Genomic DNA, 54824 nt, shown 5'->3' with positions numbered 1-54824 from the left:
CGGCGCAGGAGCGGCTGATGGCGGCCGCCGACGAGCACAGGGTGAAGCTGCGCTTCTTCCACGGCCGCGGCGGCTCGACCTCGCGCGGCGGCGGCCCGAGCCACCGCGCGATCGTCGCGCAGCCGCCCGGCTCGATCCGCGGCCGCATCCGCATCACCGAGCAGGGCGAGGTGATCTCGCAGCGCTATGCGCATCCGGAGCTGGCGCAGCGCGCGCTGGAGCAGACGCTGTCCGGCGTCGTGCTGGCGACGCTGGCGCCGCCGGCCCAGCCGCCCACGCACTACCGCGACGAGGCGCAGCGGCTCGCCGACAGCTCGCGCACGACCTACCGCGCGCTGATCTACGACGACGAGCGCTTCGACGCGCTGCTGCACCAGGCCTCGCCGCTGGACGAGCTGGCGGAGCTGAACATCGGCTCGCGGCCGGCCTCGCGCGGCGGACGCAAGCTGCGCGAGCTGCGCGCGATCCCGTGGGTCTTCGCGTGGATGCAGAACCGCCTGCTGCTGCCGGCCTGGTACGGCGCCGGCACCGCGCTGACGACCGGCGATCTGGCGCTGCAGCGGGAGATGCGCGAGAGCTGGCCGTTCTTCAGAATGGTCATCTCGATGCTGGAGATGTCGCTCTTCAAGAGCGACCTCGGTGTCGCCGAGCGCTACTTCGAGCTGGTGACCGACAGAGGCGCCAAGCAGCTCTGGACGCCGATCCGCGAGGAGCACGAGCGGCTCGTCGCGCGCGTGCTGGAGATCACCGGCAACGAGACGCTGCTGGGCGACACGCCCGCGCTGCTGACGCGCCTGACGCACCGCAACCCGTGGATCGACCCGCTCTCGCACGTCCAGGTCGACCTGCTGCGTCGCGCTCGCGCCGACGACGCCGACGCCCACACCCCGCTGCTCCACACGGTCGCCGGCATCGCCGCCGGCATGCGCAACACCGGCTGAGCGGCGGCGTCGCGGAGGAGGACCGCAGGATTGCTGCTGCAGAGCGGTGGCAATCCCGCGGTCCTACGCGTGCGGCGCGGCCGCCAGCCGCGCGCGGCGGTCTCTCAGGCCGCGCATGACCAACTGGCGGGCGAGGTTGAGCATCAGCAGCGCGAAGCCGATTCTCAGCACGACCTCGGGCAGGACGTTGGCGAGCGCCACGCCCGCCACCGCGCCGGCGATCGAGAGCGCGCCGATCACGCCGGCGTCGCGCACGACGAGGTTGCCGTAGCGGCGCTGGCGCCAGCTGCCGACGAGCGCGACGGGCACGATCGCCAGCAGCGAGGTCGACTCCGCCTCGACCGTGCCGAGCCCGAGCACGAGCGTCAGCGCCGGCACGAACAGGATCCCGCCGCCGACGCCCAGCAGCCCGGAGGCGATCCCGGCGAAGATGCCGATGAAGCCCGCCAGCAGCAGGTCGCCGTCCATCAGCGCGCCTCCCGGGCGGGCGGCGCCACGACGGCCGCAGCCGCAGCCGCCTCCGCGAGCGCGGCGCGCAGCGGGGTCATGCGCTCTCTCACCGCAGCACCAGATTCACCGCCGCCACCACCAGCAGCCCGGCGAACGCGAACGCGATCGTGTCGCTGGGGAGCTTCTGCTGCAGCCACGTGCCGATCAGGACGCCGCCGATCGCGGGAACTCCGACGAGCACGCCGGACAGCACGTCGACGTTGCCGTAGAGGCCCTGCGTCGCGGCGGCGAAGCCCGCGATCAGCACGATCGCGCCGAGCGAGGTCGCCGCCGCCGAGCGCGCCTCGTAGCCCATCCAGAGCAGCAGCAGCGGCACCATCACGGTGCCGCCGCCGACGCCGAAGAGGCCGCTGAAGAGGCCGCCGGCGGTGCCGATCGCCGCGAGGCGCAGGGTCCGCCCGCGCGGCGATGGCTGTGTCACATCCGAAGCGGGGCCGCTCACCCCGCGAACGCTACGGCTTCGTGTGCGCTCTCGTCGCCGGGCCGACGTAGGTGTCGCCGTCCGGCGCGACCCACGTCACGCGCCAGGAGCGCTTCGACGACGTCGTCACCGCGCGCGTCCAGTAGCCGGTCGAGCCGAAGCGCTGGCTGCCGAGTCTTCTCCACGCGCCGCCGTCTCTGTACTGCAGCGTGATCGAGCCGGCCTGCTTCGCCGGGCGCACGAGGCCCCACAGCGTCGCGGTGCTCGCGCTTCTGCCGGGCACGACGACGAGCGGCAGGCGGAAGCCCGCGTACGCCGGCTTCACCTTTCTGCCGACGTTCAGGTACAGGCCCGACTCGAAGGCGCCGTAGGCGCGGCCGCTCGGGTTGGCGTCGTCGGTCAGCAGGTACTGCGAGAACGACTTCACGCGCGGGTTCAGGTAGGCGATCCGCTCGGCGATCGAGCGGAAGTCCGACTGCTTGTCGAGCGGCACGCCGACGAGCTTGTCCGGGTAGCTCTGGACACCGAACTCGGTCATGTAGATCGGCAGCCGCGACGCGATCGCGCCGGCGCTCGCCGACTTGTCGAGCGCGGTCGTGAGGCGATCGAGCACGGCGATCACGACGTTGCCCGGGTCGGCCGGTCTCAGGAACGGCCCGGCCTTCGTCGAGTACGGGTGCATCGCGAAGCCCTGCGTCGGCAGCTTCGAGCAGGTCTTGCCGCCGACCTTGACCTTCTTGTAGTTCTTGTCGAGGCACAGCATCCCGCGCAGGAAGTCGACCGGCGCGACCGTGCCGAACGTGCGCGAGGAGTTTCTCTGCGGCGCCAGCTCGCCGACGAGGATCGGCTTGCGCACGCCCGCGGCTCTGAGGCCGGCATAGCCTCTGAGGTAGAGGTCGCGGTAGGTCAGCGGGCTCGCGAGTCTGTTGCTGGAGCCGTCGTAGATCGGCTTCAGCAGCTTGCCGAGGTTCGGCTCGTTCCAGATCGACCAGAGCGCGACCTTGCTGCCGTAGCGACGGCCGACCGCCGTCGCGAACTTGCCGAACTCGGCCGCGTCGGGCCGTGTGAGGCCCTCCGGGTCCTTCGTCGCGCTCGCCCACGTCGGCGCGGCGCCGGTGATCGTCACGTGCACGAGCAGGCCGCGCTCGCGCGCGCCGTCGATCGCGGCGTCGTACTTCTCCCAGCCGCCGTAGGCGTTCGGATCGGTCGCGTTGAACGTCGGCTTCGTGCGCGAGCCGGAGTCCGGCGCGAGGCCGCGCCAGCCGAGCTGGATGCGGATCCCGTCGGCGCCGAGCGCCTTGATCTCGTCGAGCGCCGCGTCGGGCGAGACGCCGACGGTCGTCAGCTCGCTGGGAGCCTCGACGGTCGTGAACTGCGAGCTGTTCGCGTTCGCGGCGACCGCCGGCACGAGCACGGCGAGAAAAGCGACGACGACCAGCAGGATCCGTTGGCGCACGAAGGCGTCCTCCTTCATCGGGATGGGGCAGAGCCCGCGCACGTCGGTGACGTCACGCGGGCTCTTTCTGGCCTTTCAACGTGCCAGGCGGCCGAAGGTAGCGCAGAGGGCGGTCAGGCCGTCGGCGCGGCGGCGCGCGCGACGGTTCTGGGACCGGTGTACTTCGTGCCGTCAGGCGCGGTCCAGAGAACGCGGAACTTGCGGCCCTTCTTGGTCGCCACCGCGCGCTTGAAATAGCCGCTGGAGCTGTAGCGCTGGCTGCCGATCCGCTTCCAGGCGCCGCTGCCGTCGGCGTACTCGAGCGTGACCGAACCACCGCGACGCGCCTGCTTGCCGGGACGCACGAGGCCCCACAGCGTGGCTCTCGTGGTCGAGCCTCTGTTCGCGATCACGACGAGCGGCAGGCGGAAGCTGTACAGCGACGGCTTCGGCTTGCGGCCCTTGAACAGGAACAGGCCCGACTCGAACGCGCCGTAGCGATTGCCGCCGGTGTCGTCGTCGTCATCGCGCAGCAGGTACTGCGAGAACGACTTCACGCGGCTGTTGGAGTACGCGATGTACTCGGCGATCGAACGGTAGTCCGACTGCACGTCGAGCGGGACCCCGGTGCGCTTGTCGGGATAGCTCTGGACGCCGAACTCGGTCACGTAGAGCGGCGTGCGGGCGGCGATCGCGCCGGCACGGGCGGCCTTGTCGAGCGCCTCGGTGGCGCGCGGCAGGACGCCGATCGTGAGGTTGTCGACCGGCGGGGTCAGGAACGGGCCGGCCTTGGTCGAGTACGGGTGGATTGCGAGGCCCTGCGTCGGCAGCTTGGCGCAGCGCGTGCCCTTGGCTCTTCTGTAGTTCTTGTCGAGGCACAGCATGCTGCGCAGGAACTGCAGCGGCCGGATCGTGCCGACGTCGCGGATCGAGTTGCCGATCGGCGCCAGCTCGCCGACGAGGATCGGCGCGCGCACGCCCGCGCTTCTGAGGCCGGAGTAGGCCTTCAGGTAGAGATTGCGGTAGACGGTCGCGCTCTGGTTGCTCGCGATCGGCTTGAGGAACTTGCCGAGGTTCGGCTCGTTCCAGATCGACCACCACGAGACCTTGGAGCCGAAGTGGCGGCCGACGGCAGTCGCGAACTTGCCGAACGCGGTCGGGTCCGGTCTGGTGAGGCCGTCGTGCTTGGGCGTCGCCCAGCGGGGCGCCGCGCCGCCGATCGTGATCTGGACCTTCAGGCCGCGCTCGCGCGCGCCGTCGACGGCGGCGTCGTAGCGCTCCCAGCCGCTGTAGGCGTTCGGGTCGGTCGCGTTGAAACTCGGCGCGCGGGTGGCGCTGGAGTTGGGCGCGAGACCGGCCCAGCTGAGCTGGATGCGGATCGCGTCCGCGCCGAGGTCGTCGATCTCGTCGAGCGCCTGCCCAGGTGAGCCGTCGAGCAACTCGCCTGGCGCTTCGACGGTCGTGAACTGCTTGCTGTTCGCGCTCGCCGTGACGGCTGGCACGAGCAGGGCGAGACCCGTCATTGCGACGAGCAAGATCCGTTGGCGCACTGAGGCGGCCTCCTTCATTGCTTTACGACACTGGTGCGAGGGACTCCCCGCACCCTTTCCGAGCCCACCGGCGATCGAACATGGCAGGCTCACTACGGTGCAAAACCACCGCGACCCCGAAGGTAGCGCTCCGCGCAGACGGTTTGCGAGCTGCACGCTCGCGTTCAGTCTGGCGGCGCGCCCGCGCGAGCGTGTTCGAGCCCCTACGCCCCCAGGTTGCGATCCCCGACCGCCGCTGCCGCCGCGTCCGTGCCGGCGACCACGTCGGGCAGCGTCTCGCCCGCGCCGAGCGGGCTCAGCGGGCTGCGTCTGGCGCTCGCGATCTCCGCCGCCGTCACGTTCAGCGGGTGGTGGCAGGCGGCGACGTGGCCGTTGGCGTACTCGGTCAGCTGCGGCTCGACCTGGGCGCAGACGTCGCTCGCGCGCGGGCAGCGCGTGCGGAAGCGGCAGCCGCTGGGCGGGTCGATCGGGTTCGGCGGCTCGCCGCTCACGACGAGCCGGCGGCGCGCGCGGTTCTGCCTCGGATCGGGAATCGGGATCGCGCCGAGCAGCCCGACGGTGTAGGGGTGGACCGGCTTCGTGTACAGCTCCTCCGACGGCGAGGACTCGACGATCTTGCCGAGGTACATAACCGCGATCCGATCGGAGACGTGACGCACGACGGACAGGTCGTGCGCGACGAACACGTACGACAGCCCGAACTCGTCCTGCAGGTCGTCGAGCAGGTTGATCACCTGCGCCTGGATCGAGACGTCGAGCGCCGAGACCGGCTCGTCCAGCATCATCAGCTTCGGCTCGACCGCGAGCGCCCGCGCGATCCCGATCCGCTGGCGCTGGCCGCCGGAGAACTCGTGCGGGAAGCGGTTGACGTGCTCGGGGTTGAGCCCGACGCGCGCCAGCAGCTCGCGCACCTTTCTCTCCGTCTCGCGCCGCCCGACGCCGTGCAGCTCCAGCGGTGCGCCGACGATCTGCCCGACGCGCTTGCGCGGGTTCAGCGACGCCTGCGGGTCCTGGAAGACCATCTGCATCTCCCTGCGGACCGGCTGCAGCTCGCGCCGCCCGGCCTTCGTGATGTCTCTGCCACGGAACTTGATCGAGCCGGCGGTCGGCTCCACCAGCCGCACGATCGAGCGCGACAGCGTCGTCTTGCCGCAGCCGGATTCGCCGACGATCCCGAGCGTCTCCCCTTCGTCCAGCGTCAGCGAGACGTCGTCGACGGCGTGCACGTGGCCGATCGTGCGGTCGACGATCACGCCGCGCTTGATCGGGAAGTAGAGCTGCAGGTGGTCGACTTCGAGCAACGGGCGAGCGCTCGAGTCCTGCTGCGCGCTGCGAGAAGGAGCCCCAGGCGAGTTCTCGCCCGGAATCCGAGGGCTCTGCCCGAGCGATTCCGCGCTCACGCCGCCACCGTCCCCGGCTTGCCGGCCAGCCCGATCTCGCCGGGCGAGATCTCGCGCAGCCGCCGCTTGTCCTCCGTCGACAGCCAGCAGCGGTCGCAGTGGCCGGGCTTCGTCGCATCGCGCACGTCCAGCCCGGGCACCTCCGTGCACTTGTCGAACTCGTGCGGGCAGCGCGGGCGGAAGTGGCAGCCCTGCGGCGGGTTCAGCAGCGACGGCGGCAGGCCCGCGATCGCCGGCAGGCGGCCGGGACGGTCGCGGTCGATCCGCGTGATCGAGCCGAGCAGGCCCCACGTGTACGGGTGCTGCGGGTCGTAGAACAGCTCGTCGAGCGTTCCCTGCTCGACGATCCGCCCGCCGTACATGACGGCGACGCGGTCGGCGATGTCGGCGACGACGCCGAGGTCGTGCGTCACGAGGATCACGCCGGCGTTCGTCTCGCGCCGCAACTGGTCCAGCTCCACCAGGATCTGCGCCTGAATCGTGACGTCGAGCGCCGTCGTCGGCTCGTCGGCGATCAGCAGCTCGGGCGAGCACGACAGCGCCATCGCGATCATCACACGCTGGCGCATGCCGCCGGAGAACTCGTGCGGGTAGGAGCGCAGCCGCTCCTTCGCGCGCGGCACGCCGACGCGCTCCATCAGCTGCACCGCGCGGTCGAGCGCCTGCGCCTTCGTGACGTCGTCGTGCGCGCGGATCTGCTCGACGATCTGCGCGCCGATCCGCTGGACCGGGTTCAGCGCCGTCATCGGGTCCTGGAAGATCATCGCCATCTTGCTGCCGCGGATCTCGCGCAGGTCGTGGTCGGAGGCGCCGATCAGCTCCTTGCCGTCGAGCGTCGCGGTGCCCTCGAATCTCGAGTTCGCCGAGCGCGTCAGCCCCATCAGCGACATCCCGGTGACGGTCTTGCCGGAGCCGGACTCGCCGACGATCGCGAGCACCTCGCCGCGGTCGACGTGAAAGGAGACGTCGTCGACGGCCTGCACGAGGCCCTCCTCAGAGCGGAAGGACACGCGCAGGTTCTCGACGTCGAGCAGTCGTTCAGGTTCGGTCATTCTGGGTGTCAGCCCGTCAGTCGGATGCGAGGATCGAGGAATGCGAACAGCACGTCGGTGAGCGCGCTCAGCACGACGACCGCGGCGGCGCCGAGCATCACGACGACGAGCACCGGCGGCACGTCGAGCTGCTGGATCGATTCGGCTGCGTACTGGCCCACACCATGAAGGTTGAAGACCGACTCGGTCAGGATCGCGCCGCCGCCGATCACCGCGGCGAAGTCGAGGCTCCAGAGCGAGATGATCGGGATCATCGAGTTGCGCAGCACGTGCCGCACGAGCACGCGCTGCTCGCTGATCCCCTTCGCGCGCGCGGTGCGCACGAAGTCCTCGCTCATCGTGTCGAGCACGTTGGAGCGCAGCACGCGCGAATAGACGCCGATGAACAGCACCGACAGCACGCACCACGGCAGGATCATGTGGTACAGCCAGTCGATCGGGTCCTGCGTCAGCGGCACGTAGCCGCCGTTGGGGAATATCGTCAGCTTGAACGCGAGGAAGTAGAGCGCGACGGCGCCGAGCAGGAAGACCGGCGTCGAGACGCCGACCAACGCCAGCACCGTCAGCGCGCGGTCGGTGAAGCGCCCCGCCTTGATCGCGCTGAAGAGGCCGAAGACGACGCCGAGGAAGAGCCAGAGGATGCCGGCGCCGATCGCCAGCGACAGCGTCGCCGGCAGCGCCTGCTTGATCTGCGTCATCACGTTCAACTGCTGCGTGTACGAGATCACGTCACCCGACAGGATCTTCCCCATCGTCGTCAGGTACTGCTGCCAGATCGGGTCGTCGAAGCCCCACGACTGGCGGATCTGCTCGATCTGCGCCGGCGTCGCGGTGCGTCCGGCGAGCCGCACTGCCGGGTCGCCGTTGGGGATCGCCTGGAAGATCAGGAACGTCAGCACGGAGATCGCGAACAGCACGAGCACCATCGAGATGACGCGACGAATCACGAAGCGGGACATCAGTGGTTCACCGCCACTTCGATCGGGTCGTCGGCAACTCGGTCCTCGATCTTCTCGGTGATCTTGACTCTCGCGCGCGGGTCGAGCGCGTCACGCACGCCGTCGCCGAAGACGTTGATGCCGAGCACCGCGAGCACGAGCATCGCGCCCGGCACGAAGGTCAGGTGGATCGCGCTCGGGATCAGCCGGATGCCGTCGGAGATCATCGTCCCCCACGACGGGTTCGGCGGCTGGATGCCAGCGCCGAGATACGACAGCGCGGCCTCCAGCAGGATCGCGTTCGCGACGATCAACGGCAGGAAGACGATCAGCGTCGAGGCGATGTTCGGCAGGATCTCGCGGGTCATGATCCGCAGCGAACTGGCACCCTGCACGCGCGCCGCGTCGACGAACTCCTTCTCGCGCAGCCCGAGCACCTGCCCGCGGATCGGCTTGGCGACGTACGGGATGTAGACCACCCCGATGATCACCGCCGGCACCAGCAGCGAGTTGCCCGACAGCGAGATCGGCCCTATCGAGATCCCTCCGAGGGCCAGCGAGGTGCCGAGCGCGATGCCCAGCAGCACGACGGGATAGGCCCAGATCAGGTCCAGCACGCGCGCGAGCACGCCGTCGACGACACCGCGGTAGAAGCCCGCGAGCAGCCCGATGATCGTCGCCAGCAGCATCGTGATCAGCGTCGCGACGAAGCCGACCTCGAGCGAGTTGCGCCCGCCGTACAGCAGCCGGACGGCGAGGTCACGGCCGTTCTGGTCGGCTCCCAGCAGGAACTCGCCGTGCCAGGTCGGGCCGATCGGCAGGCCGGTCGGCGAGACGACGTCCTGCCCGTCGACCTGCTCGGTGATGTGGTTCTCGTTGGGCCCGGTGTGCGCCACGTGATCGGCGTACAACGGGGCGCAGAAGCAGAGGATCACGATGATCGCGAACAGCGCGCCGAACGCGAGCGCGACCTTGTTGCGGCGCAGCCGGCGCCGGGCGAGTCTGTACGGCCCGATGCCCGCCGCCGGGGCACCGCCCGGCGCGGCGACGACTGGAGAGTCGCCGCCGGCCGAGCGGATCGCGCCGGAGCCGGTCGCGTCGGGCGTGGCTGGATCTATTGCCACGAGCCGATGTCCTACTTGGTCGAGAGCGTCGACCAGTCGTTGAAGTACAGCGGGTGGAAGATCGCGTCGAAGTTCAGTCTGTCACTGAAGAACTTCGGCACGGCTTCCGCGCCATACACAGCCACGTACGCTCTTCTCGCCGTGTACTCGTCCAGCGCCGCCCACTCGTCGGCGACACTGTCGAGCTCGGTGGCCGGCACCGCGTTGAGCTTTCTCAGCTCGCTCTGGATGTGCGGATCGTTGACCTTCGAGAAGTTCTGGTTGTTGGTCGGCTGGATCGAGCGACCGTCCATCAACAGGTAGAAGTCGGACGGGTTCGGGAAGTCCTGCAGCCAGTCGGCGAAGCCAGTCTGCGGGTTCGTTCTGGCGTTACCGATCGTCGGGAAGTAGACGGTGTCGGCGATGATTCTCTCCGTCGCTCTGAAGCCGATCTTGTTCAACAGGTCGGTGTAGTAGTCGATGTACTCCTTGCGGGGGCTGCGCTCCTGGCCCCAGACGGTGACCGGGGCGCCCTCCAGACCGGCGTCTCTCAGAATCTGCTGCGCTCTGGCGAGGTCCGGTCTGTCGCCGTAGGGGCATTCGCTCGTCGGGTGGCCGACGATGCCTCTCGGGATGAAGAAGCAGTCCGTCTCGAGGAAGCCCGAGGCGATACGCGAGAGCGCGTCACGGTCGATCGCGGTGTTGACGGCGATGCGGGCCTGCTCGTTGTTGAACGGCGGGATCGTCGTGTTGAGGAAGAAGTAGAACGTCGACGGCACCGGCTTGCGCGCGAAGCGATCTCTCGCCTGCGCCTCGATCTGCGGCAGCAGGGCCGGCGGCAGCGTGTCACCCGGGTCGAAGATGTCGGCCTGGTTGTTGAGCACCTGCTGCGCCTCGGAGTTGGTGTTCGAGACGATGTTCACTCTTATCGAGTCGAGGTTGCCCGTCGGGATGTCCGGAATTCTGAAGCCGGCGAACAACGGGTTTCTTCTCAACGTGAACGTGCGGTTGGGAACCACGTCGGTGAGGATGTACGCACCGACGCCGGGCGGCGGATCGTTGCTGAGGTTTCTGATCGGCGTGCCTCTCGGCACGAACGCCAGCGCCGGGAACGCGAGCACGTTGGCGAAGGCGCCGTACGGCTCTCTCAGTCTGATCGTGATTCTGCCCGTTGCATCATTGGCGGTGATGCCGGAGATGCTTCTCGCTCTACCGGTGTCGAAGGCGTCAGCACCGACGACGTAGTTGGTGACGAACGATCTGCCGCCCCACGGGACTCTGATCATGCGCTCGATCGAATACGGATAATCAGACGCTCTGACGGGCGTGCCGTCGGAGTATCTGAGGTCTCTGCGCAACGTGAAGTCGTACGTCAGGCCGTCTCTGGAGATTCTCGGCAGCCCGTCGGCCAGGCCGGGGATCAACTCCGTGCCCGCCTCGCCCTCCTCGTGGCGATAGGTCAGCAAACCGGTGTAGCTGATCCAATGCGCCTCGACCGCCTGCGTGGTGTAAGCCAGCTGTGGGTCGAGATAGTCGGGCGCCGTGCCCATGAGCACGGTCGCAGTGCCCCCCTGCGTCGCTCCTTCGGCGGATCCGCCGCCCCCTGATGACGTCGTCGACGCGGCCGTGGACGTACCACTGTCGTCGTCGTTGCCGCCGCACGCGGCGACGGTCACTGCGAGCGCGAGTGCGACCAGCATCGCACTCAGGGCTCGAGCCCAGTACCTCATTACAGAGCCTCCTCGTCGTATAGCTCCAGCTTTTCCTGCGGCGGCCCAATCTAGTCGCCGCAAAGGATCGATCAAGGAGCGGCCAGTTGACGTTGAGTTGTCAAATTATGTGTGCCGCGTTAGGGCGCGTCTACGCGGTTTGTCCGGAATGTATCGGGGTACTACAGGCGATCCCCGGGTGAATCGGGGATCACCCATCGTCCGCGCACGAAGCGGGTGAGCGTCAGTACGAGACGCGCCGAAATCAGCGCGACGATCCCGGCCCAGACGCCGACGATCCCCCAGTCGAGCACGAGCGACAGCAGCGCGATCGGCACGAACACGCCGAACGCGCACGCGAGCATCGACCACATCAGGAAGCGCGAGTCGCCCGCACCGATCAGGATCCCGTCGAGCGCGAAGACCGCGCCCGCCGCCGGCTGCATCAGCGCGAACAGCCACCAGACCGCGCGCGCCCGCTCGACCACTGCCGGATCGTCGGTGAACGCCTGCGGCAGCACGCTGCCGAGCGCCAGCATGATCGCGCCGAGGACGGTGCCCAGCGCGACCGCCCACCAGATCATCCGCGTCGCCGCTGTCTTGGCCTCTTGGCTCCTTCCCGCGCCGAGGGCGCGCCCGACGACCACCTGCGCGGCGATCGCGATCGCGTCGAGCACGAGCGCGAGGAACGACCACAGCTGGAAGGCGATCTGGTGCGCGCCCAGCGAGGCGGTGCCGACCCGCGCCAGCACCGCGCTGGCGACCGCGAAGGCGCCGGTCAGCGCCGCGGTGCGCACGAACAGGTGGCCGCCTATCCGCGCCAGCCGGGAGATCGCGCGGCGGTCGGGGCGGCGGCGGTCGGCCGGCGCTCGCAGCAGCAGGATCGCGAACGCGGCGCCCATCGTCGTCTGCGCGATCGCGGTGCCGGCCGCCGATCCGCGCATCCCCCAGTCGAAGCCGTAGACGAACAGCAACTCCAGCACGACGTTCAGCACGTTCGCCGCGATCACGATCTTCAGCGGCGTCTTGAGGTCCGCGGTTCCGCGCAGGTAACCCTGGCCAGCCAGCGCGATCAGCGCTGAGGGCAATCCCAATGCGGCGATTCGCAGGTACTGGATGGCGTAGTGCGCGGTCTCCCCCGTGCCGCCGAAGAGCGCCACCGCCGGTTGCGCGAGCGCGACGCTCGCCAGCGCCAGCGCGATCCCGATGGCGCTCGCCAGCCACAGCGACTGCGCCGCGAAGCGCGCGGCGGCGGCGCTGTCGCCGGCGCCGTGCAGCCGCGCGACCTGCGCCGTCGTGCCGTACGCGAGGAAGTTGAAGAGCGTGAACGTCGTCGTGAGGATCACCGTCGCGATCCCCAGCGCGGCCAGCTGCGGCGTACCGAGATGCCCGACGATCGCCGTGTCGACGAGCAGGTACAACGGCTCCGCCGCAAGCGCCCCGAGAGCCGGGACGGCAAGGCGGACGAGTTCGCGGTCGTGGGGGTTTGCGCGAGGGCGTCGGACGGTGCGGGGCACGGGGCTCATCGTGGCACTCGAGCGGTTCGTCCACCTCTCCTCGATGCGCCGCACCGAGGCGTGGCTGCCTGAGCGGGCGCTGATCTGACGGATCGCGCATGGCGCCCGTGAAGCGCGGGTACCTGCCTCAACGACGGACGCGGGACGTTCATTCTGAATCGCTCGCCCGCAGTCGTTCAGCGGATTCACACCTACGGAGGAAGGACCTCACCAATGTTGTGGCTGATCCTTGGCATCGTGCTGCTCGTCATCGCCATCGCCGGCGGCGTGATCGTCAACCCGATCCTGTTCGTGCTCGGGATCGTCGCGATCGTGATCTTCCTGACCGGCTACCGCGGCGGTCGTGGAGCGGCGGTCTGACGGACCGAGCGCAAGCGGCGCGCCGGGTGCGGGCCGGCGCGTCATCTTCTAGTCGTCGCGTGTCCCGGTCTAGTCGTCGCGTGTCCCGGCCTTCGGCTCTTTCTGCTCGAACTCGATCTCGATCCGCTGCCCGTCCTTGCGTTCCTCCACACGCGCGAGGGAGCGCAGCGCCTGCACGTCGGCGACGGTGCTCGGATCGAGCAGCCCGCGCGGCCACAGCCTGCGCACGCGCACCACGTTCGCCTCGGCGGCATAGAGCAGGATCTGACCGCCGATGTAGAGCCATGACAGCAGGCCGATGACGATCGCGAAGAGGCCGTACGTCGCGCTCGCCCGGCTGACGACGCGATCGACGTAGATCGTCCCGATCGTCTGCAGCGCCGCCCAGCCGATCGCTGCCAGCGCGATCCCCATCCAGAGGTCGCTCGTCGGCACCTCGCGCGCCGTGAGCAGCCGGAACACCGCCCAGAAGAGGAAGACGTCGAGCAGCAGCGTGAGGCCGAGCCCCGACGCGCGCACGCCGAAGCTGCCGAGCCCGCCGACGATCAGGCCGACCGCGATCGTGATCGCGAGGTTGAGGGCGCCGAGCGTCACCAGCACCAGCAGCCCGCGCAGGCGCGCCATGAAGAAGTCGCGCCGCTGGCGGTTGGGCACGTCCCAGACCTCGTCCATCGCCCGCTGCGCCGCGACGGTCACGCCCAGCCCGGCCCACAGCGCGCCCGCTATGCCGATGATCAACGCGGTCGTGTCGCCGCGCAGCGCGCCGATCTGGATGTCGTCGCCGATCACCGGGAACTGCCCGAGCGCCGAGTCGACGATCCGGTCATACCACGCCTCGTTGCCGGCCAGCACGTAGCCCAGGACGGTGACGAGCACCAGCAGCAGCGGGAAGATCGAGAAGAAGCCGTAGTAGGCGATCAGCGCGGCGAGGTGGCCCGCCTTGTCGTCGGAGAACTTCTTCACGACCGCGAGCGGGAACCCCAGCACCGGCACACGGCGCTGGAGTCGGTCGAACGCGCGCACGGGCCGCAGCAGATCCATCGCGAGTGGTTGTACAGCGCCACGGGGTGCAGCGCCACCAGGCGTGCGTTGGCGGCGTAGCGGGAAACGATGTGGCGATGGTTCGCACCCGCCACGTCGATCTCTCCGCGCCCGGCATCACGCGGCTGCGACGCGGGCGCGGGTTCTCCTACGTGCAGGCCGACGGCGAACGGGTCGAGGACGGCCCGACGATCGACCGCATCCGCGCGCTCGCGATCCCGCCCGCGTGGACAGACGTCTGGATCTCCACCGATCCGCGCGGTCACATCCAGGCGACAGGGGTCGACGCCGCCGGCCGCAAGCAGTACCGCTACCACGACGCCTGGCGCAGACGCCGCGACGCCGCGAAGTTCGACGCGATGCTCGCCTTCGCCCACGCGCTGCCGGCGCTGCGGCGGCGGGTGAGGGATGACCTGCGAACCGCGGGTGCCGACGGCGACGGCCGTGCCGTCGGCGGCGGCGGGCGCGGCGACAACGACCTCGACCGCGTCCGCGTGCTCGCCTGCGCCGTGCGCCTGCTCGACGTCGGCTTCTTCCGCATCGGCAGCGAGGACTACGCGGAGCAGAACGAGACGTACGGCCTGACGACGCTGCTGAGAAGCCACGTGCGCGTGGACGACGGGGTGATCGTCTTCGACTACCCCGCCAAGCACGGGCAACGGCGCATCCAGCAGGTGATCGACGCCGACGCGCGCGAGATCGTCCTGACGCTGAAGCGCCGGCGGGGCGGTGGCCCCGAACTGCTCGCCTACAAACGCAGACGCCGCTGGGTCGACCTGAAGGCGGACGACGTCAACGCGTACCTGAAGGAGGCCGCCGGAGGCGACTTCAGCGCAAAGGACTTCCGCACCTGGAACGCGACCGCGCTGATGGCTGTCGCGCTCGCCGTCCGCGCTGATCAGGCGAGCGCCCGCGCGTCGCGCAGACGGATCGTGACCGCGGCCGTCAGAGAGGTCGCGATGTTCCTCGGCAACACCCCCGCCGTCTGCCGCAGAAGCTACGTCGACCCGCGCGTGATCGACCGCTTCCACGCCGGCCTGACGATCGCCGGCTCACTCGCCGAACCCGCTGAGCCCCACCCCGGGGAGCCCGTCGAGGAACGGCCCGTCGACGAGCGGGTCCGCAGAGCGGTGCTGGACTTGATCGGAGGCGATGCAGGGGCGGCGGGGGTTGAGCGGGTGGGGCGTCGCTCCCCGTCCGGCTGAGGACCGGCGGTCTCGTTCTCACTCTCCGTTACTGGTGCGCGGGTGCTTGGCTACGAGGAGGACCGGGTCGAGCAGGCAGGCGGAAATCGGTCGCGGCCGGTGGCCGTCAGGGTGCTCTGGCGGCCGTCGCATTGGCGGCGATGTTCAGCGCGCTCTTGATCGCGGCGGCGGTGTCGGCGGGGTGGCGGGTCACGTCGGTCCAGGTGAAGCGCAGGACGGTCCAGCCGGCGAGCGTGAGGGCGTTGGTCTTCGTGCGGTCACGCTGGAAGGCGACGCGACCGCGGTGAGCGTCCCAGCCGTCGACCTCGACGGCGACGCGTTCGGCGAGCCAGACGGCGTCGACCTCGCGGCGTTCGATCTTCAGGTTCGTGCGGGGAGGCGGCAGGGCGTGGTCGCGCACGAGCCCGTCGAGCGCATCCTCCAGGTCTGAGCGCGTCAGCTGCCAGCCGATCGCCTCGATCCGATCCAGCTCGCGTCGCAGCCGCACCGTGGCCGCCGCATCGTGCCGCCCGCGCGTGCGCCCCAGCGCGGCCGCCAACTCGCGCGCGTCGAGCTTGCCGAGCCGCTCAGCCTCGTTCAACGCCTTCGCCAACCGCGGCGTAGCGGCGATGTCCACGAGCGTCCGCGCCACCGCCGTGACCGGTATCCCCCGCACCCGCGCCGCGTCGGCCGGATCGACGGAGCGGCGGGTGTGCACGGCGATCCCAGGATGCCGCACCGAGCGCCCCGCCTTCGTGACGTGGACGAACAGACTGTCGACTGACGGCAGAATGCCGTGCAGCGCGGCGGCATCCTGGTGACTCAGCAGCGCGCCTTGGCCGCAGGCGAGCACCGCAGCGAGCAGGCGACCGTCGGGCGTGAGCCGTCGATGCCCGACGGCGTAGACACCGCGGTGCAGCCGCACGAGGTGGCCGCTGGCGATGCGCGACTTCTCCGCCGCCGGCGTCACGCCGATCGCAGCGAACTGCCGACGCGCGACAACCCCGTGCTGTCTCTCGGCGAGCGCGCTGAGGCGAGCATCCGGGTGAGCAGCGGCACTTCTTGGTCGCTGAGCGACCAAAAAGTGCCGCTGCTCTGAGGGCGACGCGGACATGCGCTTCAGCGTGCCAGGAAAAAGGTGGAGCGTGAGCGGCGGGGTGTGCCGATTCTGTGCCAGGTTTGCGGCGCCGCTGCGCGCTGTCGCTCGCAGCCTCAGTCCACGTGGCTGCCCAGCGCCGTCGCCGCGACGACCAGCGCGATCCCTACCGTCTCGGCGGGGCTCGGCACCTGTTGGAGGACGAGGAGGCCGGCGGCGGTGGCGGTCGCGGGGAGGATTGCGAGCAGGAGGGCGAAGCGGGCGCGGGGAAGGCGGGCCATCGCGACCTGGTCGAGGGCGTATGGGATGACGCTCGACATCAGGCCGACGCCGACGCACGCCGCCAGCAGGCCCGGCGAGACGAGCGCGTCGAGCGAGGCCGGGGCGCCGAAGGGCGCGAAGGCGACCGCTCCGACGAGCATCGCGGCGGCCAGGCCCGGGCGTCCGCTGATCCCTTCGTCGGCGGCGACCCGGTGGCCGAGCACGACGTAGCCGGCCCACAGCGCCCCGGCCGTCAGCGCGAGCGCGACGCCGAGCGGGCTGCCGGAGACGTGCACGTCGGCGAGCAGCAGGACTCCGCAGGCGGCCGTCGCGAGCGCCAGCGCGTCGCGGCGCGTGCGCGAGCCGAGCGCGGTGACCGCGACCGGACCCGCGAACTCGAGCGCGACCGCCGTGCCGAGCGGAAGCAGGTCGATCGCGAGGTAGAAGGCGGCGTTCATGCCGGTCAGCGCGAGGCCGAAGCCGGCGACCAGGAGCAGCCGGCGGCGCGTCCATCGCGCCTCGCCGCGCAGCTTCCACGGCCGCGCCCACGCCGCCATCACGACCGCGGCGACGAGCACCCGCAGCCACGCCACGCCGACAACCGGCACGCGCGCGAACAACAGCACCGCGAGCCCGGCGCCGACGTACTGCGTCAACGCGCCGGCGACGAACAGCAGCTGCGGCGGCGCCCGCCAGGGCAGCGCCGCAGGGCGCGCGGTGGGAGCGGCGGCGGGCATCCCCGCCAGTATGCCCGCGACCGGTGGGCGCGCGGGCGGGCGGCCCCGCGCGGCGGGGGCACGGCAACGGCAGCCGGCGCCCCGGCCTCCCCCTACACCTCCTCCGCCTCCACGAACGGAAGCTTCTCGTCCAGCCGCGTCAATCGCAGCAGCCGGCCGATCTCCGCCCCGCCGCGCACCAGGCGCAGCTCGTAGCCGCCGGCGACCGCGCGGTCGCGTTCGGAGACGAGCAGGCGCAGGCCCGAGGAGTCCATGAAGGAGAGCGAGCGGAGGTCGATCACCAGTCGCTCGTAGTCGTCGTGCGCGCGCAGCGCGGCCAGCAGCTGCGGCGCCGTGGCGAGGTCGAGCTCACCCGCCGGGGTCGCCACGAGCGTCTTCTCGCGGCGCTCGACGGCGACCTCGAACGTGGGAATCGGTCCAAGGCTTGTCATTGTGCGGACCTGTACCCCGAAGTCAGCGTCTCGATGCCTGACACGGTCGAGAGGTTGGCGAGCACCACGTTGCGGGTAGCGAGGGAGCAGCATGCAAGCGGACGCCTCCTTCTCCCTGCAGATGCCGCACGATCGCCACTCGTATCGATCGACGCGCGGTCCCGCGCACTCGGCCTCTGTCGACGTTACGCCGCCCGGCGGCATCGAGATCACGCTCGCGGCCAGCAGCGACGCGCCGCACTTCGCGCGCCGCGCCGTCACGGACGCGCTCGCCCAATGGAGCGCGAACCGCCGTGACGCCGCCCTGCTCGTGATCTCCGAACTCGTCACCAACGCGATACGCCACGGCGCCGCCGGACGCGAGGACCGCATCTCACTGCAGCTGCGGCGGCGCGCCTCGACGCTGCGGATCGAGGTCACCGATCCCCGCGCGCGCGCAGGCACGATCGCCGAGGCGTCGCTCGGCGGCGACGAGAAGCGCTCCGGCTGGGGCCTGCCGATCATCGCCGAGCTGACCGATCGTTGGGGCGTCGAGCACGGGCCGGGCCGCACCTGCGTCTGGTGCGAGCTGGACGGCGCCTGAAGGCCCCGCAGGTCCGCCGCGCGCCAGATATTCGGCCCCCGCGCTCGTCCCGACCGCCGCGCGCGCATATCCTTGCACCCGTGAGCGGGGCAGCCGGCAGAACACGCGAGCAGGAGACGCGCTCGGACGGGACGTTCGCCGAGCGCTATCGGGCGGCTTTCCTGCGCTATCTCGAGTCCGGCGACGAGGCGCACGTGACGCCCGCCTACGAGCTCAGCCGCGAGGCCGTCGGCGGGCATCTGAGCCTGTTGGAGCTGGCCGAGGCGCACCGCCGCGCGGTCGCCCAGGGCGTCCTGCCCGTGCGCGATCCGATCCGCCAGGCGCTGCTGGCCGAGCGCGCCGCCGACTTCCTGCGCGAGAGCCTCGCGACGTTCGAGATCGCCCACCGCGGCTACCTGGAGGTGCAGGAGGTCGCGCGGCTGGAGCACGAGCACGCGCGCCAACTGCAGTCGGTCGCCGAGGTCTCCGTCGCGCTCAACGCCGCGCTGCCCGTCGCCGACGTGATCGAGCTGGTGACCGCCGAGGCACGCCACGTGCTCGGCGGCAGCGCCGCCCGCGCGCAGTTGGAGCTGCCCAGCTCGCTGCAGCTGCGCGAGCAGCTGACCGCCGTCTCCGGCAACCCTCCGCCGCGCGACGCGCCGGCGATCCCGAACGTGCTGCGCGCGAGCCTCACCGGCCGCCGCGGGCTCGTCGTCGGCGAGATCGAGGTGTTCGGCGTCGAGGAGACCGACGCCGGCGCCGAGGCGATCCTCGTGCAGCTCGCGCAGGTCGCGTCGGCCGCGCTCGGCAACGCGCAGATCTACGGCCTCGAGCGCGAGATCGCGGAGACGCTGCAGCGCAGCCTGCTGCCGCAGCGGCTGCCGCAGGTCGCCGGGCTCGACCTCGATGCGCGCTACTGCGCCGCGGGCGACGGCATGGTCGTCGGCGGCGACTTCTACGACGTCTTCAGAATCGAGGGCGTCGACACGTGGGGCATCGCGATCGGCGACGTCTGCGGCAAGGGCCCGGACGCCGCGGCGCTGACTGCGCTCGTGCGCTACACGCTGCGCGCCGCCGCGCTGTGGGAGCAGCGGCCCGAGCGCGTGATGGCGATGCTGAACGCCGCGATCCTCGACCAGCGCAGCGACTACCGCTTCTGCACCGCGCTCTACGGCCAGCTGAAGCTGTCGCCGACGGGCGGCCGCGTCGACTTCGTCACCGCCGGCCATCCGCTGCCGCTGGTGCGGCGCGCGGGCGGCCAGGTCGAGGCCGTCGGCACGCACTCGACCGTGCTCGGCGTCGTCCCGGATCCCTCGCTGCACACCGACACGGTCGAGCTGGGCCCCGGCGACATGCTGCTGCTCTACACCGACGGCGTCACCGAGGTCCGCAAGCGCGGCCGCGAGGTGTTCGGCGTCGATCAGCTGATGGCGCTGCTGCGCGAGATCGGCGACGTGTCCGCCGCGAAGGCGGCCGAGCGTGTCGAGGACGCGGTCCTCAACGCCAGCGACGGGCCGCCGCGCGACGACCTCGCCGTCGTCGCGATCCGGATCCCGCGCGTCGCCTGAGCGCCGAGATGTCAGACTCCGCACAGCGTCGTTCGAACCCGGGGAGCGCCGATGGCCGAGGGTAGGAGAGCAGCGAGAGCAGCCCGCAAAACGAGAGCGAGCGCTCCCGTCGTCGCGCCCGAGTCGAGCGCGTCGCTGCTGCGCGAGCTGGTCGCGCTGCTGCGGCGCAACCGCACGCAACTGCGCGAGGAGTGGGCGCGCCGCATCACCGACGCGAAGCTGCTGACCGCGATGACGTCGGACGAGATCTTCGCCGAGGCGACCTCCGTCTACGACAACTACATCGAGGTGCTCGAGACCGGCTCGGTCGAGGCGCTGCAGGACTACGCGAGGAACCTGTCGGAGCGGATCATCCCACGTGGGGTCGAGACCGACGAGGTGCTCGGGATCGTGCTGCTGCTGCGTGACGTGCTCGCGCGCTCGCTGTTCGAGAAGTACCAGTCGGATTTCGAGCTGCTCAACCGCGTGCTCGACGCCTACGAACCGGCCGCGAACCGGATCGCGAACACGGTCGGCGTCTCGTTCGTGCAGGAGCGCGAGCGGATCATCCGCCAGCAGCAGGAGGCGATCCGCGAGCTGTCGACGCCGGTGCTGCAGGTGCGCGAGCGGCTGCTGATCCTGCCGATCATCGGCGTGCTCGACTCGCAGCGCGCGCGGCAGGTGACCGAGCAACTGCTGCGCGGGATCCGCACCAACCGCGCGAAGGTCGTCGTGATCGACATCACGGGCGTGCCGACGATCGACCAGACGGTCGCCAACCACCTGTTGCAGACGGTCGAGGCGTCGCGGCTGATGGGCGCGAGCGTGATCATCACCGGCCTCTCGTCGGAGATCGCGCAGACGCTCGTGACGATCGGCGTCGACCTCTCGAAGGTCAACGCGGTCGGCGACCTGCAGGGCGGCATCGAGGAGGCCGAGCGGCTGCTCGGCTACGAGGTGACCGTGCGCACCGAGACCGCGGACGCGCTGCGGTAGGTCGCGGCCGGCCGCCCGCCCCGTATGCCCGTCCCGATCCTCAAGCAGGGCAGCGTGCTGATCGCTTCGATCCAGACGGCGCTCACCGACACGGACGTGCTGCAACTGCAGGAGAAGCTGATCGAGCAGGTCGGGCGCTATCGATCGCGCGGGATCGTGATCGACGTGGCGGCGCTCGACGTGATGGATTCGTTCGTGGCGCGGTCACTGAGAGCGATCGCGCAGATGACGCGGCTGCGGGGAGCTGAGATGGTGCTGGTGGGGATTCAGCCGGAGGTCGCCTTCGCGATGGTGCAGTTGGGCACGTCGCTGGAGGACGTCCGCACGGCACTCGACCTCGAGGAGGGCCTGGTCCTGCTCGAGTCGCTCGGCGGGGAGCCCGAGCGCCATGGCGGCCCCGGCAGCTGAGGTGCGCGTCGGGATCGCGTCGGACGACGACGTGGTCGCCGCCCGCCAGGCCGGCCGCCGGCTGGCCGAGTCGCTCGGGCTCGGCGCGACCGATCTGACGCTGGTCGCGACCGCGATCTCCGAGGTCGCCCGCAACATCACCGCGTACGCCGGCTCCGGCGAGATCGTCGTGCGCCGCGTCGACGTGCGCGGCCGCAGCGGCGTGCAGGTCGTCGCGTACGACGAGGGCCCGGGCATCGCCGACATCGAGCGCGCCCTGCAGGACGGCTACACGACCGGCGGCGGCCTGGGGATCGGCCTCCCCGGCGCCCGCCGCCTGATGGACGACTTCTCGATCAGCTCGTCCGAGGGCGGGACGACGGTCACGATGACGAAGTGGGGGCCGGAGTGAGCGGCGCCGGCTTGCACCCTGACGTCGCGCTCGGCGTCGCAAACGTGGCGGCCGGCGGCGAGGCTGTCAGCGGCGATGCCTGTGTGGCGGCGGTCGGGCGTGACGGCGTGCTGGTGGCGGCGATCGACGGGCTCGGCCACGGCGTCGCCGCGAGCGCCGCGTCGCAGCTCGCCGCGAGAGTCGTGCAGGAGCACGTCGACGACCCGCTGCCCGCGCTCGTCTGCGCCTGTCACGAGGCGCTCGCCGACACGCGCGGTGCGGCGCTGACCGTCGCACGGATCGACGTGCGCGCGCACACGCTGACGTGGCTGGGGGTCGGCAACGTCGCCGGCGTGCTCGTCCCGGCAGTCGCCGGCGCCCCCTCCCCCGCGGCGCTGCTGCTGGCCGGCGTCGTCGGCGACCAGCTCCCGCAGCTCGTGCCGGTGACGCTCCCGCTCGTCCCCGGCGACACGGTCCTGCTCGCAACCGACGGCGTCAGCGGCGCCGTCGCCGACGACCTGCGCGTCCGCGGCGCCCTCGGCCCGCTCGCCGACGGCCTCCTGCGCCGGCACCGCCGCGGTCCCGAGGACGACGCGCTCGTGCTGCTGGCGCGGTTCGCGCCGGGTGAGGGCGCGGGCTAGAGGTTGTACCCGCCGGACACCTCGATGTCTTGCCCGGTGATCCAGCCGGCGTTGTCGGAGAGCAGGAAGGCGATGACGGTTCCGATGTCATCCGGCTCCCCGATGCGGCCGAGCGCGGTGCGGGCGGCGATCGGCGGGATCAGTTCGGGATGCTTCGCGAACGCGTCCCCGCCGAGACGAGTCCGCGTCGTGCCGGGTGAGACGGAGTTGACTCGGGTGCCGCGAGCGCTGAGCTCCTTGGCCAGGTAGCGGGTCAGCACCACGAGGCCGCCTTTCATCGCGCCGTACACCGAATAGCCGAGCGACATCCCCAGCGGCTGGGTCGATGAGCTCGTGGTGTTGACGATCGCGCCGCCGTCGCGAAGGAGGGGCAGCAACGCCTGGGTGAGGAACAACGGGCCCTTGAGATTCACACGGTGCAGCGTCTCGTAGATCTCGTCGGTCACCGCTTCGAGCATCGCCATCTGTCCGACCCCCGCGTTGTTCACCAGGTAGTCGATTCGATCGGTGTCCCAGGTCTTGGCCAACGCGCCCACAACAGCCTCCCGGAACGCGGGAAACGATGCTGAATCTCCCATGTCGAGCGGCAGCGCGACGGCTTTGCCGCCGAGCTTCTCGATCTCGGCCACCGTCTCCTCAGCACCCTCGGGGTGGCTGTAGTAGGTCAGGATGACGCCGGATCCCTGCTCGGCGATCCGAATTGCGGCGCTCTGTCCGATCCCAGCACTTCCTCCGGCGATCACGGCGATCGTCATGGGTCACGTCCTTTTCCGCGGATGCACCGCGAGTCGTCTGTCGTCGCGTCGCGGCGTCGTTCGTGCCGCGTCTTGCAGTACATCAACGAGACGGTCGATCCCCGTAGACGGATCCGGGCGCTGTCTTGCCTGATCCTGCCGACTTGCGCGGGGCCGTCAGCGCCTCAGGGGAGCGTCCCGCGGCGCGCGAACGCGAGCAGCGCTCCAAGCGGAGCCACGAGCGCGATCACCGTCAGCGCCCGATCCGGCGAGGTCGTGGCAAGCGCGCCCGCGACGCTCGCGCCGAGCGCGATGCCGGCGCCCTGCGCGGTCGTCAGCCACGTGAACGCCTCGACCGCGCGGGCCGGCTCGACCAGCTCGTCGAGCAGCTCCAGTAGCGCGACGTTCAGCAGCCCGTAGCCGGCGCCGCCGGCCGCGAGCACCGTCGCGAGCGCCGCGACCGAGCGCGCGCAGGCGCACAGCGGCAGCACGATCGCGAGCAGCGCGAAGCCAGCGAGGAAGCGCCGCTGCGGCGTGCCCGCCCGACCGCGCCGCCCGCTCCACAGCGAGCTGACGACGCTGCCGGCGGCGAACGCAGCCAGCGGCACCGCCGCCAACGCCGTGCTCCCCTCGCTGCCCGCGAACGCCGGGCCGACCACCTCGACCGCCCCCAGCAGCACCCCGAGCAGCGCGTCGCAGCCGAGCACGGTGAGCATCCCGGGGTTGCCGCGCAGGACGCTGCACCGCGCTGGCGACTCGCGCGCGGCGCCGTGACACGATCCGTCGCCGGGCGAGCGAACGCGCCCCGCCCCACCCCCCACCCGCGCGATCAGCCCCGCCGCCGCCAGCGGACAGACGCCCACCACCCCGAACGCCGCCGCCGGCCCCCACAGCAGCGCGAATCCTCCGACGGCGGCCGGTCCCAGCACGCTCGCGAGATCGCCGAGGAGGGCGTTGAGGGCGTGGGCGGTGCGGATCAGGCGATCGCCGGCGACCCGCGGCCAGCGTGCGCGCGCAGCAGCGATCAGCGGCGGAGCCGCCGCACCCGCGCCCGCCGCCGCGAGGATCGCGAGCAGAGCTGGCGAACCGGCGAGCGCGCCGATCAGCAGAATCAGCAAGGCAGCGCTCTGAACGACCGCGAACGCCAGCAGAGCACGCCCGCCGTGGCGATCGACCAAGCGGCCGCGCACCGGCGCGAGCGCGCCCGCGCCCAGCGACAGCGCCGCCACCGCGCCGCCCGCGACCGCGAACGAGCCGCCGGCGCGCTGCACCAGCAGCACGATCGCCAGGCCAAGGCTCGCGTTCGCGAACCATCCGACTGCGCACGCGAAGGCGAGCGCCTTCGCGTCCGCGCGCGCCAGCAGCGCGCCGAACACCGACATCGAAGCAACCTCCTCGCGACCGCCCGCGAGGACGGCGCGCATCGCGGACCGCAGGAACCGATCCGGCCGCGAACGGGCGGCCGGCGGCGCGCGCCTACGGCGGCGTCAGGCGAAAGCGGGAGGACTGACGGTGCGACATGGGACCGAGGTTAGCTCCGAATCGCCCTCTATATTGGCTTAGATGGAACTCGAACTCTGGATCGACGTCGTCTGCCCGTGGTGCTATCTGGGCAAGCGCCGCCTGGAGGCCGCGCTCGAACAGTTCGACGCGCGCGACGAGGTGACGCTCGTGCAGCGCTCGTTCGAGCTGGACCCCAGCGCGCCGCGGATCATCGAGGGGACGCTCGCCGAGCTGATCGCCTCGAAGTACGGCAGCACCGTCGAAGAGGCAAAGGCGCGCCAGGCGCAGCTCGTCGAGCTGGGCCGCGAGGACGGGATCGACTTCCGCTTCGACATCGCCAGAGGCGGCAACACGTTCGACGCCCACCGGCTGATCCACCTCGCGCGCGAGCAGGGCGTCGCGCAGGGCGTCGTCGAGCGGCTGATGCTCGGCTACTTCACCGAGGGCCTCGCGATCGGCGACCCGGCCGCGCTCGCGAACGCCGTCGCCGAGGCCGGCATCACGCAGCCGGAGGCGCACGAGCTGCTCGACTCGGACCGCTTCACCGACGAGGTCCGCGCGGAGGAGCAGCTGGGCGCCAGACTCGGCATCCGCGGGGTTCCCTTCCTCGTGCTCGACGGCCGCTACGGCGTCTCCGGCGCTCAGCCGGTCGAGGCGTACCTGCAGGCGCTCCAGCACGCCTGGGGCGAACGCCAGGCCGCATAGGCCGCGCCGGCCTCTGCAAAGATGGCGGAAAGGTGAGTCCGACGTCTCCGGGGAGGGACTGGATGCTTCGTCTGTGCAGAGCCGCGGTGGTCGCGGTCGTGGTGGCTGGTGCGGCGACGGTGGCGGTGACGCCCGCGCAGGCGCGCATAGTCAGATGTGCCGCGCCCGCGAGAAGCGGCGTCGTCAGCCTCGTCGGCGACGGCGTCGGCTGCAGAGAGGCGAGACGGGTCGCGGCGGCGCATTCGCGCTCGTACAAGAGCAGAAGAGCGTGCCGCTCCTACACGACCGCCTGCAGAGTCCCGCCGTTCACGTGCTCGCAGATACAGCTCAGACCGACGCCGGTGAGAGTCCTCTGCACCACGCGCAGAGGCCCCCAGGTGCGCTTCAGCTACCGCCGCTGATCTGAGAACCGCCGCATAGCCGCGCGGTGCGAGGGGTACATGCCAGAACGAGATGGCAGACACTCCGACACAGGCGCCTGGCCCGCGCCCCCAGGCCCCGCTCGCCGATGACACGCTCGACGCGCTGCAGCTGTTCCTGCGGCGCGCGAGCCACTATCCGCTGCTGACCTCCTCGCAGGAGCTGCAGTTGGCGCGACGGATCGAGCGCGGCGACCTGGGCGCGAAGGAGCGGCTCGTCAACCACAACCTCCGTCTCGTCGTCTCGATCGCGCGGCGCTTCCAGGGCGTCAGCGAGCTGGCGCTGCTCGACCTCGTGCAGGAGGGCGTCGTCGGGCTGATCCGCGCGGTCGAGAAGTTCGACTGGCGCAAGGGCTTCCGCTTCTCGACCTACGCGACGCTGTGGATCCGGCAGGCGATCCAGCGCGGGATGGCGACGCACGGCCGCGCGATCCGGCTGCCGGTCAACGTCGCCCAGCGCGAGCGCAAGGTGTCGGCCGCGATGCGCCGTCTGGAGGCCGAGCTGGGCCGTCAGCCGTCGGTCGAGGAGATCGCGCGCGCCGCCGACCTGCCGGACGTCCAGGTCGCCGAGCTGCGCGAGCTGTCGCGCTCGCTCACCAGCCTCGACCAGGTCGTCGCCGCCGACACCGACACGACGCTCGGCGAGCTGCTGCCCAGCGACGCGCCGCAAGTCGACGAGCAGGTCGGGGAGCGGCTGCAGCGCGAGACGCTGCGCCGCACCGTCGACGGCCTGCCGTCGCCCGAGCGCGACGTGATCAAGCTGCGCTTCGGCCTCGAGGCCGACGGCGCGCCGCTGCCGCACGCGCAGATCGGACGCCAGCTCGCGCTCGCGCCGTCGCAGGTGCGCGCGATCGAGCGCGAGGCGCTCGCCCAACTGGCCGGTTCGCGCGAGCTGGCCGCGCTCGCCGACGCGGCCTGAGCGCTCGCCGAGCACCTCTCTCGCAGGGCGTCCCAGAGGCCCCAAAACCATACGTATCGTTGAGTGAATTACCAGCCTGAGGGCGAACGCCGAATAAACACCAGTTCCTTCGTGCTATTTGAACCAGGATGGGCTGTAGACCCGAGGCGCGGAGACTGAAATGTTTCTCGTCCATGAGCGCTGTCATCCAATCGAGCGATCACGAGAGGCTTGGCCGCGCCGTGCGCGAGCTGCGCGCTCGTCGTGGTCTATCTCAGGAAGTGCTGGGCTACAGAAGTGGCCTGCACCGAAACTACATCGGCGCGATCGAGCGGGGAGAGATCAACCCCACCTTTCGCGTCCTGATCAAGCTCTCGCACGGACTCGACTTCGAGCTGTCCGAGATCATGGCGTTGTGGGAGGAGCGGTCGACCGACCCGCCGCCCAGACGCCGCCGTCGCACAAGGAGACCGACATCGCCGTGAGCGGGCACGATCGGGGGTTTCCGACCTGCCGTCAGCAGGTACCCACCGTGGTGAGCAGGGTGACCATAGGAGGACTGACGACGTGCAGGTCAACGACCTCGATCACGACCGGCTCCGCCGGCTCGCAGCACTGCACCCCCAGAACGGACACAAAGTGCTGAGCGTCTACGTGGACCTCGATCCGGCATCGTTCGGAACGCCGCCCGCGCGCGCGGCGCAGATCTCCTCGCTCGTCGACGCGGCGGAGCGCCACACGCGCCACGCCGAGCTCGACCATGCCGCGAAGGTCGCGCTGCACGACGACGTCGGGCGGGTCCGCGAGTTCCTCCGCGGCGAGGAGTTCTCCGCGAAGGGCGCGCACGCGCTCGCGCTGTTCGCCTCCGGCCCCGCCGACCTGTTCGAGGTGCTGCGGCTGCCCGACGCGGTCCCCGGCGCCGTCGTCGTCAACGACACGCCGTGGCTCGATCCGCTGATCGGCCACGGGCGCGTCCGCCGCTGCCTCGCGCTCGTGAGCCGCCGCACGTTGCGCGTCTTCGGCGACACGCCCGACGGCGCGCTGCGCGAGCTCGTGACGCTGGAGGACGTCGTCCCCAGCCAGCACGACCAGGGCGGCTACTCGCAGTCCAACTACCAGCGCAGCATCGAGGAGGAGGTCCGCAAGCATCTCGAGCATTGCGCGACCGTGCTGCTGGAGCAGTTCCGCAGCGCGCCGTTCGACCACCTCGCCGTCGGCACCTCGGCGGAGCTGTGGCCGGAGCTGGAGCGGATGCTGCACTCCTACCTGCGCGAGCGCACGCTCGGCCGCTTCGACGTCGAGGTCGAGAGAGCCAGCGCCGAGCAGGCGCTCGCCGCCGCCAGACCGCTGTTCGACGCCGCCGACGAGCGGCACCTGCACGTGCTGCTGGACAAGCTGAACGCGGGGCTCGCGCACGGCGAACGGGCGGCCGCCGGGCTCGGGGCCGTGCTGGACGCGCTCAACGAGCGGCGCGTCGGCGCGATGCTGTACGAGGCCGGCTTCTCCTCCCCCGGCTTCGCCTGCCCCAGCTCGGGCTGGCTCGGCGTCGGCCCGACCGACTGCCCCTCCGGCGAGGACGGCGCCGAGCCGCGCGACAACATCCTCGAGGATGCGATCGCCGCCGCGATCGTCCAGCGCGCCGATGTGCACGCGCTGCGCGACCGGCCCGAGCTGGGTCCCCACGGCGGGATCGCGGCGGTGCTGCGGTTCTGACTCCCTCGTCAGCGCACGCGGCCTAACTCGCCTCGGCCACTCTCCGCAACCGCTCCACCGTCCTTCGCAGGAGCCGCGAGATCTGCATCTGCGAGACGCCGAGCGCGGCGGCGATCTCGCTCTGCGTGCGGTCCTCCTCGAAGCGCAGGCGCAGGATCTCGCGGTCGCGGGCCGGCAGCGCGCCGAGCGCGCCCGCGATCGCCTCGCGGTAGACGACCAGCTCGTAGCTGCCGTCCTCGTGGCCGAGCGCGTCGACGAGAGCGTCGCGCTCCCCGTCGACAGCGGGCCGCGGGGCGTCGAGCGAGACGGTGTCGGTCGCGTGCGCGGCGTCGAGCGCCTCCAGCACCTGCTCGACGGTCAGCTTCAGCTCGTCGGCGATCTCCGCGGGCGTCGGCGCGCGGCCGGTCTCGACCTGCAGCCGCTGCGCCGCTCTGTCGACCGCGAGCACCAGCTCCTGCAGCCCGCGCGGGACGTGCAGCGCCCAGCCGTTGTCGCGGAAGTGCCGCCGCAGCTCGCCCAGCATCACCGGCACCGCATAGCTCGCGAACGCCGTCGAGCGTCTGACCTCGAACCGGTCGACCGCCTTCACGAGGCCGAGCGAGGCGACCTGGACGAGGTCGTCGAGCGGCTCGCGGCCGTGGTAGTAGCGCAGCGCGAGCTGACGCGCGAGCGGGAGGAAGCGCGCGATCAGCTCGTCTCGCGCACGCGCGTCGCCCCGCACGTGGTAGCGCTCGAGCAGACGTCGCGTTCCGTGAGCGGATTCGCCGCGGCGATGGCTTGGTCCGCCATCCCCCCGCTGCCGCGCCGCCCCACGGCGGATCGGGCTTCGGCTGGGCATGTCAAGACGCGTACCCGGCCGCTCGCGGGTTCAGTGATCGGCAGCGGCGGCCCGCGGCCGGCATGTCAGGTTGCTGGCATTGGACGCCGGGTAAGGTCAGCGCGTGAACATCAGCCCGCCGCCCCCTCCCATGCCCGTGACGACCCGCAGCTTCGACGTGATCGTCGTCGGCGCCGGCCCGGCGGGCGAGGTGGCCGCCGGCAAGCTCGCCGGCCGCGGCTTCGCGACCGCACTGATCGAGCGCGAGCTGGTCGGCGGCGAATGCTCCTTCTACGCCTGCATGCCGTCGAAGGCGCTGCTGCGCCCCGGCGAGCTGGCGGAGGAGACGCACCGCGTCCCCGGCGTGAGCGACGCGAGCATCGAGACGATCGCCGCGCTGCGCCGCCGCGACCAGGTGATCCACGACCTCGACGACAGCGGGCAGCTGCCGTGGGTCGAGGACAAGGGCATCGAGCTGATCCGCGGCGACGCCCGCTTCGAGGGCGAGCGGCGCCTGCGCGTGACGACGACGGAGGGCGAGGAGCTGCTGCTGGAGGCCCGCCGCGCCGTCGTGATCGCCGTCGGCAGCGCCTCCGCGATCCCGCCGATCCCCGGGCTGGCAGAGCTGGAGCCGTGGACCAACCGCGAGATCACGACCGCGCGGCAGGTACCGCCGCGGCTGCTGATCCTCGGCGGCGGCGTCGTCGGCGTCGAGATGGCGCAGGCGTGGAGCAGCTTCGGCGCCCAGGTCACGCTCGTCGAGGCGGGGCCGCGGCTGATCGCGCAGGAGGAGGAGCTGGCGTCCGAGCAGGTGACCGCGTCGCTGCGCGCTCACGGCGTCGACGTGCGCACGGGCGTCAGAGCGACCGGCGCGCGCCGCGACCAGGGGGACGCGACCTCCGTGCTGACGCTGGAGGACGGCGAGGAGCTGCGCGCGGAGGTGCTCGTCGTCGCGGCCGGGCGCAAGCCGCGCACGGACGGGCTCGGGCTGGAGACGATCGGCCTCGAGCCCGGCAGACCGGTCACGGTCGACGAGCACCTGCAGGTGCCGGGCCGCGACTGGCTCTACGCGATCGGCGACTGCAACGGCCGCGAGCTGCTGACGCACCAGGGCAAGCTCCAGGCGCGCGTCGCGACCGCGCACATCGCCGGCGACCATGCGGCGGCGCTGCTGCCGATCGGACCGCCGCCGCGCGTGATCTTCTGCGAGCCGCAGGTCGCAGCCGTCGGCCACACGCTCGCGACCGCGCGCAGAGCCGGGGTCGACGCGGCCGTCGTCGACGCGCGGCTCGACAAGACCGCCGCCGCCAGCTTCCACGGCAAGGGCGTCGAGCAGCACGTGCGCTTCGTCGTCGACCCCGCGCGGCGGATCCTGATCGGCGCGACGTTCGTCGCGCCCGACGTGGCGGAGTTCGTCCACGCCGCCTCGATCGCGGTCGCCGGCGAGGTCTCGCTCGATCGCATGGCGCAGGTCGCGGCGCCGTTCCCGACGCGCAGCGAGGTCTGGCTGCAGCTGGCCGACTGGGCGGAGCAGCACGGCGCCGGCTCCGCCGCGGGCGGCAGCAAGGTCGATGCCGCCGCGGCCGGCGACGAGGCGGATCGATGAGATCCGCCGCCACAGCCGCACGCCGAGCCGCTATCGTGGCAACGGCCCGATGACGCTGCTGGAACTCACCACCGAGACCGACGGCACGACCGTCCGCCTCGCCCTCGAAGGCGAGCTGGACATCGCCAGTGCCGGCCAGGTCGAGCGCGAGCTGACGCAGATCGAGCGCGATGCTCCGCCGACGCTGGTCCTGGACTTGCGCAACCTCGCGTTCATGGACTCGACCGGGCTGCGCATCGTGGTGGCCGCCGACGCGCGAGCGCGCGAGCAGTCGCGCCGCTTCGTCGTCGTGCGGGGCCCGGACGCGGTCCAGCGGATCTTCCACATGACGCGGCTGGACGAGCGGCTCGACATGGTCGACGAGCCCGCCGGCGCACAGGCGTAGCGCCGCCAGCCGAGCCTCCCGTCCGCATTAGGGTACCCTAACCCGACAGGGTGCCCTGACGGCCGCTGCGGCCGTCGTGCCTCCGTCCCGGACCTCCACACCAGGAGCACGACTCGATGACACGTCCCCGACCGCTCGTTCCCCGCCTTGGCGCGACGCTCGCCCTCACCGCACTTGCCGCCGTCGCGCTTCCGGCCGCCGCCAGCGCGAAGCCGACCGGCGCGACGAAGATCGAGCTGAAGGGTGCCGCCGCGACGGCGCTCGCCGCGCAGGACGTCCGCATCAGCGCGCAGAAGCCGGCGCAGGCGAACGCGCGACGGATCGTCCTGCCGGTGGTCGGCGGCACGGTCGCGAGCGGCGCGACGCTGCGCAACGGCGGCAGCGTCAGCTTCCGCACCCGCGTCGACAGACGCACCCGGACGGTCAAGCTGACCGGCTGGCAGACAAAGATCGGCAGCGGCGGCTCGAAGGTCTCCGCGAAGCTCGGCGGCCGTCGTCTCACGATCTTCACGATCGCGACCCCGAAGCGCAGAGTCGCGCTCGACCGCAGCTCCAAGACCGCGCGGCTGAACGGCGGCAGCGTCCGCCTCACCCCCGCCGGCGCGAAGGCGCTGCGCACCGGCCTCGCGCTCAGAGCGCTGACGGCCGGCCCGCTCGGCAGCGCGACCGTCGCCGCCAAGCTCGACGGCGGGACCAGCGGCGGCGGCACGGACACCGGCAGAACGCCGACGCCCGGCGGCGGGGGCGGAACGACGACACCCGGGGGCGGCGGAACCACCCCGACGCCGAGCCCCGGTGACCCGAGAGCGACGCCGATCACCGACGAGCCGCCGGTGCTCGCCGTCCCGCCGACGGCGGTCCCGATCGTCAGCGCGACGATCACCTGGTGGGTGCGCGACTCGTTCATCCGCTACATCGAGACTGGCGAGGGCACGACCGTCTCGGCCGGCGCGATCAAGGGCTCCCCGGTCGAAGGCCCCGATCACGTCTGCAGCGACGTGCCTGCCAATCCCGGCCCGCTCGTCTACTCGTTCACGTTCCCGTTCAGAAGCGGCTGGGTGGACGCGGCATCGGGCGCCGCGGCCATCTACGGCAGCGGCGCCGTCAGATTCGGCTACAGATCGCACACGATCGACATGATCGTCCGCGATCCCGAGCTCGAGCTGGTGCCCGGTGCGGCGCGCGCGATCTCCCGCCTCGACGGCTCCGGCGGAACGGCGCTCGGCAACAAGCGTGCGGTGCTCGTCGATCTCGACCTCGCAGCCGCGAGACAGACCACCGTCGACAGAACGGTCACGTTCGGACCGATTCGCGGAAGACTGCCCTCCGGCACCACGTCCGCGTTCGCCGGCTTCTACGCGGCCGGCGACGGCTTCGGCTGCTACACGGTCTCGTACACGACCTGAACGCTCGGCGCCGCACGGCGCCGAGCGGCCAAGGCCACGCGCGGCCTCGCCTCATCGAGGCCGCGCGCTCGTGGCGGTAGGAACGCCAGATCTGGCACGCGCGCACCCAGACAGCAAGTTAGGTCTGCCTAAGTTAGGCTGGTTGCAGCCAGATTTCGTCCGAACCGCAGGAGGACTCGCGCTCTATGCGCATCACCGCACCCCATGCAGGACTCACGCGGGCCGGCCGCCGGCTGCTGCTCGCGAGCGCAGTCGCGGCCGCCGCGATCGGCGGCACCGCCACCGCCGCCCTCGCCGCACCGGCCGTCTCGGTCAGCCCGTACTCCGGTCTCAGCCTCGACAGAGCGAACACGCTGACGGTCAGAGGCACCGGCTTCACGGCCGACGCCGTCGATCAGACGACCGGTCTCTACGTCGCCGTGACCGCCACCGTGAGCGACACGATCTATCTCGACAGACCGAGCACGCAGTACATCGCCGCCGTGATGCCGGACGGCCCCACGAGACTGAACGCCGACGGCACGTTCGCCACCAGAGTCACCGCGAACCGCAGATTCACCGACGAGGCGACGTCGAGAGAGATCGACTGCGCCGTCACGCAGTGCGTCGTGCGCGCGTGGAGAGCCCACAACGCGCCGTCGGACGCCAACGTGCTCGCCACGCAGGCGATCCGCTACACGTCGCCGACGCCCTTGGCGGGCGCCGTCGTGACGGTGTCGCCGCGCGCCGGCCTCTCCCCCGACGCGACGACGACCGTCTCGATCCAGGGCGCCGGCTTCGATCCGACCGCCGGCAACGGCGGAGGCTTCTACGTCGCCTACGGTCCTAGACTCGCGAGCTACTGGCTCAATCAGCCGTACAACCAGTCGAAGTACATCCGGTCAACGCCGGGCACGCCGGCCGACCAGCTGCTGAACGCGGACGGCACGTTCAGCACGACGCTCGACGCGCTCCCGGTCTACGAGAGAGGCGGCGTCACCTACGACTGCCGCGTGATCCAGTGCGGGGTGCTGACGTTCGCCTCGAGAGGCAACGCCAACGCGGTCTTCGACACCGCGACGCCGGTCTCGTTCGCGTCGGCCGTCGTCAGCCCGGCGACCGAGCTGTCGCGCGACGCCGCCACGACCGTTGCGGTCTCCGGCAGAAACTACTCGACGGGCACCTACGCGTCGGTCACCGCGCTCGTCGGCGGGGCTGTGCTGACGGACGCCGGCAGCACGAAGTGGATCCGCGCCGGCGGCCCGACGCCCGCGGACACGCTCGCTGCCGACGGCTCGTTCGCAAGCGCCGTGACGGTCAACCCGACCTTCACCGACAGAAGCGGCGTGACGGTCGACTGCCGCGTGACGCAGTGCGCGATCTCGACCTGGAGAGAGCACACCAACCCGACGCCGGAGGCGCTCTACACGACGACGCCGATCGCGTTCGCGGCGGCCGTCGTCCCGCCTGTCGATCCGCCCAGACCGCCGGTCACGCCGATCCCGCCGGCGCCGCCGGTGCAGCCGGGCGTCGTCGCGCCAAGAGTCACCGTGCCGGGCAAGCCGCAGACGCCCGGCAGAAACCGCTTCGCGACGATCGGCACCGTGCGCGCCGGCAGCCAGGCCGCGACGCTCAGAGCACCGAAGTCGATCGTCGTCAAGATCGCCAGAACGCGCTACCGCATCGCGGTGCTCGTGCCGAGCAGAGTCGCCAAGGGCGGCAGCGCGAGAGTCCGCGTGCGTCTGACGAGAGCGGCGGTCGCCGCGCTCCGCGGCCGTTCGGTCAAGGTCGCCGTCAAGGTCAAGGTGACCGACGCGGCCGGCAGCAAGACCGTCACCGCGAAGGCGACGCTGAGAGGCGCGAGAAGAAGCGCGAGAAGAAGCTCCGGCAGACGCGGCTGACCCGAGCCCGACGAAGCATCCGCGCGCCGGCGGGCGCGGGAACCGGTCCCGGTCCCGTCCGCCGGCGCGGTGCGTCGCAGGGCCGACGCGACGCCGGCGCCGCTGCGCCGCGCTCAGGCGTCGGGGTGGAAGCTCTCGTCCGCGTCGGCGTCGGTGCGTCCGAGCCACGCGACGTGCAGGGCCGTGTGACCGTCCTCACGGCGCTCCAGCGCGGCATCGACGTGCCAGACGTCGGCGAGCCGCTCGCGTCCGAGCACGGCTTCCGGCGCACCGCTGGCGACCGAGCGGCCGTGCGCGATCACGACGACGGTGTCGGCGACGGCCGCCGCCAGCGACAAGTCGTGGACGACGAGGATGACCGCGATGCCGTCCCGTGTGAGGCCTCGCAACAGCTTCGCGAGCGTCGCGGTGGCGCCCAGGTCGAGGTGCGACGTCGGCTCGTCGGCCATCAGGACGGGCGCCTCCTGCGCCAGCCCGACCGCGATCTGGACCCGCTGCAGCTCGCCGCCGGAGAGCGTCGTCAGGCGCCGCTCGGCGAACTGCTCGACCCCGGCACGCTCCATCGCGCGCTCGATCGCGTCGTGGTCGGCTCTGACGAGCCGGCCGAGCGGTTTGACGTGCGGGGAACGACCGATGCGAACCGCCTCGCGAACTGTGATGCCGTCAGGAACGCTGGCGCGCTGCGGCACGAACGCGCGCAGCTGCGCGAGCTGGCGTCCACGCAGCTGCTCGACCGGCACGCCGCTCCACAGCACGCTGCCGCCTGCCGTCCGCTGCAGCCCGGAGACGGCGCGCGCGAGCGTCGACTTGCCGGCGCCGTTTGGGCCGACGACCGCGACCAGCTCGCCGGGACGGACGGTCAGGTCCGCGCCGTGCAGGATGCGCTTGCCGTTGATCTCGACGGCGACGTCGCGCGCGTCAAGCAGCGGCGCTTGCGCGACGAACGCCGGCGGCTGGCGTGTCAGCAGCGGACTCATGCGGCTTTGCGCAGCAGGTAGAGGAAGAGCGGCACGCCCAGCAGCACCATCAGCGGGCCGACCGGCAGCTCCAGCGGCGCTGCGATCGTCCGCGCGAGCGTGTCGCCGGCCATCATCACCGCGCCGCCGACCAACGCCGAGACCGGCACCACGTACGTCTGCGTCGAGGTGCCGGACGCCATCCGCACGACGTGCGGCACGAACAAGCCGAGGAATGTGACGAGCCCGGCGATCGCAGCCCCGCACGCGGCGAGGATCGCCGCCGCGATCGCGGCCGTCAGGCGGATCACGCGCGGGCGGGCGCCGAGCGACGCCGCGACGTCGTCGCCCAGGGCGAGCCGATCGAGCGGACGGGTCAGGACGACCGCCATCAGGAAGCCGACGGTCAGGTACGGCCAGACGACCTCGAGATTCGACCAGCCGCTCGTCGTCAAGCCGCCGGCGAGAAAGAAGATCGCCGACTGCACCCGGTCGGGGTACGCCGCCATGATCGACGTCGTGCCCGCTTGAAAGGCCGCCGTCATCGCAATTCCGGCAAGCACGAGGCGAGCGATGCTGCCGCCGTTGGCGCCGGTCGAGGCGATCAGGAAGACGAGCAGCGCGGCGACCAGTCCCATGCCGAGCGCGCCGAGCGGAAGCAGCGCAATCGTGTCGGGGAAGATGATCAGGATCAGCATCGCGCCGAAGGCAGCGCCGCCGGTCACGCCCATCACGTCCGGGGAGGCGAGCGGGTTGGCGAGCGCCCCCTGCAGCAGCGCGCCCGCAACCCCCAGCGCAGACCCGACGGCGAGCGCCTCGACCGTGCGCGGCAAGCGCAGGTCGAGCACGATCTTCTTCAGCGGACCGGGCTCGGCTTGACCCGTCAGCGCGTCGATCACCGTCGACAGCGGCACGTGCACCGCGCCGAGCGTCATCGACGCGATCGCCGCCACGACCAAGGCGGTCGCCGCGACGACGACCACCGCGATCTGTCGAGTCTTCACCGGACGCCTGCTACCGGTTCTTCAGGTACTTCGTCTGCACGTCGTAGATCGACTGCGCCGCGCTCGTCCACGGCTGCAGCAGCGTGTTGTCGGTCGACACGTACACGCGGTTGTTGCGCGCTGCCTTCGTGTCCTCCCACGCGGGATTGCTCTTGAGGTACTTCGTCATCGCCGGAATGTCCTTGATGTTGCCGTGCGGCACGGCGATGATGATGTCGGGGTTGCGCTGGACGACGACCTCGTCGGAGATCGCCGCGAAGCCGCCCGATGCGCTGAGGCCCTGCGTCAGCAGTCTGCCGCCAGCGGCCTTGACGAGGTCGCCGCCCCAGCTGTTGGGCAGGAAGGCGTACGGCCGGCGCCCGACGCCGAGCACGAGCAAGACGGTCGGGCGTCTTCTGATCGCTCTCTCGGCGACCTTGATGCGGGCGCGCTGGATGTCGGCCAGTCTCTTCGCCTGTGCGCGCTTGCCGACGACCTGACCGATGAACTCGGTCTGCCGCGCGACGTCGTCCACCGTCGCGGGGTCGCTCTCCACGACCTTGATGTCGAGCGACTTCATGTTCTGGTTGCCCTTGGCCCAGATCGGAGCGGACAGCACCAAGCTGGGGTTGAGCGCAGCGAGCTGCTCCATGTTCGGCCCGAACGGGTGCGACAGCGGCAGCGTCTTGACGCCCTTCAGCCCCGCGTTGAACTTGTCGTTGCCGCCGAGCGTCTGGCCGATCGCGACCGGTCTGACGCCGAGCAGCGACAGCGTGTTAGCCGTGAACGGCGTCAGCGCGACGATCCGCGGGGTCGCCGCGTTGGCGGCGCTCGCGAGGCCGGCGCACAGCAGCAGCGTCGCGAGGAGCGTGCTCAGGAAGCGGCGCGTCATGCCGGCGCCTCGCTCTGCAGCACGTCGTACATGCGCACCTCGCTGCCGTGCGACAACTGGCCTCTGCCACCGTCGCCGGAGTGCGCCTGTCTGAAGGCGTCGCTTCTGAGCCAGCCGTGGAACGCCTCGCGGCTCTCCCAGCGACTGGAGACGAGGTACTCGTTCTCGCCGTCGCGACGCAGCAGTTCGAAGCCGAGGAAGCCGGGGACCGTGGCGAGGTGGCTCTCGCGCGAGCGGAACGCCTCCTCGAACGCGTCCGCCTTGCCCTCCGCGGCGCTGACGACGTTCATCACGACGATCATGCGCGTGCCTTCTTGGCCAGCTCGACGGTCGCGCCGCGCAGGCCGTCGGCGGCCGTCGCGGGCTCCGCGAAGCCGACGCGCGCGGGCGCCTTGCCGCGCGGCGTGTCGATCGAGAGGTCCATCCCGTAACGGTCGATCCCGGTCGCGACGGCGGCGGTGGCGTCGGGGTAGCCGGCCAGCTTCTGCGAGATCTGCAGCAGCGCGTCGGCGTGGTCCTCGTTGAGGTGGGAGACGGCGTGGTCGGCGTTCGGCGCCGTCGGATCGACCGTCGCGGCCTTGTACGCGGCGGCGTCGTCGGAGCCCATGATCCCGTAGCCGCCGACCCAGCGGACGCGCTCGACCTCGAGCACCCACAGCGAGAAGTCGCCGAACTTGGCGTACGTTCTGCCGTACGGCATCGCCTTGTAGGCGGCCTCGCGGGCCTCCTCCTCGCGCGCGCCCTCGGGCTTGACGAAGCGCCCGGCGAGCGTCACGCGGCCGCTCTGCAGCGGATCCGGATTGGTGATCGGCGCCGCGACCATCAGGCTGGCGCGCGCGTCGCGCTCGAGGTTGCGGCCGTGCTCGGCCAGCGTCGAGACGAACAAGACCGGGGCGCCGTCAGGAAGCGTGCCGAAGACGACCATTGAAGCCCACGGCGTGCCGTCGTCGCTCAGCGTCGCGAGCGTCGCGACGGTCGAGTGGGCCAGCAGCGTGCGCGCTTCCTCGGCGGGCGTGCGTCGCGCGCCGGGCTCAGCCGGCTCCAGCGGCGGCGGAAAGTACTGGAAACCTTCAGGGGCCTGGTGGTCGGGGTTCGGCGCGCGCAGAGTGGACATGCGCGTTAGGTTACCCTAACCCTGGCGCTTGGGACGGCTCGGTGGCGGTCTGAGGGTTCTCGCCGCGCGCGCGACGCGCTCGCGTGCGAGCAGCTGGCGGATCCGCAGCTCCAGCACGGCGATGCTCGCCGGGGCGCGCTCGCCGACTCTTCTGACGTGCACCCCCATGGTCCCGAAGCTGTTCGCGACGGCCGTCAGGCCGCCGCGGCGAGCGCCCGTTCGAGATCGACCAGCGGGCGCTTTACGCCGTCTCGCAGCAGCAGGCGCGGATTGGCCTGCGTGAGACGAAACGCCTGCGTGCTGGACGCACCGGCGCGCAGCAGCAGGTGGAAGCCGAGCTGCAGCGTCTGCTCGCGCGAGCCGGGATGGCCGTCGGAGGCGAGGCAGTAGGCGAGTCCTTCGCGCACGAGCCGCACAGCGGCGTCCTGGGCGTCAAGCCCGTGGTTGCCCAGCAGCGAGCAGACGTTGACCTGCAGCAGCGCGCCCTGCGCCAGCATCGGGCGCAGACGGCCGAGGCCGTCGCCGGACATCAGGCCGGCTGAGCGCTCGGGGTGCGCCAGCAGCAGGCCGTAGCCGAGCCCCTGCAGGCGGCGGAAGGCGAGCGCGAAGTCGTCGTCGATCCCCTCGAAGGGGCATTCGAGCAGCAGCCAGCGGCTGCCGGCCGGGCCGGAGGAGATCCGCTCGAGGTCGGCCTCCGGCAGCAGCAGCGCGTCCGGGTGGGCGAGCTCGGCGCCGAGGTGCAGGCGCACGCCGAGGCCGGCCGCGGAGATCATCCGTTGCGCCTGTGCGACACGGTCCGCCAGTTCGCGGATCGGCACGCCGGGGAACTCGTCCCGCTTGATGTGGGGCGTGCAGGTGACGTCGCGTACGCCCTCGGCGTGCAGGCGACGGGCATGCCGCAGCGTGTCGTCGGCGGTCGCAGCCCCGTCGTCGAGGCCCGGCAGCAGATGGCAATGAAGGTCGACGTACGACATGGGGCGAGCCTAGGCCCGCCCCAACTACCAAAAGTGCTGCAAATGTAAAACTTCACCGAAGTTTCACGGCAGCCCGTTCCTACCGAAGGCTGCTCAATCCTGATCTTCGCGCTCGCTGCTGCGCTCGGAGTCGCCCTCGGCGTCCGTCTGATCCTCCACGCGCGGGTCCTCGTCGGCACCCTGATCGCGCAGCACGACATGGGCCGACTGCTGGTCGCCGTGCGTCGCGTGCTCGACCAGCTCCTCCTCGGCCAGCTCGAAGCCCTCGGCCTCGCCCTCGCCCGCCTCGACCAACGGCCGCTGCGCCGGATCGAGGTCCTCGTCGCCCGCGACGCCGCCGATCCCGCGCGCCTCCGCGGCAGCCGCCTCGACCTCGTCTTCCTCCCAGCGGGGGTCTTCGGTCATCTGCCAGCTCCTTCGCCGTGTCGCGTGTAGGCGTCCGCCTCGTCGGAGTCACGGTAGCCGAGGTCACTGGTGTCCTGTCCCTCGCGTCTGGCGAGCCGCTCGCCCTCCTCGCGCGCGGCGCCCTCTCCGGCACCCTCGACGTCGTCGTCTGCGACCTCCGCCGGCGCCTCCTCGGGCAGCTGGTCGGACTGCTTGGGGGTCTCGCTCTCACTCATGACGGCTCCTGGTCCTGGCTCTGCACGGTCTCGGGTCCCTTCGGATCCGGGCTGGGGATGTCGGGCGCCGGCGGGTCGGGCTGCACCGGCGGCTGCGGCTCTGGGATCTCCGGGCCGGGCGGGGCGTCCGGCGGTTCGGGCGGCGCCGGGTCCGGGACGGTCGGCCCCGGATCGCCGGGAAGCGGCTGCTCGGGTCCGACCGGCTCCGGCACCTCCAGCGCCGGCGTGACTACTGCTGCGACGGGCATCGAGGCGTCCTCTCATGGTCGGTTCGAACGGAACCTTCCCCTCCCGGCGGGCGCGAAACGGCCCGCCGATGCCGTTTGGACGGGTGCACGGCAGGGCAGTGCGACGGGACCACGCCCAACCTCCGTCATGAAAAGGGAGCATCGATGCCGACGACCGAGGACAAGCTCGTTCAGTACCTGATCGAGGCGCGTGCGATGGAGCTGGCGCTCGTGCGCACGCTGCAGGCCCACATCGCGGTGACGCCGAGCGGCGACTACCGCTCCGAGCTGGAGCGCCACCTGCGCGAGACGCGCGGCCACGCCGACAGAATCAGCCGCCGCCTCGCCGACCTCGACCACGGGCCGACCGTCGTCGGCGCCGTCTACGACGCCGGCCAGCGGCTCGCCGGACAGCTGCTCGCGTTCGGCAAGACGCCGCTGGACCTGCTGCGCGGCGCCAGCCCCGAGGAGAAGCTGCTGAAGAACGCGAAGGACGAGGCCGCGACCGAGGCGCTGGAGATCGCGACCTACGACGCGATCGAGCAGCTCGCGCTGCTGGCGGGCGACGAGCTGACCGCGAGACTCGCGGCGTCCCATCGCGCCGACGAGGAGCGGATGCTGGCGGCCCTGCGCGCGCAGATCCCGGCGCTGACGGCGGCCGTCGTCGACTCCGAGGTCGCCGGCAGACCGTCCTACGACGTCGAGAGAACCGGTGCCGCGCAGGCCGCGAGACGCTCCGCGCGCGAGCTGAGACGCGACGCCGACGACGCGGCGCAGGCGACTGCGCGAGCAGGGCGCAGAGTCGGCGCCGACGCCAGACGGGCGGCGGCGGGCGCGGTGGCGAAGGCGGCGGAAGCGGTCGACGGCGCAATCGGCGCCACGCAGCAGACGACCGAGGAGCGCGAGGAGCAGCGCCGGCCGTTCGCCGGCTACGACGAGCTGACCGTCGAGCAGGTCACCAGAAGACTCGACGACCTGACGCCGGCGCAGCTGCGCCACGTCGAGACGTACGAGCGCGCGCACAAGCAGCGCCGCACGGTGCTCGACGCGGTCGAGCACGAGCGGGAGCACGCTGGGAGCGGAGCGGGAGCGAGATGAGCGCAGCGGCCCGAGCGGTCGTGCTCGACGTCGACGGCACGCTCGTCGACACGAACTACCTGCACGTGATCGCGTGGCAGCGGGCCTTCGCGGGGATCGACCTCGACGCGCCCGCCTGGAGCCTGCACCGCCAGGTCGGCAAGGGCGGCGACAAGTTCGTCGCCGCCGCCGCGGGCGAGGAGGTCGAGCGCCAGCACGGCGACGCGCTGCGCGACCTGCACGGCGACCACTTCGGCGAGCTGATCGACGAAGCCCGCCCGCTGCCCGGCGCACGCGACCTGCTCGTGGCGCTGCGCGAGCGCGGGGTCGCGAGCGTGCTGGCCAGCTCCGGCAACGCCGACGAGGTCGAGCACTATCTCGACCTGCTCGACGCCCGCAAGCTGCTCGCCGGCTGGACCAGCTCCGGCGACGTGTCCAACTCGAAGCCGGCGCCCGACCTCGTCGAAGTGGCGCTCGCCAGAGTCGCGGCGCGGCCGGCTGTGATGGTCGGCGACTCGGTCTGGGACGCAGTCGCCGCCGAGCGGGCCGGAATCGGCTTCATCGGGCTGCGCAGCGGCGGGATCTCCGAGACCGAACTGCGCGCTGCCGGCGCCCGTCGCGTCTACGACACGGCCGCGGACCTCGCGCGCGATCTCGACGGCGCCGGCATCGGGAGCGGGTGAGCTCGCCGGCGCCGTTTCACTCCTCTTCGCGACGCATCAGTCACCTGAATCTCGGAAAGTCAGTGGACTGTCACTCCACCACTCAGGAATGTCTGAGCAAGTGTCGAAGCTGATAAAAACCTACTCACAGTTGTGGAAGTAAGCCCATCGTTGCGTTACGGTGAACACATATGAGTGGTGACGCGGCACACGCTTTGGTGCATCACAGAGGTGACACACCCGGTGGTGAGTCACAGCTGTGCTGCACCGATGCCGCGCGACTGCTCGACGTGCCGCCGGCCGCGTTGCAGACGTGGTCGGAGCGGCTCGCGTTCCCCTGTGACGTCGGCGGCGCGACCGGTCCGCGCTTCCGCCGTGCCGAGATCGAAGCCCTGCGCGACGCGCTCCCGCAGGCGCACTCGATCAACGGCGCGATCCAGGTCGCGCGCCGCCGCGTCCTCGCGTAACACCCCGCCGCGTCCTCGCGCAACGCCCATTCGGCGCATCGGCCCACGCCGCCTCGTACGGCGCGCGTGCCGCTCACGTGCGAAGGTTGCCGGCCCCGTGCTGACCTCGTACGCCGACATCCTGCGCACGCCCGGTGCGCGTGCATTCGTGGGCGCCGGCTTCGTCGGGCGCCTGCCGATGGCGATGCTCGGGCTCGGGACGGTTCTGCTCGTGCGCGGCTCGACCGGCTCCTACGGCGTCGCCGGGGCGGTCAGCGCGACGATCGCGATCGCGAACGCGATCGGCGCCCCGCAGATCGGCGGGCTGGTCGACCGCTTCGGACAGCGGCGCGTGCTGCTGCCCGCGATGGCGCTGCACATCGCCGGCCTCGTCGCGCTGATCGTCGCCGCGCAGGTCGACGCGAGCCGCGCCGCCTACTTCGCCGCGGCGTTCGTGACCGGTCTCGCGTTCCCGTCGTTCGGCTCGCTCGTGCGCTCGCGCTGGGCGAACCTGCTGGGCGGCAGCCCGGGCCTGCAGACGGCGTACGCGCTGGAGTCGGTCCTGGACGAGATCGTCTTCACGCTCGGCCCCGTATTGGTGACGGTGCTGGCGACCGCGATCTCCCCGGCCGTCGGGCTCGCGACCGCGATCGGCTTCCTGCTCGTCGGCGGCCTCTCGTTCGCCACCCAGCGCGCGACCGAGCCGCCGATCGCCGCGCGCAACGGGCACACCGGCTCGGCGATACGGTCGCCGGGCCTGCTGGTGCTCGCGCTCGTGCTGGTCGGCCTCGGCGGCGTCTTCGGGACGATCGAGGTGTCGATGGTCGCGTTCGCGCAGGAGCACGGCCACGAGGCGCTGAGCGGTCCGCTGCTGGCACTGCACGCGATCTCCAGCGCGGTGGCGGGGATCGCGTACGGCGCCCGCCGCTGGGGGATCGGACTGGAACGCCGCCTCGCGATCGCGATCGCGCTGATGTGCCTCGGCACGATCCCGCTCGCGCTCGCCGACTCGATCCCGTTGATGGCGCTGGCGATCGTGGCGAGCGGCGTGACGATCGCGCCGACGCTGATCACGAGCTTCGCGCTCGTCGAGGCGCTCGTCCCCCGCGCCGCGCTGACGGAGGGCTTCGCCTGGCTCTCGACCTCGCTCGGCGCCGGCATCGCGATCGGCCTCGCCGCCGCCGGCCACGTCGTCGACGCCACCAGCGGCCACCGTGCCTTCGCGGTCGCGTTCGCCGCCGGCCTCTTCGCCGCCGTCGCGATGGCGCTCGGCAGGCGCCGCCTCACCCCGGCCCCTGCCGGGACAGCACGCGCCTGAGCGTCGCTCTCTCCTGAGCACCGAAGGTTTGCTGCCGCCAGGCAGCAGCGATCCTTCGGTCCTCCCCGGCCGGCGCCGGCTGCGGGCTCAGCGTGCCGGGTGTGTCGGGCGGTCCGCTACTCGGACGACCAGCTTCAGGCCGGACCATGTCGTGTCGATCGCGCAGACCTTCACGTCGACGACGCCGGCCGCCAGGCCCAGCTCGCGCACGACGTCCTCGGTCACGTCGGTCGGCACTCTCGACGCCTTCTTCGGCCACGCGATCCACAGCGCGCCGTCGGGCTCCAGCGCCGCGATCAGCCGCGGCAGCCGCTCCCGCAGTCGCCTCCGCTCGACGAAGAACGCGACGACGAGGTCCAACGGACCGCGCGCCGACGTCCGCACCGCCCCCACCCCCTCCGGCAGCTCCCCCAGCGCAACCGCGAACTCCGCCGGCGCGTCGAGGAACGCGATCCGCTGCCCAGCCTTGATCCCGAGCTTCTTCGGCAGCGGCGTCCCGGAGTACCCGGCAGGTCTCGGCGAACCCATGGGAGAAAGGCGAGGCGCGAATGGTCCGCGCTCGCTCACGCGGCCATCATGACACCACGCCCAGCCAGGCGACGACGTTGGCGGCGTCGCGATCGGGCGGGAAGATCGGGTAGAAGACTCTTTCGATCACGCCCGCTCGCGCGACCATGGTCAGGCGCTTGTAGAGCGTCATCCCGCTGACTTCGAATGTCGGCAGGTCGAGCGCTTGGGCGAGCTTCAGTTGTGGGTCTGACAAGAGCGGATACGGCATGTGCTCGCGCGCGGCGAACTCCTGCTGGTCCTCGGTCGTCTGCGCGCTGAGGCCGACCACCTCCGCGCCGAGCACGTTCAGCCGCGCGCGGTGGTCGCGGAAGGCGATGTTCTGCACCGTGCAGCCGCGCGCGCCCGGGATGTCGTCCCAGCCCTCCGGCAGCACCTCGTCCGGCCGGCCCGTGCGCGGATAGAGGTAGAGCACGAGCGTGACCGCCTCCGCCGCGAGCACCGCGAGGTCGACCAGCTCGCCGTGGGTCGACGGCAGCAGCACCGCCGGCAACTCCAGCCCCAGCAGGTGATCGGCGGCCCCGTCGTCGACCGGGATCGGCAGCCCGGCGGGGAGACGACGGAAATCGTTGGACGCATCCATCCGCACATCGTTGCACCGGGGTGGGGTGCAGCGATAGTGCACATCCGTCGATCAGCTACGCGTCAACTCCGCCAATTCGGCGATTGCGCGCGACAACTGCCCGCCCTGCCAGGCGATCGGCGATCTGCCCGGCTCCTCCACCAGCAGCCTCGCGCCGGGGATCGCGGCGGCGTACGCCTCGCCGATCTCGAGCGGATGTCCGGGATCCGCCTCGTCGCGGCTGGCGACCACCACGGCGGGGATCCCCTCCAGCGCCGCGAGGTCGTGCAAGGTCTCGAACGGGCGCGAGCGCGGGACCGCCCGCAGCGCCGCCTCCACGGCGACGAGGTCGTCGTGCTGGGAGAGCCGCTGGCGCAGCACCGTGCGGATCGTGTCCTGCCAGGCGGCAGGCATCCGCTCGACGTGGTTGGCCGCGACGAAGCCCTCGATCCCGCCGTCGCGCAGGCCGTCGGCGAGCGCGTCCCAGTACGCCATCCGCGCGGGCGACTCCTGGCTGACAGGGTCGTACGCGGGCGTCACGACGACCGCGCCGGCGACCCGCTCGGGCGCGTCGAGCGCGAACCGCAGCAGCGTGTGCGCCCCCATCGAAGCGCCCACCAGGACGGCGCGCTCGATCCCGGCGGCGTCGAGCACGGCGCGCAGGTCCTGCGCCAACGTCGCGTAGCCGTAGCCCGCCTCGCCGCCGACCGGCGCGGGCGACGATCTGCCGTGACCGCGCGCGTCGTACGTGACGACGCGATGGCCGCCGCGCTCCAGCGTCTTGGATCCCATCACGACGTAGCGGCGGGTCGCGGTCAGCCCGTGCAGCAGCACGACCGGCGTCCCCTCGCCCTCGTCACCACCGCGCAGGACGACCCCGTCGCGCTCGACGCTGAATTCGCTCATGCCCGCAGGTGATAGCGGATGCGCGCGACCCCCTGCAGCCCGCCCCCGGGCCGCTACATTGAAGCGATGGTCTTCGACGTCACCGAGCAGGACTTCCAGAGAGAAGTCCTCGATCGCTCCCACCAGATCCCTGTCGTCGTCGACTTCTGGGCCGAGTGGTGCGGGCCATGTCGGCAGCTCGGGCCGGTGCTCGAGAGAGCCGCCAACGCCCGCGAGGGCAAGATCGCGCTCGCGAAGCTCGACACCGACGCCAACCAGGGCATCGCACAGGCCTTCCAGATCCAGAGCATCCCGGCCGTGAAGGCGTTCGTCGACGGCAGACTCGCGTCCGAGTTCGTCGGCGCGCAGCCGCCCGCCGCGGTCGAGCGCTTCTTCGACGGACTCGTGCCGTCGGAGGCCGACGGCCTGGTCGCCGCCGGTGACGAGCCGTCGCTGCGCCGCGCCGTCGAACTGGAGCCCAACCGCGCCGACGCGCTCGTGCCGCTCGCGCGCCTGCTGCACGCCCGCGGCGACACCGACGAGGCGCTGGAGCTGCTCGAGCGCGTCCCCGGCGACTTCGCCGCGGCCGGCCTCGGCGCCCGCATCGAACTGGAGCGCAGCGAGAGCCCGAACCTCGAGGCCGCGTTCGCCGCGCTCGACGGCGGCGACGAGGAGCGCGCGCTGGAGCTGCTGCTGGAGGCGCTGCCCGGCGCCGACGGGCACAAGGACGACATCCGCAAGGTCGTCGTCGGGCTGCTGGACGAGCTGGGCGTCGAGCACCCGCTCGCGCGCGACGGCCGCCGCCGGCTGGCCGCGGCGCTGTACTAGGGGTCGCTCGCGACGCACCCGCCGCGGGCCCGCAAGGCGCGCCGCGGGCATCCGCGCGCCGAGCCCGCCGCCCGCCGCGCCGCGCCCCGGCGTACCCTGCCGCAGATGCGGATCATCGTGCTGGGGGCGGGACACGTCGGGCTGACGGTCGTCGATGCGCTGTACGAGGATCACGAGCTGACCGTCGTCGACCGCGATCCAGGCCGCCTCGCCGCGCTCACCAACGCGTTCGACGTGCGCACCGTCGAGGGCAACGGCGCCAGCCGCCGCGTGCTGGAGGAGGCCGGCGTCAGAGGCGCCGACCTGCTGATCTCCTCGACCGCGAAGGACGAGGTCAACCTCGTCGCCGCGATGCTCGTGCGGCGGCTCTCGCAGACCACCAGGACGCTCGTGCGCACGACCGACGTCGAGCACCTGGCGGCGTGGCAGGAAGGCGTCCTGGAGGTCGACTTCATGGTCTCCTCCGAGCTGGAGGCCGCCAGCGCCGTGATCGACGCGATCGCCGTCCCCGGCGCGCGCGTCGCCGACCTCTTCGCCGACGGCCAGGTCGTCGTCGCCGAGTTCGACGTCGAGCAGCGCGCGCACGCCTGCGCGCTGCTGAACGTGCCGCTGTCACAGGCGCCGCTGCCGCCCGACTCGCGCGTCGCGCTGATCGTGCGCGGCAGAGAGCTGCTGCTGCCGCGTGGGGACGCGCAGATGCGCATCGGCGACCGCGTCGTCGTGATGGCCTCGCGCGAGGCGGCGCTGGAGTGGAGCCGCCAGCTCGCGCCGCACGAACCGCAGGTGGAGGACGTCATCGTGCTCGGCGCCACGCCCGTCGGCCTCGCGATCGCGCGCAAGCTGCTGGTCCACCGCTACCGCGTGCGGATCTTCGAGCCCGACGCCGAGCTGGCTCGCCACGCCGCCGCCGAGCTGCCGGACGCGCGCGTCTTCCACGCCTCCGTGTCCGACCACGAGCTGCTGCGCGAGGAGCGCGTCGGCAGCGCGCAGGTCGCGGTCGCCGCGCTCGGCGACGATGCCCAGAGCCTCTACGCAGCCCTCACGGCCGGCGTCTCCGGCGTCCACACGACGATCGGCGTCGTCGACGACCCGCTCTCGGCCGCCGTCTTCGAGCGCGCCGGCGTCGACGTCGCGATCAACCCGCGCACCGCGACCGCGCAGGAGCTGATCCGCTTCGCGCACGACCCGCGCACGCGGCAGATCGCGCTGCTGGACGACGACCGCTTCGACGTGCTCGACATCGTCGTGCGGCCGGAGAGCGAGCTGATCGGCCGCCCGCTGCGGGAGCTGCCCAGGACCGGTTCGACGATCGGCGCGATCGTGCGCGACGGCAGCGTCCTCTTCACGCACGGCGACAGCGAGCTGCGTGCCGGCGACCGCGTGATCGTGCTGATCGACCAAGCGCGCGCGACGCAGGTCGAGGCGGCCCTGTAGATGCGCCGCCCACGGCTCGGCGTCGACCTCGGCGCCGTCTTCGACCTGCTCGGCGGGGTGCTGAGATGGGTCGGGCTGGCGTTTCTCGCGCCGGCCGCGGTCGCCCTGTTCGCCGGTGAGAACGTGCTGCCGTGGCTGGCCGCCGGCGGCGCGACGAGCGGGACCGGCCTGCTGCTGGACCGGCTCACCCACGCGCGTCGCGCCGACCGCATCGGACAGCGCGAGGGATTCCTCGTGATCGCGCTCGTGTGGCTGGTGGTGCCGGTCTTCGGGGCGCTGCCGTTCGTGCTGTCGGGGGAGCCGCAGTTGCGCGTGCCGGTCGACGCCTACTTCGAGGCGATGTCCGGCTTCACCGCCAGCGGCGGCTCGGTCGTGCCGGAGGTCGAGAGGCTCGGCGAGGCGACGCAGGTGTGGCGCCAGCTGAGCCACTGGCTCGGCGGGATGGGGATCATCGTGCTGGCGATCGCGGTGCTGCCGCGGCTGCGCGTCGGCGGGCGGCGGCTGCTGCAGTCCGAGCTGGCCGGGCCGACTGAGATCGAGCGCTTCGGCGCGACGATCCGCGACACCGCGCGGCGGCTGTGGTCGCTCTACGTGGGGCTGACGCTGGTCGCGACGCTGGTGCTGGCGAGCGTCGGCTGGCTCGGCCTCGACGACGCGATGACGCCGTGGCAGGCGTTCGCGCACGCGTCGTCGGCGATGGCGCTCGGCGGCTTCTCGCCGCAGGGCGAGTCGGTCGCCGCGTTCGCGCCGATCTCGCAGTGGATCCTCGTCGTCGTGATGGTCGTCGCGGGGCTCAACTTCCTGCGCCTCTTCAACGTCATCTTCAAGGGCCGCGCGGGCGACCTCGCGCGCGACGAGGAGGTGCGGCTGTACATCGGCTTCCTGCTCGTCGCCTCGGCCCTGCTGCTGGTCACGCTGCTGACGAGCGGGGACGCCTCCGGAGAGAACGCCGTTCGACAGGCGACCTTCCAGGCGACCTCGATCATGACGACGACCGGTTTCGCGACGACCGACTACACGCAGTGGGGGTCGCTCGCGACCATGATCCTGCTGCTGCTGATGTTCATCGGCGCGTCGGCCGGATCGACGGGCGGCTCGATCAAGGTCGTGCGGCATCTGCTGCTGTTCCGGATGGTGCGCCGAGACCTCGCGCAGACCGCCCACCGCGGCGTGATCCTGCCGGTGCGCAAGAACGGGATCGTCGTCGACGAGGCGGCGCTGAGGTCGACGGTGCTGTTCGTGCTGCTGTACGTGTTCGCGTTCGCGCTCGGCTCGCTCGGGCTCGTGATCGACGCCGAGCGCTCGGGCGCGGAGCTGAGCGCGTTCGACGCGATCGGCGCGGCGGCGTCGTCGATCGGCAACGTCGGCCCGGCCTTCGGCGAGGCCGGACCGAACGGCTCGTTCGCCGGCTACAGCAACCTCTCGACGGGGATCCTGACCGGCCTGATGTGGCTCGGCCGCGTCGAGATCGTTCCGGTCGCGGTGCTGCTGACGCGCAGCTTCTGGCGGCCCTGAGGCGGCACGCGCGGTAGAGGCGCTACGCCGCCTGCGCGACCGCGGCGGTGTCGAGCGCCCAGAAGGCGTCGCTGCCGGCGCGCTGCTCGATCGCTCCGGTCGCGTCCGTGAGCTGCTCGCGGGCGGCGTCGCGGTCGATGCCGAACACCTCGGCGACCTCCTGCGTGGCGAGCGGCTCGCCCGCCCACTCCAGCAGCTCGGAGACCGACGCCGGCGCCGCTCTGCGCTCGATCGACGGGTCGAGGTTCGCGATCGCGACCTCGTAGGAGAGCGACGGGTGGAAGCCCGGCGTCTCGATCGTCGTACGGTCGGAGGCGCGCGTGAAGACGAGCGACGGCGCGGTGTAGCGCCATCTGCTCGGATCCTCGGTCACTCTCGCGAGCTTGTGGCTGAGCGCGACGGCGGCCGGCGCGGGGGAGCGGGCCGCGAGCATGTCCGCCTGCAGCTCGCGCTCGACGGCCGGATCGGTCAGCCAGCGCTCCAGCACGGCGGGGTCGATCCCGGCCTCGGTGGCGGCGGCCACGATCGTGGCGCTCTCCTCCAGCATCGCGGTCGGGTTCGTCATCGCGTGGATCCGAAGGCGGCGCAGGAGCCGCTCGGCGACGTCAGCGCTGGAGTTGACGCGCGCCGCGACGACCGCCTTGGCAGCCGGCCGCGTGGCGCCCAGGCGCGGGCGCGGGGTCGCGTCGAGCGGCATGCCGTAGCGCGTCGCGAACATCTCGAAGCCGGCAGCGAGCTGCTCGGCGCTGAAACCGATCCGCGCGTAGTGATCGGTGTCCGAGGCCAGCACGATCATCCGCGTGCGCCACGCCAGCGCATCGCCGTAGTGCCATCTCAGACGCCACTTCATCGGCTCCGCGGACCATGCCCACGGGCACTGCGCGTCGGTGTACTCGGTGACCTCGATCGGAAAGCTCATGACCGTGCAAGTATTGCACAGGCAACGGTTCGCTATCTCACGACTTCGTGAGAACCCGACGGCCCAGCAGGTCGGCCGGGAGACTCAGAGCCGCCGGCCGGTGACGCGCCAGGCCTGGTACACCCAGCCTCTGCAATTGGGATCGCGCGACTTGCCGGTCGACCACCCCTCGAGGAGGTACTCGCCGCTGAAGCGCGTCGCGATCAGCTGCCCGTTTCTGTCCCACCTGTCGGCGGCGACGGTGAAGTCGATGCTCGTGCGTGTTCGCCATGCTCTCGCGACAACCCTCCCGGTGGACGTCGTGCAGCTCGCGAAGCCACGGTCCGCCCGAGCGTAGTGGCCGTACCCGAGCTTCGGGATCGGGACGCCGGCGAACCGCAGGTCGCATGCGCCGACCGCGCACCTCGGCGCGATGCGAATCCGCTGCTGCGAGGCCTTGCGGCCGCGCGGGAAGCCGGTCGGTTCGAGACGATAGAGGTAGGTCCCGGCGATCCGGGCCGCATCGAGGTCCCCGATCTTCTTGTCGCGGCCGAGCGCGACCATCCTCGTGGTCAGCCCCGCGATGCACACCGCCTCCTGGTCGGACCCCTTCCAGTGCTGCAGCTGCCGCCAGTCGAGGTCGAAGGTGAAGGTGCCGGGCCGGCTCGGCACCCGCAGCGTCACGCTGCTGTCGCCGTCGGGCGTGACCGGCACCGCGGTTCTGACCCCGTCGAGGGTGGCGAAGACGTCGACCGCGGTGTCGTAGATCGCGTATTTCAACCCGTCCGTGACTCTCAGCGCGAACGGCTCGCCCGCGTGCACGAACGGCGGCACCTCGATTCTGAGCCGCATGTCGTACTCGTCGCAGTACTCGACCTCGGTCTCGTCCGCGCGCGCGGAGGGCGCGGGCGGCAGCGAAACCGCTGCGGCGGCGAGCACGACGAGCATGGCAATGACTGTGGCGAACGTCCGTCCCCGCACGTGGGGCCCCTCTCGTCGGCTGAGCGCTGGGAAACCTACATGACTACTGGCACATAGACGGTCGCGCGCGAGAAGAGCGGCGACTGCTGCAGGGGAAGCGCCGGCTGGCGTCGCGGCACCGCCGCTACAGCGGCAGCGCGAGCTGCGCTGACGGCGCGGCCTGCGCCACCATCGCTCCCTCGTCCTCAAACGACGCGATCCGCACGCCCAGCAGGCGCACGGGGCGCGGGGGCGCGTAGGCCCGCAGCAACTCCAGCGCCACATCGGTGACGAGCTGAGCGTCGTGCGTGTGGGTGTCGATCGAGCGGGCGCGGGTGACGGTCGTCCAGTCGTCGAGGCGGACCTTGATCGCGATCGTGCGGCCGCGCTTCTCGCGTCTGCGCAGGCCCTCGCACAGTTCAGCGGCGAGCCCGCGCAGAATCTCCTCCAGCTCGCTCAACGACTCGACGTCCTCGTTGAACGTGAGCTCGTTCGAGCGCGACTTCAAGACCTGCTCGGTCGTGACGGGCGAGTCGTCGTGGAAGTGCGCGCGCCGCAGCAGATCCGCGCCGTGGTTGGTGCCGAACCGCTCGGTCAGGCGCTCCAGCGGCGTCTGCTGCAGCTGGCCGATCGTCTCGATCCCCATCTCGCGCAGTCGCTCGACGCTCTTGGGCCCGATCCCCGGCAGCAGCTTCGGCGAGTTGCCGGCGAACCGTCTCGCCGCCTCCTCGCGCCCCATCGCGACGAACCCCGCCGGCTTGCCGAGCTCGCTGCAGACCTTCGCGACCAGTCGCGACGGCGCGACGCCGACCGAGACCGTGATCCCCGTCTGCTCCCTCACGTCGGCGATCAGCTCGCGCAGCACGCGCAGCGGCTTCTCGACGCCGGTCAGGTCCGCATACGCCTCGTCGAGGCCGAGGTGCTGGAGCGCGCCGAGGCGCTCTCTGACGATCGTCCACAGCTGCCTCGAGGTCGCGCGGTAGGCGTCGAAGTTCGGCGGCAGCAGGATCGCGTGCGGGCACAGCCGCCGCGCGCGCGAGAGCGGCATCGCGGAGCCGACGCCGTATCTGCGCGCCGCGTAGGACGCGGTCGTGACGACCGAGCGCGGGCCGTCGTAGGCGACGATCACCGCCTTGTCGCGCAGGTCGGGCCGTCTCAGCAGCTCGACCGAGACGTAGAACGCGTCGCAGTCGAGGTGCGCGATGACCCGTTTGGGACGAACATCTGTTCCCACGACACGAATGGTACGCCGCCGGGCGGCGCGTGCGCACGAGCGGGATGGGGCCCTCCGGGCACCGGCAACGTTGCCGGTGCCCGTGCCGCGGCTGCTGCTAGACCGTCGTCCAGATCGTGCCGACGCCGTCGAAGCCGAGGGCGCGGGCGGTGGCCCCCGTCAGATCCCACTCGCGGCCGCCGACGTACGGGCCGCGGTCGATCACGGGGACCGTCACCTGACGGCCGTTGTATCTGATCGTGACCTTCGTGCCGCACGGCAGCGACTTGTTGGCGACGCCCATCTGCGAGTAGCCGAGCGTGCCGCCGCAGGCCAGCGGGCCGCCGTAGATGCCGTACCACGACGCGGTCGAGGCGCGGAAGCCCTGCAGCGAGCCGGCCGCCGCGCGCGTGCCGATGTTCGACTTCGTCGCGGCGGAGCGGACGCGCAGCGGGGTCGTGCCGAGCCGGCTCGCGACGACGCGCGCGCCGAAGTGACCGTCGGCGCGCGTGACGCCATGGCCGACCGGGCGCCAGTGCCCGCCGATGCGACCCTCGACGGTCACCCGCTTCCCGCGTCCACGCGGGAACAGGACGCCGCGCACGCGCACCGCGCCGCCGGCGGCGGCGCCGTGGCTGCTGCGCTTGACGGCCAGCTCGCCGGCGACCGCGACGCGGTGCGCGCGGCTCGCCTGCGTGCCGGACGCGGCGGCCACCGCGACGTTCGCCGCCACGACGCGGACCTTGCCGGTCGCGCGCAGCTCGGCGGCCAGCTCGTAGCGGCCGTTCTTGCGCACGTGCGCACGGTCGATCGCGTGCCAGCGACGGCCGCTGCGGCGGTACTCCAACGCGACGGTCCTGCCGACCGCGGCAGCGGCGCGACCGCGCACGACGACGCTCTGGCCGTAGCGCAGGCGACGGTCCTCGATTCGCGCCGTCGGTCTGGCGGCGGCGAAGGCCGTGGGAGCGGACGCGACGGGACGGACGGAGCCGGCCGGCGCGACGTGGCTCGTGTCAGGCGTCGCCGCGACCGCGAGGGCCGTGGCGGACAGGGTGGTGGCGATGGCGAGCGCGCCGGCCGCGGCATGGCGCGGCCGCACACGCAGCTGAAGCTGTGTGGACAACGGAGTGTGACCTCCTTCGGGCCGACCACACGCCTACGGGGTTAGCTGACGGGCTCGCGGCGGCCGAGTTCCCGCGGCGCGCCCGGAAAGGCGCGCACGGCGTGACGGTCGGTCGTCGCTACGGGCGGCAGCAGCCGCTCCGATTCGCCCCCGCCGGGAAGGGATCGCACTCACGCTCCCGGCTGTGGGTCCCCCGTTCACCCTGTTTCGGACAGGGCGACTCGGCAGGTCGGATGTGAGTCGGCCACGGTAGCCCGCCCCCACTCCGCCTCTGTGCCCGATCTCACACGACACAGGTTTCAAGTCAGAAGGCTGACATTAATCAGCGCCAAATCTGCCAATTCGGCGCGAACGCTCATCGAACCTCGTGCGTTGCACCGAGCCGGACAAACCTCCAGAATGGCGTTCGTGGCCAACCGTGACCGACTCTCAGGACTCGACTCGTCCTTCCTGCATCTGGAGCACGACTCGGCGACCCACATGCACGTCGCCTCGTGCATGGTCTTCGAGGGTCCGCCGCCGACCCACGACGAGCTGGTCGCGCACGTGGAGGCGCGCCTGCACCTCGTCCCGCGCTACCGCCAGCGGCTCGCGTTCGTGCCGCTGTCGCAGGGCCGCCCGGTGTGGGTGGACGATCCCCACTTCAACACCCGTTATCACGTACAGCACCATGCATTGCCCGAGCCTGGTGGCGACGAGGAGCTGAAGCAGCTCGCCGGCCGCGCCTTCAGCCAGCAACTGGACCGCAACAAGCCGCTGTGGGAGCTGTGGCTGGTCGAGGGCCTCGCCGACGGCCGCTTCGCGCTGCTGGGCAAGACCCACCACGCACTCGTCGACGGGATCTCCGGCGTCGACATCACGACCGTCCTGTTCGACCTCACGAAGGAGCCGCCGCCGACCCCGCGGCCCGAGGTCCCGTGGGTCCCGCGCCCGCTGCCGAGCAACGCGCAGCTGCTGGCCGACGCGCTGCTGGAGCGCACGACCGTCCCGGGCGAGATCGTGCGCGGCGTGCGCGCTTCCCTGCGCGCGCCGCGACGGGTCGTCAGACGCGCCGTCGAGGATCTCGCCGCGGTCGGCTCGTTCACGCTGCCGGGCGTCAGGGGCGCGCCGCCGAGCCCGCTCAACGTGCGGATCGGCCCGCACCGCCGCTTCACCTGGGACAACGAGGAGCTGGAGCGCGTCAAGGCGATCAAGAACGCGCTCGGCGGCACCGTCAACGACGTCGTGCTGGCGACCGTCTCCGGCGGCCTCGGGCGTTACCTGCGCGCGCACGGCCACCCGACGATCGACCTCG

60 protein-coding genes (2 of these 60 running past the window's edge) are annotated in these 54824 nt (G+C 71.6%); 26 read left to right on the top strand and 34 right to left on the bottom strand.

What is annotated here, in order from left to right; translation table 11 throughout:
- Positions 1-941: the end of a phosphoenolpyruvate carboxylase gene (locus Q7L65_RS08870; protein ID WP_304720502.1), read on the top strand. It extends 1936 nt beyond the left edge of the window; 941 of the gene's 2877 nt are visible here — the last part of the coding sequence; the start codon falls outside the window, past its left edge; its stop codon occupies positions 939-941.
- 63 nt (positions 942-1004) lie between these two features.
- Here Q7L65_RS08870 and Q7L65_RS08865 read toward each other — a convergent pair whose 3' ends face one another.
- The 10 genes from Q7L65_RS08865 to Q7L65_RS08820 all read right to left on the bottom strand — a co-directional run bounded on the left by Q7L65_RS08865 (position 1005) and on the right by Q7L65_RS08820 (position 12576).
- A complete protein-coding gene (locus Q7L65_RS08865; RefSeq protein WP_304720501.1) occupies positions 1005-1409 on the bottom strand; it encodes a TSUP family transporter in 405 nt (134 codons plus the stop codon).
- Between the two features lie 88 nt (positions 1410-1497).
- Positions 1498-1893 carry a sulfite exporter TauE/SafE family protein gene (locus tag Q7L65_RS08860; RefSeq protein WP_304720499.1) on the bottom strand — a complete coding sequence of 132 codons (396 nt, stop codon included), beginning with the start codon at positions 1891-1893 and terminating at the stop codon, positions 1498-1500.
- Positions 1894-1903: 10 nt separating this feature from the next.
- A complete protein-coding gene (locus Q7L65_RS08855; RefSeq protein WP_304720497.1) occupies positions 1904-3328 on the bottom strand; it encodes a hypothetical protein in 1425 nt (474 codons plus the stop codon).
- Between the two features lie 113 nt (positions 3329-3441).
- On the bottom strand, positions 3442-4830 hold the full coding sequence (locus Q7L65_RS08850; protein WP_304720495.1) for a cellulase family glycosylhydrolase: 1389 nt from the start codon (positions 4828-4830) through the stop codon (positions 3442-3444).
- Positions 4831-5060: 230 nt separating this feature from the next.
- Positions 5061-6158: an ABC transporter ATP-binding protein gene (locus Q7L65_RS08845; RefSeq protein WP_304720494.1), complete on the bottom strand. Its 1098-nt coding sequence runs from the start codon at positions 6156-6158 to the stop codon at positions 5061-5063.
- A 95-nt stretch (positions 6159-6253) separates the two neighbouring features.
- Positions 6254-7309: an ABC transporter ATP-binding protein gene (locus tag Q7L65_RS08840; RefSeq protein WP_304720493.1), complete on the bottom strand. Its 1056-nt coding sequence runs from the start codon at positions 7307-7309 to the stop codon at positions 6254-6256.
- Between the two features lie 8 nt (positions 7310-7317).
- Complete coding sequence (locus Q7L65_RS08835) at positions 7318-8268, bottom strand: ABC transporter permease (protein WP_304720492.1); 951 nt, start codon at positions 8266-8268, stop codon at positions 7318-7320.
- On the bottom strand, positions 8268-9371 hold the full coding sequence (locus Q7L65_RS08830; RefSeq protein ID WP_304720490.1) for an ABC transporter permease: 1104 nt from the start codon (positions 9369-9371) through the stop codon (positions 8268-8270). Before Q7L65_RS08830 ends, Q7L65_RS08835 begins: the two co-directional genes overlap by 1 nt.
- An 11-nt stretch (positions 9372-9382) precedes the next feature.
- Positions 9383-10900 carry an ABC transporter substrate-binding protein gene (locus Q7L65_RS08825; protein WP_304720488.1) on the bottom strand — a complete coding sequence of 506 codons (1518 nt, stop codon included), beginning with the start codon at positions 10898-10900 and terminating at the stop codon, positions 9383-9385.
- Between the two features lie 341 nt (positions 10901-11241).
- On the bottom strand, positions 11242-12576 hold the full coding sequence (locus tag Q7L65_RS08820; protein WP_370552541.1) for an MATE family efflux transporter: 1335 nt from the start codon (positions 12574-12576) through the stop codon (positions 11242-11244).
- Positions 12577-12789: 213 nt separating this feature from the next.
- Here Q7L65_RS08820 and Q7L65_RS08815 point away from each other — a divergent pair, with 213 nt between their 5' ends.
- Positions 12790-12936 (top strand): hypothetical protein, encoded by a 147-nt coding sequence (locus Q7L65_RS08815; protein WP_304720485.1) that lies wholly within the window; start codon positions 12790-12792, stop codon positions 12934-12936.
- A gap of 69 nt (positions 12937-13005) precedes the next feature.
- Here the strand turns inward: Q7L65_RS08815 and Q7L65_RS08810 are convergent, their stop codons facing one another.
- Positions 13006-13977, bottom strand: a complete 972-nt coding sequence (locus tag Q7L65_RS08810; protein ID WP_304720483.1) for a YihY/virulence factor BrkB family protein — start codon at positions 13975-13977, stop codon at positions 13006-13008.
- Between the two features lie 77 nt (positions 13978-14054).
- Between Q7L65_RS08810 and Q7L65_RS08805 the strand changes: the two genes are divergently transcribed.
- The gene (locus Q7L65_RS08805) at positions 14055-15182 is read left to right on the top strand and encodes a DNA topoisomerase IB (RefSeq protein ID WP_304720482.1); all 1128 of its coding nucleotides are present in this window, start codon (positions 14055-14057) and stop codon (positions 15180-15182) included.
- A gap of 106 nt (positions 15183-15288) precedes the next feature.
- Here Q7L65_RS08805 and Q7L65_RS08800 read toward each other — a convergent pair whose 3' ends face one another.
- The 3 genes from Q7L65_RS08800 to Q7L65_RS08790 form a co-directional block, all read right to left on the bottom strand.
- Complete coding sequence (locus Q7L65_RS08800) at positions 15289-16242, bottom strand: DUF559 domain-containing protein (RefSeq protein WP_370552535.1); 954 nt, start codon at positions 16240-16242, stop codon at positions 15289-15291.
- A gap of 131 nt (positions 16243-16373) precedes the next feature.
- The gene (locus tag Q7L65_RS08795) at positions 16374-17255 is read right to left on the bottom strand and encodes a DMT family transporter (protein ID WP_304720479.1); all 882 of its coding nucleotides are present in this window, start codon (positions 17253-17255) and stop codon (positions 16374-16376) included.
- Between the two features lie 92 nt (positions 17256-17347).
- Positions 17348-17686, bottom strand: coding sequence for an STAS domain-containing protein (locus tag Q7L65_RS08790; protein ID WP_304720477.1), 339 nt, complete (start codon positions 17684-17686; stop codon positions 17348-17350).
- Positions 17687-17777: 91 nt separating this feature from the next.
- Here Q7L65_RS08790 and Q7L65_RS08785 point away from each other — a divergent pair, with 91 nt between their 5' ends.
- The 6 genes from Q7L65_RS08785 to Q7L65_RS08760 all read left to right on the top strand — a co-directional run bounded on the left by Q7L65_RS08785 (position 17778) and on the right by Q7L65_RS08760 (position 22210).
- A complete protein-coding gene (locus Q7L65_RS08785) occupies positions 17778-18269 on the top strand; it encodes an ATP-binding protein (RefSeq protein WP_304720474.1) in 492 nt (163 codons plus the stop codon).
- 80 nt (positions 18270-18349) lie between these two features.
- Complete coding sequence (locus Q7L65_RS08780; RefSeq protein ID WP_304720472.1) at positions 18350-19816, top strand: PP2C family protein-serine/threonine phosphatase; 1467 nt, start codon at positions 18350-18352, stop codon at positions 19814-19816.
- Between the two features lie 51 nt (positions 19817-19867).
- Positions 19868-20791 (top strand): STAS domain-containing protein, encoded by a 924-nt coding sequence (locus Q7L65_RS08775; RefSeq protein ID WP_304720469.1) that lies wholly within the window; start codon positions 19868-19870, stop codon positions 20789-20791.
- Between the two features lie 24 nt (positions 20792-20815).
- Positions 20816-21199: an STAS domain-containing protein gene (locus Q7L65_RS08770; protein ID WP_304720466.1), complete on the top strand. Its 384-nt coding sequence runs from the start codon at positions 20816-20818 to the stop codon at positions 21197-21199.
- Complete coding sequence (locus Q7L65_RS08765; protein ID WP_304720464.1) at positions 21180-21590, top strand: ATP-binding protein; 411 nt, start codon at positions 21180-21182, stop codon at positions 21588-21590. The genes Q7L65_RS08770 and Q7L65_RS08765 overlap by 20 nt, the downstream gene beginning before the upstream one ends.
- 11 nt (positions 21591-21601) lie before the next feature.
- Positions 21602-22210, top strand: a complete 609-nt coding sequence (locus Q7L65_RS08760) for a SpoIIE family protein phosphatase (protein WP_304720462.1) — start codon at positions 21602-21604, stop codon at positions 22208-22210.
- Here Q7L65_RS08760 and Q7L65_RS08755 read toward each other — a convergent pair.
- Both Q7L65_RS08755 and Q7L65_RS08750 read right to left on the bottom strand, forming a co-directional pair.
- Positions 22207-22965 (bottom strand): SDR family NAD(P)-dependent oxidoreductase, encoded by a 759-nt coding sequence (locus tag Q7L65_RS08755; RefSeq protein WP_304720459.1) that lies wholly within the window; start codon positions 22963-22965, stop codon positions 22207-22209. The two genes, Q7L65_RS08760 and Q7L65_RS08755, sit on opposite strands and share 4 nt — an antisense overlap.
- 164 nt (positions 22966-23129) lie before the next feature.
- Complete coding sequence (locus Q7L65_RS08750) at positions 23130-24326, bottom strand: MFS transporter (protein ID WP_304720457.1); 1197 nt, start codon at positions 24324-24326, stop codon at positions 23130-23132.
- Positions 24327-24507: 181 nt separating this feature from the next.
- Between Q7L65_RS08750 and Q7L65_RS08745 the strand changes: the two genes are divergently transcribed.
- From Q7L65_RS08745 to Q7L65_RS08725, 5 genes are all read left to right on the top strand, one after another.
- Positions 24508-25152, top strand: coding sequence for a DsbA family oxidoreductase (locus Q7L65_RS08745; protein WP_304720455.1), 645 nt, complete (start codon positions 24508-24510; stop codon positions 25150-25152).
- Positions 25153-25214: 62 nt separating this feature from the next.
- Positions 25215-25553 (top strand): hypothetical protein, encoded by a 339-nt coding sequence (locus Q7L65_RS08740; protein WP_304720453.1) that lies wholly within the window; start codon positions 25215-25217, stop codon positions 25551-25553.
- Positions 25554-25605: 52 nt separating this feature from the next.
- Positions 25606-26490 carry an RNA polymerase sigma factor RpoD/SigA gene (locus Q7L65_RS08735; RefSeq protein ID WP_304720451.1) on the top strand — a complete coding sequence of 295 codons (885 nt, stop codon included), beginning with the start codon at positions 25606-25608 and terminating at the stop codon, positions 26488-26490.
- 173 nt (positions 26491-26663) lie between these two features.
- A complete protein-coding gene (locus Q7L65_RS08730; protein WP_304720449.1) occupies positions 26664-26954 on the top strand; it encodes a helix-turn-helix domain-containing protein in 291 nt (96 codons plus the stop codon).
- A gap of 82 nt (positions 26955-27036) precedes the next feature.
- Positions 27037-28182, top strand: a complete 1146-nt coding sequence (locus Q7L65_RS08725) for a Vms1/Ankzf1 family peptidyl-tRNA hydrolase (RefSeq protein ID WP_304720447.1) — start codon at positions 27037-27039, stop codon at positions 28180-28182.
- Positions 28183-28204: 22 nt separating this feature from the next.
- Here Q7L65_RS08725 and Q7L65_RS08720 read toward each other — a convergent pair whose 3' ends face one another.
- Positions 28205-28903 (bottom strand): SigB/SigF/SigG family RNA polymerase sigma factor, encoded by a 699-nt coding sequence (locus Q7L65_RS08720; protein ID WP_304720444.1) that lies wholly within the window; start codon positions 28901-28903, stop codon positions 28205-28207.
- A gap of 247 nt (positions 28904-29150) precedes the next feature.
- Between Q7L65_RS08720 and Q7L65_RS08715 the strand changes: the two genes are divergently transcribed.
- The 4 genes from Q7L65_RS08715 (at position 29151) to Q7L65_RS08700 (ending at position 34276) form a co-directional block, all read left to right on the top strand.
- Entirely contained in the window at positions 29151-30605 is a 1455-nt protein-coding gene (locus Q7L65_RS08715) for an NAD(P)/FAD-dependent oxidoreductase (RefSeq protein ID WP_370552534.1), read from the top strand.
- Between the two features lie 49 nt (positions 30606-30654).
- Positions 30655-30990 carry an STAS domain-containing protein gene (locus Q7L65_RS08710; RefSeq protein ID WP_304720440.1) on the top strand — a complete coding sequence of 112 codons (336 nt, stop codon included), beginning with the start codon at positions 30655-30657 and terminating at the stop codon, positions 30988-30990.
- Positions 30991-31106: 116 nt separating this feature from the next.
- Positions 31107-32396: an HtaA domain-containing protein gene (locus tag Q7L65_RS08705; protein ID WP_304720438.1), complete on the top strand. Its 1290-nt coding sequence runs from the start codon at positions 31107-31109 to the stop codon at positions 32394-32396.
- A gap of 185 nt (positions 32397-32581) precedes the next feature.
- A complete protein-coding gene (locus Q7L65_RS08700; RefSeq protein ID WP_304720437.1) occupies positions 32582-34276 on the top strand; it encodes a hypothetical protein in 1695 nt (564 codons plus the stop codon).
- A 113-nt stretch (positions 34277-34389) separates the two neighbouring features.
- Here Q7L65_RS08700 and Q7L65_RS08695 read toward each other — a convergent pair whose 3' ends face one another.
- The 10 genes from Q7L65_RS08695 to Q7L65_RS08650 form a co-directional block, all read right to left on the bottom strand.
- Positions 34390-35253, bottom strand: a complete 864-nt coding sequence (locus Q7L65_RS08695; RefSeq protein ID WP_304720434.1) for an ABC transporter ATP-binding protein — start codon at positions 35251-35253, stop codon at positions 34390-34392.
- Positions 35250-36236, bottom strand: coding sequence for an iron ABC transporter permease (locus Q7L65_RS08690; protein ID WP_304720431.1), 987 nt, complete (start codon positions 36234-36236; stop codon positions 35250-35252). The genes Q7L65_RS08695 and Q7L65_RS08690 overlap by 4 nt, the downstream gene beginning before the upstream one ends.
- Before the next feature lie 10 nt (positions 36237-36246).
- Complete coding sequence (locus Q7L65_RS08685; protein WP_304720429.1) at positions 36247-37107, bottom strand: ABC transporter substrate-binding protein; 861 nt, start codon at positions 37105-37107, stop codon at positions 36247-36249.
- Complete coding sequence (locus Q7L65_RS08680; protein WP_304720427.1) at positions 37104-37409, bottom strand: antibiotic biosynthesis monooxygenase; 306 nt, start codon at positions 37407-37409, stop codon at positions 37104-37106. Before Q7L65_RS08680 ends, Q7L65_RS08685 begins: the two co-directional genes overlap by 4 nt.
- Positions 37406-38221 carry a HugZ family protein gene (locus Q7L65_RS08675; protein ID WP_304720426.1) on the bottom strand — a complete coding sequence of 272 codons (816 nt, stop codon included), beginning with the start codon at positions 38219-38221 and terminating at the stop codon, positions 37406-37408. The genes Q7L65_RS08680 and Q7L65_RS08675 overlap by 4 nt, the downstream gene beginning before the upstream one ends.
- A gap of 15 nt (positions 38222-38236) precedes the next feature.
- Positions 38237-38389 (bottom strand): hypothetical protein, encoded by a 153-nt coding sequence (locus Q7L65_RS08670; RefSeq protein WP_304720424.1) that lies wholly within the window; start codon positions 38387-38389, stop codon positions 38237-38239.
- A gap of 26 nt (positions 38390-38415) precedes the next feature.
- Positions 38416-39195: a tyrosine-protein phosphatase gene (locus tag Q7L65_RS08665; RefSeq protein ID WP_304720423.1), complete on the bottom strand. Its 780-nt coding sequence runs from the start codon at positions 39193-39195 to the stop codon at positions 38416-38418.
- A 93-nt stretch (positions 39196-39288) separates the two neighbouring features.
- Complete coding sequence (locus Q7L65_RS08660; RefSeq protein ID WP_304720422.1) at positions 39289-39600, bottom strand: hypothetical protein; 312 nt, start codon at positions 39598-39600, stop codon at positions 39289-39291.
- The gene (locus tag Q7L65_RS08655) at positions 39597-39815 is read right to left on the bottom strand and encodes a hypothetical protein (protein WP_304720421.1); all 219 of its coding nucleotides are present in this window, start codon (positions 39813-39815) and stop codon (positions 39597-39599) included. Before Q7L65_RS08655 ends, Q7L65_RS08660 begins: the two co-directional genes overlap by 4 nt.
- On the bottom strand, positions 39812-40063 hold the full coding sequence (locus Q7L65_RS08650) for a hypothetical protein (RefSeq protein WP_304720420.1): 252 nt from the start codon (positions 40061-40063) through the stop codon (positions 39812-39814). Before Q7L65_RS08650 ends, Q7L65_RS08655 begins: the two co-directional genes overlap by 4 nt.
- Positions 40064-40207: 144 nt before the next feature.
- On the opposite strand from Q7L65_RS08650, the gene Q7L65_RS08645 reads away from it, so the two are divergent.
- The 4 genes from Q7L65_RS08645 to Q7L65_RS08630 all read left to right on the top strand — a co-directional run bounded on the left by Q7L65_RS08645 (position 40208) and on the right by Q7L65_RS08630 (position 43545).
- Entirely contained in the window at positions 40208-41140 is a 933-nt protein-coding gene (locus Q7L65_RS08645) for a DUF892 family protein (RefSeq protein WP_304720418.1), read from the top strand.
- Entirely contained in the window at positions 41137-41802 is a 666-nt protein-coding gene (locus tag Q7L65_RS08640) for an HAD family hydrolase (protein ID WP_304720417.1), read from the top strand. The genes Q7L65_RS08645 and Q7L65_RS08640 overlap by 4 nt, the downstream gene beginning before the upstream one ends.
- A 170-nt stretch (positions 41803-41972) precedes the next feature.
- Positions 41973-42248 carry a hypothetical protein gene (locus tag Q7L65_RS08635; RefSeq protein ID WP_304720416.1) on the top strand — a complete coding sequence of 92 codons (276 nt, stop codon included), beginning with the start codon at positions 41973-41975 and terminating at the stop codon, positions 42246-42248.
- A gap of 97 nt (positions 42249-42345) precedes the next feature.
- Entirely contained in the window at positions 42346-43545 is a 1200-nt protein-coding gene (locus Q7L65_RS08630; protein WP_304720415.1) for an MFS transporter, read from the top strand.
- Positions 43546-43632: 87 nt separating this feature from the next.
- On the opposite strand, the gene Q7L65_RS08625 is transcribed toward Q7L65_RS08630, so the two are convergent.
- From Q7L65_RS08625 to Q7L65_RS08615, 3 genes are read right to left on the bottom strand one after another with little or no spacing between them, the layout of a single operon-like run.
- Positions 43633-44073, bottom strand: coding sequence for a DUF3052 domain-containing protein (locus Q7L65_RS08625; RefSeq protein ID WP_304720413.1), 441 nt, complete (start codon positions 44071-44073; stop codon positions 43633-43635).
- 46 nt (positions 44074-44119) lie between these two features.
- On the bottom strand, positions 44120-44695 hold the full coding sequence (locus Q7L65_RS08620) for a peroxiredoxin (RefSeq protein WP_304720411.1): 576 nt from the start codon (positions 44693-44695) through the stop codon (positions 44120-44122).
- A gap of 51 nt (positions 44696-44746) precedes the next feature.
- The gene (locus tag Q7L65_RS08615) at positions 44747-45580 is read right to left on the bottom strand and encodes an alpha/beta fold hydrolase (RefSeq protein ID WP_304720409.1); all 834 of its coding nucleotides are present in this window, start codon (positions 45578-45580) and stop codon (positions 44747-44749) included.
- A gap of 66 nt (positions 45581-45646) precedes the next feature.
- Here Q7L65_RS08615 and Q7L65_RS08610 point away from each other — a divergent pair, with 66 nt between their 5' ends.
- The 3 genes from Q7L65_RS08610 to Q7L65_RS08600 all read left to right on the top strand — a co-directional run bounded on the left by Q7L65_RS08610 (position 45647) and on the right by Q7L65_RS08600 (position 49336).
- A complete protein-coding gene (locus Q7L65_RS08610; RefSeq protein WP_304720408.1) occupies positions 45647-46387 on the top strand; it encodes a tetratricopeptide repeat protein in 741 nt (246 codons plus the stop codon).
- A gap of 105 nt (positions 46388-46492) precedes the next feature.
- Entirely contained in the window at positions 46493-47821 is a 1329-nt protein-coding gene (trkA, locus tag Q7L65_RS08605; protein WP_304720406.1) for a Trk system potassium transporter TrkA, read from the top strand.
- Positions 47822-49336 carry a TrkH family potassium uptake protein gene (locus tag Q7L65_RS08600; protein WP_304720404.1) on the top strand — a complete coding sequence of 505 codons (1515 nt, stop codon included), beginning with the start codon at positions 47822-47824 and terminating at the stop codon, positions 49334-49336.
- A gap of 22 nt (positions 49337-49358) precedes the next feature.
- Here the strand turns inward: Q7L65_RS08600 and Q7L65_RS08595 are convergent, their stop codons facing one another.
- The 4 genes from Q7L65_RS08595 to Q7L65_RS08580 all read right to left on the bottom strand — a co-directional run bounded on the left by Q7L65_RS08595 (position 49359) and on the right by Q7L65_RS08580 (position 53530).
- On the bottom strand, positions 49359-50255 hold the full coding sequence (locus Q7L65_RS08595; RefSeq protein ID WP_304720402.1) for a DsbA family protein: 897 nt from the start codon (positions 50253-50255) through the stop codon (positions 49359-49361).
- Between the two features lie 84 nt (positions 50256-50339).
- Complete coding sequence (locus Q7L65_RS08590; protein ID WP_304720400.1) at positions 50340-51182, bottom strand: hypothetical protein; 843 nt, start codon at positions 51180-51182, stop codon at positions 50340-50342.
- Positions 51183-51339: 157 nt separating this feature from the next.
- Positions 51340-52428, bottom strand: coding sequence for a DNA polymerase IV (dinB, locus tag Q7L65_RS08585; RefSeq protein WP_304720398.1), 1089 nt, complete (start codon positions 52426-52428; stop codon positions 51340-51342).
- A gap of 97 nt (positions 52429-52525) precedes the next feature.
- On the bottom strand, positions 52526-53530 hold the full coding sequence (locus tag Q7L65_RS08580) for a septal ring lytic transglycosylase RlpA family protein (RefSeq protein ID WP_304720397.1): 1005 nt from the start codon (positions 53528-53530) through the stop codon (positions 52526-52528).
- Between the two features lie 399 nt (positions 53531-53929).
- On the opposite strand from Q7L65_RS08580, the gene Q7L65_RS08575 reads away from it, so the two are divergent.
- Positions 53930-54824: the 5' portion of a wax ester/triacylglycerol synthase family O-acyltransferase gene (locus Q7L65_RS08575; RefSeq protein ID WP_304720396.1), read on the top strand. It continues 599 nt past the right edge of the window; 895 of the gene's 1494 nt are visible here — the first part of the coding sequence; its start codon is at positions 53930-53932; the stop codon falls past the right edge of the window.

The sequence above is a fragment of the Conexibacter sp. CPCC 206217 genome (genome assembly GCF_030646165.1).
GTDB lineage: Bacteria > Actinomycetota > Thermoleophilia > Solirubrobacterales > Solirubrobacteraceae > Conexibacter.
This window is presented reverse-complemented; position numbering and strand designations above follow the sequence as displayed.

Excerpts from the sequence above, each read along its gene's own strand:
- Q7L65_RS08635 (WP_304720416.1), top strand. The coding sequence starts at position 41,973 with ATGAGTGGTGACGCGGCACACGCTTTGGTGCATCACAGAGGTGACACA.
- Q7L65_RS08695 (WP_304720434.1), bottom strand. The coding sequence starts at position 35,253 with ATGAGTCCGCTGCTGACACGCCAGCCGCCGGCGTTCGTCGCGCAAGCG.
- Q7L65_RS08645 (WP_304720418.1), top strand. The coding sequence starts at position 40,208 with ATGCCGACGACCGAGGACAAGCTCGTTCAGTACCTGATCGAGGCGCGT.
- Q7L65_RS08625 (WP_304720413.1), bottom strand. The coding sequence starts at position 44,073 with ATGGGTTCGCCGAGACCTGCCGGGTACTCCGGGACGCCGCTGCCGAAG.
- Q7L65_RS08715 (WP_370552534.1), top strand. The coding sequence starts at position 29,151 with ATGCCCGTGACGACCCGCAGCTTCGACGTGATCGTCGTCGGCGCCGGC.
- Q7L65_RS08770 (WP_304720466.1), top strand. The coding sequence starts at position 20,816 with ATGCCCGTCCCGATCCTCAAGCAGGGCAGCGTGCTGATCGCTTCGATC.
- Q7L65_RS08595 (WP_304720402.1), bottom strand. The coding sequence starts at position 50,255 with ATGAGCTTTCCGATCGAGGTCACCGAGTACACCGACGCGCAGTGCCCG.
- Q7L65_RS08750 (WP_304720457.1), bottom strand. The coding sequence starts at position 24,326 with ATGTCGGTGTTCGGCGCGCTGCTGGCGCGCGCGGACGCGAAGGCGCTC.
- Q7L65_RS08710 (WP_304720440.1), top strand. The coding sequence starts at position 30,655 with ATGACGCTGCTGGAACTCACCACCGAGACCGACGGCACGACCGTCCGC.
- Q7L65_RS08840 (WP_304720493.1), bottom strand. The coding sequence starts at position 7,309 with ATGACCGAACCTGAACGACTGCTCGACGTCGAGAACCTGCGCGTGTCC.
- Q7L65_RS08675 (WP_304720426.1), bottom strand. The coding sequence starts at position 38,221 with ATGTCCACTCTGCGCGCGCCGAACCCCGACCACCAGGCCCCTGAAGGT.
- Q7L65_RS08730 (WP_304720449.1), top strand. The coding sequence starts at position 26,664 with ATGAGCGCTGTCATCCAATCGAGCGATCACGAGAGGCTTGGCCGCGCC.
- Q7L65_RS08590 (WP_304720400.1), bottom strand. The coding sequence starts at position 51,182 with ATGCTCGTCGTGCTCGCCGCCGCAGCGGTTTCGCTGCCGCCCGCGCCC.
- Q7L65_RS08775 (WP_304720469.1), top strand. The coding sequence starts at position 19,868 with ATGGCCGAGGGTAGGAGAGCAGCGAGAGCAGCCCGCAAAACGAGAGCG.
- Q7L65_RS08655 (WP_304720421.1), bottom strand. The coding sequence starts at position 39,815 with ATGAGTGAGAGCGAGACCCCCAAGCAGTCCGACCAGCTGCCCGAGGAG.
- Q7L65_RS08850 (WP_304720495.1), bottom strand. The coding sequence starts at position 4,830 with ATGACGGGTCTCGCCCTGCTCGTGCCAGCCGTCACGGCGAGCGCGAAC.
- Q7L65_RS08825 (WP_304720488.1), bottom strand. The coding sequence starts at position 10,900 with ATGGGCACGGCGCCCGACTATCTCGACCCACAGCTGGCTTACACCACG.
- Q7L65_RS08700 (WP_304720437.1), top strand. The coding sequence starts at position 32,582 with ATGCGCATCACCGCACCCCATGCAGGACTCACGCGGGCCGGCCGCCGG.
- Q7L65_RS08620 (WP_304720411.1), bottom strand. The coding sequence starts at position 44,695 with ATGGATGCGTCCAACGATTTCCGTCGTCTCCCCGCCGGGCTGCCGATC.
- Q7L65_RS08810 (WP_304720483.1), bottom strand. The coding sequence starts at position 13,977 with ATGGATCTGCTGCGGCCCGTGCGCGCGTTCGACCGACTCCAGCGCCGT.
- Q7L65_RS08790 (WP_304720477.1), bottom strand. The coding sequence starts at position 17,686 with ATGACAAGCCTTGGACCGATTCCCACGTTCGAGGTCGCCGTCGAGCGC.
- Q7L65_RS08680 (WP_304720427.1), bottom strand. The coding sequence starts at position 37,409 with ATGATCGTCGTGATGAACGTCGTCAGCGCCGCGGAGGGCAAGGCGGAC.
- Q7L65_RS08835 (WP_304720492.1), bottom strand. The coding sequence starts at position 8,268 with ATGTCCCGCTTCGTGATTCGTCGCGTCATCTCGATGGTGCTCGTGCTG.
- Q7L65_RS08600 (WP_304720404.1), top strand. The coding sequence starts at position 47,822 with ATGCGCCGCCCACGGCTCGGCGTCGACCTCGGCGCCGTCTTCGACCTG.
- Q7L65_RS08740 (WP_304720453.1), top strand. The coding sequence starts at position 25,215 with ATGCTTCGTCTGTGCAGAGCCGCGGTGGTCGCGGTCGTGGTGGCTGGT.
- Q7L65_RS08670 (WP_304720424.1), bottom strand. The coding sequence starts at position 38,389 with ATGGGGGTGCACGTCAGAAGAGTCGGCGAGCGCGCCCCGGCGAGCATC.
- Q7L65_RS08765 (WP_304720464.1), top strand. The coding sequence starts at position 21,180 with ATGGCGGCCCCGGCAGCTGAGGTGCGCGTCGGGATCGCGTCGGACGAC.
- Q7L65_RS08795 (WP_304720479.1), bottom strand. The coding sequence starts at position 17,255 with ATGCCCGCCGCCGCTCCCACCGCGCGCCCTGCGGCGCTGCCCTGGCGG.
- trkA (WP_304720406.1), top strand. The coding sequence starts at position 46,493 with ATGCGGATCATCGTGCTGGGGGCGGGACACGTCGGGCTGACGGTCGTC.
- Q7L65_RS08755 (WP_304720459.1), bottom strand. The coding sequence starts at position 22,965 with ATGACGATCGCCGTGATCGCCGGAGGAAGTGCTGGGATCGGACAGAGC.
- Q7L65_RS08745 (WP_304720455.1), top strand. The coding sequence starts at position 24,508 with ATGGAACTCGAACTCTGGATCGACGTCGTCTGCCCGTGGTGCTATCTG.
- Q7L65_RS08650 (WP_304720420.1), bottom strand. The coding sequence starts at position 40,063 with ATGCCCGTCGCAGCAGTAGTCACGCCGGCGCTGGAGGTGCCGGAGCCG.
- Q7L65_RS08615 (WP_304720409.1), bottom strand. The coding sequence starts at position 45,580 with ATGAGCGAATTCAGCGTCGAGCGCGACGGGGTCGTCCTGCGCGGTGGT.
- Q7L65_RS08735 (WP_304720451.1), top strand. The coding sequence starts at position 25,606 with ATGGCAGACACTCCGACACAGGCGCCTGGCCCGCGCCCCCAGGCCCCG.
- Q7L65_RS08685 (WP_304720429.1), bottom strand. The coding sequence starts at position 37,107 with ATGACGCGCCGCTTCCTGAGCACGCTCCTCGCGACGCTGCTGCTGTGC.
- Q7L65_RS08805 (WP_304720482.1), top strand. The coding sequence starts at position 14,055 with ATGGTTCGCACCCGCCACGTCGATCTCTCCGCGCCCGGCATCACGCGG.
- Q7L65_RS08640 (WP_304720417.1), top strand. The coding sequence starts at position 41,137 with ATGAGCGCAGCGGCCCGAGCGGTCGTGCTCGACGTCGACGGCACGCTC.
- Q7L65_RS08665 (WP_304720423.1), bottom strand. The coding sequence starts at position 39,195 with ATGTCGTACGTCGACCTTCATTGCCATCTGCTGCCGGGCCTCGACGAC.
- Q7L65_RS08660 (WP_304720422.1), bottom strand. The coding sequence starts at position 39,600 with ATGACCGAAGACCCCCGCTGGGAGGAAGACGAGGTCGAGGCGGCTGCC.
- Q7L65_RS08705 (WP_304720438.1), top strand. The coding sequence starts at position 31,107 with ATGACACGTCCCCGACCGCTCGTTCCCCGCCTTGGCGCGACGCTCGCC.
- Q7L65_RS08865 (WP_304720501.1), bottom strand. The coding sequence starts at position 1,409 with ATGGACGGCGACCTGCTGCTGGCGGGCTTCATCGGCATCTTCGCCGGG.
- Q7L65_RS08610 (WP_304720408.1), top strand. The coding sequence starts at position 45,647 with ATGGTCTTCGACGTCACCGAGCAGGACTTCCAGAGAGAAGTCCTCGAT.
- Q7L65_RS08815 (WP_304720485.1), top strand. The coding sequence starts at position 12,790 with ATGTTGTGGCTGATCCTTGGCATCGTGCTGCTCGTCATCGCCATCGCC.
- Q7L65_RS08785 (WP_304720474.1), top strand. The coding sequence starts at position 17,778 with ATGCAAGCGGACGCCTCCTTCTCCCTGCAGATGCCGCACGATCGCCAC.